General features: G+C 68.0%; 53 protein-coding genes (1 of these 53 only partly in view). 36 read left to right on the forward strand and 17 right to left on the reverse strand.

Annotation, left to right across the window (positions count from 1 at the left end):
• Nucleotides 1–819: 819 nt before the first annotated feature.
• On the forward strand, nt 820–3,600 hold the full coding sequence (mgtA, locus tag DIE02_RS19115) for a magnesium-translocating P-type ATPase (protein ID WP_124489634.1): 2,781 nt from the start codon (nt 820–822) through the stop codon (nt 3,598–3,600).
• A 68-nt stretch (nt 3,601–3,668) separates the two neighbouring features.
• Nucleotides 3,669–4,412, forward strand: coding sequence for a transporter (locus DIE02_RS19120; protein ID WP_124489633.1), 744 nt, complete (start codon nt 3,669–3,671; stop codon nt 4,410–4,412).
• Nucleotides 4,413–4,464: 52 nt separating this feature from the next.
• Here DIE02_RS19120 and DIE02_RS19125 read toward each other — a convergent pair whose 3' ends face one another.
• Both DIE02_RS19125 and DIE02_RS19130 read right to left on the reverse strand, forming a co-directional pair.
• Nucleotides 4,465–4,749 (reverse strand): transcriptional regulator, encoded by a 285-nt coding sequence (locus tag DIE02_RS19125; RefSeq protein ID WP_044843344.1) that lies wholly within the window; start codon nt 4,747–4,749, stop codon nt 4,465–4,467.
• A 71-nt stretch (nt 4,750–4,820) separates the two neighbouring features.
• Nucleotides 4,821–5,696, reverse strand: coding sequence for a LysR family transcriptional regulator (locus DIE02_RS19130; RefSeq protein WP_124489631.1), 876 nt, complete (start codon nt 5,694–5,696; stop codon nt 4,821–4,823).
• Nucleotides 5,697–5,789: 93 nt separating this feature from the next.
• Here DIE02_RS19130 and DIE02_RS19135 point away from each other — a divergent pair, with 93 nt between their 5' ends.
• The 6 genes from DIE02_RS19135 to DIE02_RS19160 all read left to right on the forward strand — a co-directional run bounded on the left by DIE02_RS19135 (nt 5,790) and on the right by DIE02_RS19160 (nt 10,309).
• Complete coding sequence (locus DIE02_RS19135; protein ID WP_185702642.1) at nt 5,790–6,026, forward strand: hypothetical protein; 237 nt, start codon at nt 5,790–5,792, stop codon at nt 6,024–6,026.
• Nucleotides 6,027–6,221: 195 nt separating this feature from the next.
• A complete protein-coding gene (locus DIE02_RS19140; RefSeq protein ID WP_124489629.1) occupies nt 6,222–7,301 on the forward strand; it encodes a serine hydrolase in 1,080 nt (359 codons plus the stop codon).
• A gap of 46 nt (nt 7,302–7,347) precedes the next feature.
• A complete protein-coding gene (locus tag DIE02_RS19145; RefSeq protein WP_044843266.1) occupies nt 7,348–7,584 on the forward strand; it encodes a hypothetical protein in 237 nt (78 codons plus the stop codon).
• Nucleotides 7,585–7,768: 184 nt separating this feature from the next.
• Nucleotides 7,769–8,224, forward strand: coding sequence for a MarR family winged helix-turn-helix transcriptional regulator (locus tag DIE02_RS19150; RefSeq protein WP_124489628.1), 456 nt, complete (start codon nt 7,769–7,771; stop codon nt 8,222–8,224).
• A gap of 70 nt (nt 8,225–8,294) precedes the next feature.
• The gene (locus tag DIE02_RS19155) at nt 8,295–8,858 is read left to right on the forward strand and encodes a cysteine hydrolase (RefSeq protein ID WP_124489627.1); all 564 of its coding nucleotides are present in this window, start codon (nt 8,295–8,297) and stop codon (nt 8,856–8,858) included.
• Nucleotides 8,855–10,309 carry a DHA2 family efflux MFS transporter permease subunit gene (locus DIE02_RS19160; RefSeq protein WP_124489626.1) on the forward strand — a complete coding sequence of 485 codons (1,455 nt, stop codon included), beginning with the start codon at nt 8,855–8,857 and terminating at the stop codon, nt 10,307–10,309. The genes DIE02_RS19155 and DIE02_RS19160 overlap by 4 nt, the downstream gene beginning before the upstream one ends.
• A gap of 34 nt (nt 10,310–10,343) precedes the next feature.
• Here DIE02_RS19160 and DIE02_RS19165 read toward each other — a convergent pair whose 3' ends face one another.
• Complete coding sequence (locus DIE02_RS19165) at nt 10,344–10,940, reverse strand: LysE family translocator (RefSeq protein ID WP_124489625.1); 597 nt, start codon at nt 10,938–10,940, stop codon at nt 10,344–10,346.
• A 95-nt stretch (nt 10,941–11,035) separates the two neighbouring features.
• Here DIE02_RS19165 and DIE02_RS19170 point away from each other — a divergent pair, with 95 nt between their 5' ends.
• Complete coding sequence (locus DIE02_RS19170; protein WP_044843261.1) at nt 11,036–11,911, forward strand: LysR substrate-binding domain-containing protein; 876 nt, start codon at nt 11,036–11,038, stop codon at nt 11,909–11,911.
• Between the two features lie 89 nt (nt 11,912–12,000).
• Here DIE02_RS19170 and DIE02_RS19175 read toward each other — a convergent pair whose 3' ends face one another.
• Nucleotides 12,001–13,719: a SulP family inorganic anion transporter gene (locus tag DIE02_RS19175; protein ID WP_124489624.1), complete on the reverse strand. Its 1,719-nt coding sequence runs from the start codon at nt 13,717–13,719 to the stop codon at nt 12,001–12,003.
• 312 nt (nt 13,720–14,031) lie between these two features.
• Between DIE02_RS19175 and DIE02_RS19180 the strand changes: the two genes are divergently transcribed.
• Nucleotides 14,032–15,273 (forward strand): mechanosensitive ion channel family protein, encoded by a 1,242-nt coding sequence (locus DIE02_RS19180; protein WP_044843259.1) that lies wholly within the window; start codon nt 14,032–14,034, stop codon nt 15,271–15,273.
• Between the two features lie 67 nt (nt 15,274–15,340).
• On the opposite strand, the gene DIE02_RS19185 is transcribed toward DIE02_RS19180, so the two are convergent.
• On the reverse strand, nt 15,341–16,762 hold the full coding sequence (locus tag DIE02_RS19185) for a PLP-dependent aminotransferase family protein (protein WP_124489623.1): 1,422 nt from the start codon (nt 16,760–16,762) through the stop codon (nt 15,341–15,343).
• Between the two features lie 153 nt (nt 16,763–16,915).
• On the opposite strand from DIE02_RS19185, the gene DIE02_RS19195 reads away from it, so the two are divergent.
• The 7 genes from DIE02_RS19195 (at nt 16,916) to DIE02_RS19225 (ending at nt 24,849) form a co-directional block, all read left to right on the forward strand.
• Nucleotides 16,916–19,240 (forward strand): FdhF/YdeP family oxidoreductase, encoded by a 2,325-nt coding sequence (locus DIE02_RS19195; RefSeq protein ID WP_124489622.1) that lies wholly within the window; start codon nt 16,916–16,918, stop codon nt 19,238–19,240.
• Nucleotides 19,241–19,252: 12 nt separating this feature from the next.
• Nucleotides 19,253–20,173: a bestrophin family protein gene (locus DIE02_RS19200; RefSeq protein WP_124489621.1), complete on the forward strand. Its 921-nt coding sequence runs from the start codon at nt 19,253–19,255 to the stop codon at nt 20,171–20,173.
• A gap of 136 nt (nt 20,174–20,309) precedes the next feature.
• A complete protein-coding gene (locus tag DIE02_RS19205) occupies nt 20,310–20,639 on the forward strand; it encodes a hypothetical protein (RefSeq protein ID WP_124489620.1) in 330 nt (109 codons plus the stop codon).
• A gap of 247 nt (nt 20,640–20,886) precedes the next feature.
• Nucleotides 20,887–21,219: a sugar ABC transporter ATPase gene (locus DIE02_RS19210; RefSeq protein ID WP_124489635.1), complete on the forward strand. Its 333-nt coding sequence runs from the start codon at nt 20,887–20,889 to the stop codon at nt 21,217–21,219.
• A 138-nt stretch (nt 21,220–21,357) separates the two neighbouring features.
• On the forward strand, nt 21,358–22,947 hold the full coding sequence (locus tag DIE02_RS19215) for an ABC transporter substrate-binding protein (RefSeq protein ID WP_044843253.1): 1,590 nt from the start codon (nt 21,358–21,360) through the stop codon (nt 22,945–22,947).
• 79 nt (nt 22,948–23,026) lie between these two features.
• A complete protein-coding gene (locus tag DIE02_RS19220) occupies nt 23,027–23,569 on the forward strand; it encodes a class I SAM-dependent methyltransferase (protein WP_124489619.1) in 543 nt (180 codons plus the stop codon).
• Between the two features lie 26 nt (nt 23,570–23,595).
• Complete coding sequence (locus DIE02_RS19225) at nt 23,596–24,849, forward strand: hypothetical protein (protein ID WP_124489618.1); 1,254 nt, start codon at nt 23,596–23,598, stop codon at nt 24,847–24,849.
• 36 nt (nt 24,850–24,885) lie between these two features.
• On the opposite strand, the gene DIE02_RS19230 is transcribed toward DIE02_RS19225, so the two are convergent.
• A complete protein-coding gene (locus DIE02_RS19230) occupies nt 24,886–26,220 on the reverse strand; it encodes a type II toxin-antitoxin system HipA family toxin (protein ID WP_124489617.1) in 1,335 nt (444 codons plus the stop codon).
• Nucleotides 26,221–26,223: 3 nt separating this feature from the next.
• Nucleotides 26,224–26,472 carry a helix-turn-helix transcriptional regulator gene (locus DIE02_RS19235; RefSeq protein WP_124489616.1) on the reverse strand — a complete coding sequence of 83 codons (249 nt, stop codon included), beginning with the start codon at nt 26,470–26,472 and terminating at the stop codon, nt 26,224–26,226.
• A 257-nt stretch (nt 26,473–26,729) separates the two neighbouring features.
• Here DIE02_RS19235 and sapR point away from each other — a divergent pair, with 257 nt between their 5' ends.
• The 9 genes from sapR (at nt 26,730) to DIE02_RS19280 (ending at nt 34,692) form a co-directional block, all read left to right on the forward strand.
• On the forward strand, nt 26,730–27,611 hold the full coding sequence (gene sapR, locus DIE02_RS19240) for a sap1 transcriptional regulator SapR (RefSeq protein WP_044843248.1): 882 nt from the start codon (nt 26,730–26,732) through the stop codon (nt 27,609–27,611).
• 15 nt (nt 27,612–27,626) lie between these two features.
• The gene (ddpX, locus tag DIE02_RS19245; RefSeq protein ID WP_124489615.1) at nt 27,627–28,190 is read left to right on the forward strand and encodes a D-alanyl-D-alanine dipeptidase; all 564 of its coding nucleotides are present in this window, start codon (nt 27,627–27,629) and stop codon (nt 28,188–28,190) included.
• Between the two features lie 64 nt (nt 28,191–28,254).
• The gene (locus DIE02_RS19250; RefSeq protein WP_124489614.1) at nt 28,255–29,856 is read left to right on the forward strand and encodes an ABC transporter substrate-binding protein; all 1,602 of its coding nucleotides are present in this window, start codon (nt 28,255–28,257) and stop codon (nt 29,854–29,856) included.
• Between the two features lie 10 nt (nt 29,857–29,866).
• Nucleotides 29,867–30,937 carry an ABC transporter permease gene (locus DIE02_RS19255; protein ID WP_124489613.1) on the forward strand — a complete coding sequence of 357 codons (1,071 nt, stop codon included), beginning with the start codon at nt 29,867–29,869 and terminating at the stop codon, nt 30,935–30,937.
• Between the two features lie 66 nt (nt 30,938–31,003).
• Entirely contained in the window at nt 31,004–31,918 is a 915-nt protein-coding gene (gene nikC, locus DIE02_RS19260) for a nickel transporter permease (protein WP_124492228.1), read from the forward strand.
• A 1-nt stretch (nt 31,919) separates the two neighbouring features.
• Nucleotides 31,920–32,834 carry an ABC transporter ATP-binding protein gene (locus DIE02_RS19265; protein WP_124488119.1) on the forward strand — a complete coding sequence of 305 codons (915 nt, stop codon included), beginning with the start codon at nt 31,920–31,922 and terminating at the stop codon, nt 32,832–32,834.
• Nucleotides 32,831–33,592 (forward strand): ABC transporter ATP-binding protein, encoded by a 762-nt coding sequence (locus DIE02_RS19270; protein ID WP_124520696.1) that lies wholly within the window; start codon nt 32,831–32,833, stop codon nt 33,590–33,592. Before DIE02_RS19265 ends, DIE02_RS19270 begins: the two co-directional genes overlap by 4 nt.
• Nucleotides 33,593–33,737: 145 nt before the next feature.
• Entirely contained in the window at nt 33,738–33,992 is a 255-nt protein-coding gene (locus DIE02_RS19275) for a GlsB/YeaQ/YmgE family stress response membrane protein (protein ID WP_124488210.1), read from the forward strand.
• A gap of 364 nt (nt 33,993–34,356) precedes the next feature.
• Nucleotides 34,357–34,692, forward strand: a complete 336-nt coding sequence (locus DIE02_RS19280; protein WP_124488121.1) for a type 1 fimbrial protein — start codon at nt 34,357–34,359, stop codon at nt 34,690–34,692.
• Nucleotides 34,693–34,723: 31 nt separating this feature from the next.
• On the opposite strand, the gene DIE02_RS19285 is transcribed toward DIE02_RS19280, so the two are convergent.
• The 3 genes from DIE02_RS19285 to DIE02_RS19295 form a co-directional block, all read right to left on the reverse strand.
• The gene (locus tag DIE02_RS19285) at nt 34,724–35,596 is read right to left on the reverse strand and encodes a LysR substrate-binding domain-containing protein (protein ID WP_044843239.1); all 873 of its coding nucleotides are present in this window, start codon (nt 35,594–35,596) and stop codon (nt 34,724–34,726) included.
• 221 nt (nt 35,597–35,817) lie between these two features.
• Entirely contained in the window at nt 35,818–36,708 is an 891-nt protein-coding gene (gene bla / locus DIE02_RS19290) for a class A beta-lactamase (protein WP_124488122.1), read from the reverse strand.
• Nucleotides 36,709–36,896: 188 nt separating this feature from the next.
• Nucleotides 36,897–37,733: a peptidoglycan DD-metalloendopeptidase family protein gene (locus DIE02_RS19295; RefSeq protein WP_124488123.1), complete on the reverse strand. Its 837-nt coding sequence runs from the start codon at nt 37,731–37,733 to the stop codon at nt 36,897–36,899.
• Nucleotides 37,734–38,268: 535 nt separating this feature from the next.
• Between DIE02_RS19295 and DIE02_RS19300 the strand changes: the two genes are divergently transcribed.
• Complete coding sequence (locus DIE02_RS19300; protein WP_124488124.1) at nt 38,269–39,165, forward strand: LysR family transcriptional regulator; 897 nt, start codon at nt 38,269–38,271, stop codon at nt 39,163–39,165.
• A gap of 51 nt (nt 39,166–39,216) precedes the next feature.
• A complete protein-coding gene (locus DIE02_RS19305; protein ID WP_044843235.1) occupies nt 39,217–39,603 on the forward strand; it encodes an ester cyclase in 387 nt (128 codons plus the stop codon).
• Nucleotides 39,604–39,622: 19 nt separating this feature from the next.
• Here the strand turns inward: DIE02_RS19305 and DIE02_RS19310 are convergent, their stop codons facing one another.
• The gene (locus tag DIE02_RS19310; RefSeq protein ID WP_124488125.1) at nt 39,623–40,363 is read right to left on the reverse strand and encodes a sulfite exporter TauE/SafE family protein; all 741 of its coding nucleotides are present in this window, start codon (nt 40,361–40,363) and stop codon (nt 39,623–39,625) included.
• 191 nt (nt 40,364–40,554) lie between these two features.
• A complete protein-coding gene (locus DIE02_RS19315; protein WP_124488126.1) occupies nt 40,555–41,571 on the reverse strand; it encodes an aldo/keto reductase in 1,017 nt (338 codons plus the stop codon).
• Nucleotides 41,572–41,709: 138 nt separating this feature from the next.
• Here DIE02_RS19315 and DIE02_RS19320 point away from each other — a divergent pair, with 138 nt between their 5' ends.
• Nucleotides 41,710–42,621 carry a LysR family transcriptional regulator gene (locus tag DIE02_RS19320; RefSeq protein ID WP_124488127.1) on the forward strand — a complete coding sequence of 304 codons (912 nt, stop codon included), beginning with the start codon at nt 41,710–41,712 and terminating at the stop codon, nt 42,619–42,621.
• A gap of 51 nt (nt 42,622–42,672) precedes the next feature.
• Here the strand turns inward: DIE02_RS19320 and DIE02_RS19325 are convergent, their stop codons facing one another.
• On the reverse strand, nt 42,673–43,827 hold the full coding sequence (locus DIE02_RS19325; RefSeq protein WP_124488128.1) for a porin: 1,155 nt from the start codon (nt 43,825–43,827) through the stop codon (nt 42,673–42,675).
• 381 nt (nt 43,828–44,208) lie between these two features.
• On the opposite strand from DIE02_RS19325, the gene DIE02_RS19335 reads away from it, so the two are divergent.
• Both DIE02_RS19335 and DIE02_RS19340 read left to right on the forward strand, forming a co-directional pair.
• A complete protein-coding gene (locus DIE02_RS19335; RefSeq protein ID WP_124488129.1) occupies nt 44,209–45,312 on the forward strand; it encodes an OpgC domain-containing protein in 1,104 nt (367 codons plus the stop codon).
• Between the two features lie 61 nt (nt 45,313–45,373).
• A complete protein-coding gene (locus DIE02_RS19340; protein WP_124488130.1) occupies nt 45,374–46,312 on the forward strand; it encodes an esterase family protein in 939 nt (312 codons plus the stop codon).
• Nucleotides 46,313–46,442: 130 nt separating this feature from the next.
• Here DIE02_RS19340 and DIE02_RS19345 read toward each other — a convergent pair whose 3' ends face one another.
• On the reverse strand, nt 46,443–47,681 hold the full coding sequence (locus DIE02_RS19345; RefSeq protein ID WP_124488131.1) for an SfnB family sulfur acquisition oxidoreductase: 1,239 nt from the start codon (nt 47,679–47,681) through the stop codon (nt 46,443–46,445).
• A 293-nt stretch (nt 47,682–47,974) separates the two neighbouring features.
• On the opposite strand from DIE02_RS19345, the gene DIE02_RS19350 reads away from it, so the two are divergent.
• Both DIE02_RS19350 and DIE02_RS19355 read left to right on the forward strand, forming a co-directional pair.
• Nucleotides 47,975–49,240: an acyl-CoA dehydrogenase family protein gene (locus DIE02_RS19350; RefSeq protein WP_044843227.1), complete on the forward strand. Its 1,266-nt coding sequence runs from the start codon at nt 47,975–47,977 to the stop codon at nt 49,238–49,240.
• Nucleotides 49,237–50,637 (forward strand): LLM class flavin-dependent oxidoreductase, encoded by a 1,401-nt coding sequence (locus DIE02_RS19355; protein ID WP_124488132.1) that lies wholly within the window; start codon nt 49,237–49,239, stop codon nt 50,635–50,637. Before DIE02_RS19350 ends, DIE02_RS19355 begins: the two co-directional genes overlap by 4 nt.
• A gap of 117 nt (nt 50,638–50,754) precedes the next feature.
• On the opposite strand, the gene DIE02_RS19360 is transcribed toward DIE02_RS19355, so the two are convergent.
• Nucleotides 50,755–51,969, reverse strand: a complete 1,215-nt coding sequence (locus DIE02_RS19360) for an FAD-dependent monooxygenase (RefSeq protein WP_124488133.1) — start codon at nt 51,967–51,969, stop codon at nt 50,755–50,757.
• Between the two features lie 183 nt (nt 51,970–52,152).
• Here DIE02_RS19360 and DIE02_RS19365 point away from each other — a divergent pair, with 183 nt between their 5' ends.
• The 3 genes from DIE02_RS19365 (at nt 52,153) to DIE02_RS19375 (ending at nt 55,085) form a co-directional block, all read left to right on the forward strand.
• The gene (locus DIE02_RS19365) at nt 52,153–53,097 is read left to right on the forward strand and encodes a LysR family transcriptional regulator (RefSeq protein WP_124488134.1); all 945 of its coding nucleotides are present in this window, start codon (nt 52,153–52,155) and stop codon (nt 53,095–53,097) included.
• A gap of 113 nt (nt 53,098–53,210) precedes the next feature.
• Complete coding sequence (locus DIE02_RS19370; RefSeq protein ID WP_124488135.1) at nt 53,211–53,969, forward strand: SDR family oxidoreductase; 759 nt, start codon at nt 53,211–53,213, stop codon at nt 53,967–53,969.
• Between the two features lie 138 nt (nt 53,970–54,107).
• The gene (locus DIE02_RS19375) at nt 54,108–55,085 is read left to right on the forward strand and encodes a helix-turn-helix domain-containing GNAT family N-acetyltransferase (protein WP_124488136.1); all 978 of its coding nucleotides are present in this window, start codon (nt 54,108–54,110) and stop codon (nt 55,083–55,085) included.
• A 13-nt stretch (nt 55,086–55,098) separates the two neighbouring features.
• On the opposite strand, the gene DIE02_RS19380 is transcribed toward DIE02_RS19375, so the two are convergent.
• Together DIE02_RS19380 and DIE02_RS19385 are read right to left on the reverse strand one after the other, a co-directional pair.
• Nucleotides 55,099–55,431 carry a cupin domain-containing protein gene (locus tag DIE02_RS19380; protein WP_044843221.1) on the reverse strand — a complete coding sequence of 111 codons (333 nt, stop codon included), beginning with the start codon at nt 55,429–55,431 and terminating at the stop codon, nt 55,099–55,101.
• Nucleotides 55,432–55,535: 104 nt separating this feature from the next.
• Nucleotides 55,536–56,409, reverse strand: the 3' portion of a protein-coding gene (locus tag DIE02_RS19385; RefSeq protein WP_124488137.1) for an MFS transporter. Its footprint extends 554 nt past the window's final position; 874 of the gene's 1,428 nt are visible here — the last part of the coding sequence; the start codon falls outside the window, past its right edge — the gene reads right to left on this strand; the stop codon is at nt 55,536–55,538.

A 56,409-nucleotide genomic window follows, 5' to 3' on the forward strand; every position in this document is an offset into this window, starting at 1 on the left:
GCCGCCCGCCCCCCCCCCCCGCCCGCCCCCCCCCCCCCCCCCCCCCGCGCCCCCCCCCCCCCCCCCCCCGCGCCCCCCCCCCCCCCCCCCCCCCCCCCCCCCCCCCCCCCCCCCCCCCCCCCCCCCCCCCCCCCCCCCCCCCGCGACTCGTGCGTTTTCTGCCGTCCGGCGGCCCGACTGTCCGGCCTCGCGCCGATAACATTTCGCAAGCATCTTCCGACAAAAGGGTTGACGCTTCGCACAACGAGCCTTTACCATCGCCCCCGTCTGAATTACATGGAGTGTTCTGTGAACACCGATGCGAGTTGTAGTTGGTCCTCGACCAACTTGACTGCTGCCTGAGGAAACCGCGCAGAGCCTCGTCTTCTGCCGCATCCCGGGAAGCAGGATGCGGCGTCCTTCCGGCCTGACCGGCCAGAATCCCCCGCCGAATTTTTTCGATATCGCCGAATGTCCGCGCTGCGCAACCCTGCGTTGCAGCGTGCGTACGTTCGTGCTGCGCACAGCGCAAGCTGCGTGCGTGTTCCGTTCGCGTGCCGTCCGGCCGCGCGCCCTCGTGCGTGCGCGGCTTCCGATCGCCCGTGCCGCCTACTCGCAACCGACAGGAGTGCAGATGAACTCGGACGACAGTAGTCGATTACCGCTCGCCGGTGCGACGCCGCGCATCGTTCCTCCGACCGCACTCCGCGCGCCGGCGAGCGTTCCCCCCTTCACCGATCCACAGCCGATCGCGCCTGACGCGATGCGGCGGGGAGCGCTCGTGCGTCGCTGACGTCACGGTCGCTCCCCGCCCGCCGCCTCATGCGCAAGGAGCGACTCATGACACGACACAACACTTCGCAAACATCGCAAAAGAAACAGCGCGGCTTCATCAACGCCGGCCCCGGTCAGCAGAACGAACCGCGCAACATGCGCGCCGCGCAGGAAGCGGCCCGCCCGCTCGAAGAAACCTTCAAGTCGCTGCGCACCAGCACGCGCGGCCTCACCTACGACCAGGCCGCCGATCGCCTGCAGCACAACGGTCCGAACGAGATCGCGCACGACAAGCCGCCGCACTGGACGCGCCAGCTGCTGCACGCGTTCCACAATCCGTTCGTCTACGTGCTGCTGGTGCTGGCCACGATCAGCTTCTGCACCGACGTCTACTTCGCAGCGCCCGGCGATCGCGACTTCGTCGGGATGACGATCCTGCTGACGATGGTCACGATCAGCGCGCTGCTGCGCTTCGTGCAGGAATTCCGGTCGCTGCGCGCGGCCGAAAAGCTCAAGGCGATGGTCCGCACGACGGCGACCGTGCAGCGCGCGTTGACCGACGTGTCCGAGCCCGCTCGCCGCGAGGTGCCGATGCGTGAAGTGGTGGTCGGCGACATCGTGCACCTGTCGGCCGGCGACATGATCCCCGCCGACGTGCGCCTGCTCGCGTCGCGCGACCTGTTCATCAGCCAGGCCGTGCTGACCGGCGAAGCGCTGCCGGTCGAGAAATACGACACGCTCGGCGCGGTCGCCGGCAAGTCGGCCGGCGCAGGCGCGACGGGCTCGTCCGCCGCCGCGAACGATGCGTCGAAGTCGCTGCTCGATCTCGAGAACGTGTGCTTCATGGGCACCAATGTGGTGAGCGGCACCGCGACGGCCGTGGTCGTCGCGACCGGCGAAGACACCTACTTCGGTTCGCTCGCACGCAACGTCGTGAGCCACAAGCGCATCGAGACCAGCTTCGACCGCGGCGTCGCGAGCGTGAGCTGGCTGCTGATCAGGTTCATGTTCGTGATGGTGCCGATCGTGTTCATGATCAACGGCCTGACCAAGGGCGACTGGCTGAGCGCGCTTACGTTCGCGCTCGCGGTGGCCGTCGGCCTCACGCCCGAGATGCTGCCGATGATCGTGAGCGCGAACCTCGCGCGCGGCGCGATCGCGATGGCGCGTCGCAAGGTCGTCGTGAAGAGGCTGAACTCGGTGCAGAACTTCGGCGCGATGGACGTGCTGTGCACCGACAAGACCGGCACGCTCACGCAGGACAAGATCATCCTCGAGCACCATCTCGACCTGTCCGGCCACAAGAACGAGGACATCCTGCGGCTCGGCTGGCTGAACAGCTTTCATCAGAGCGGCCAGAAGAACCTGATCGACATCGCGGTGGTCGCGCGCGCCGACGAGATCGGCGAGCGCGTGAAGCCGCACGGCTACAAGAAGATCGACGAGCTGCCATTCGACTTCGTGCGGCGCCGCCTGTCGGTCGTGGTCGAGGACACGCACGGCACGCACCAGCTGATCTGCAAGGGCGCGGTCGAGGAAATGCTCGCGGTGTCGACCCACGTGCAGGACGAGGACGGCGTACGTCCGCTCGATTTCGTCGCACGCAACCGGCTGCTCGAACAGGCGAACGCGTACAACGAGGACGGCTTCCGCGTGCTGGTGCTCGCGACGCGCACGATCCCGCGCGGCGACGAACTCGAACAATACCGCACCGCCGACGAGCGCGATCTCGTCGTGCGCGGCTTCCTGACCTTCCTCGATCCGCCGAAGGAATCGGCCGCGCCGGCGCTTGCCGCGCTGCGCGAGAACGGCGTGTCGGTGAAGGTGCTGACGGGCGACAACCCGACCGTCACGATGAAGGTCTGCCGCCAGGTCGGCCTCGAACCGGGCAAGCCGATGCTCGGCGCCGAAATCGAGGCGCTCGACGACGCGACGCTCGCCGAGGTCGTCGAACGCACGACGGTGTTCGCGAAGCTCACGCCGCTGCAGAAGGCGCGCATCGTGAAGGCGCTGCAGGCGAACGGCCACACGGTCGGCTTCCTCGGCGACGGCATCAATGACGCACCGGCGCTGCGCGACGCCGACGTCGGCATCTCGGTCGACAGCGGCGCCGACATCGCGAAGGAAACCGCCGACATCATCCTGCTCGAGAAGAGCCTGATGGTGCTCGAGGAAGGCGTGATCAAGGGCCGCGAGACGTTCGGCAACATCCTGAAGTACCTGAACATGACCGCCAGCTCGAACTTCGGCAACGTGTTCTCGGTGCTCGTCGCCAGCGCGTTCCTGCCGTGGGAGCCGATGCTCGCGACCCAGCTGCTCGTGTTGAACCTGATCTACGACACGTCGCAGATGCTGCTGCCGTGGGACAAGATGGATCCCGAGTTCCTGAAGAAGCCGCGCAAGTGGGAAGCCGGCAACATCGGCCGCTTCATGCTGTGGGTCGGGCCGACGTCGTCGGTGTTCGACATCACGACCTACGTGCTGATGTGGACCGTGTTCGGCGCGGGCGCGATGTATCACCTGCACGGCGGTTCGGGCGGCCAGATCGTGATGAACTCGGGCTGGTTCATCGAGAGCCTCGTGTCGCAGACGCTCGTCGTGCACCTGCTGCGCACGCAGAAGATCCCGTTCCTGCAGAGCACGGCCGCGCTGCCGGTGCTGCTGTCGACGTTCACCGCGATCGCGATCGGCTGCTGGCTGCCGTTCTCGCCGTTCGCGGATTCGCTCGGCTTCATGCACCTGCCGGGCACCTACTGGCTGTGGCTCGCGGCGACGATGGTCGGCTACATCCTGCTCGCGCAGATCGTCAAGACGATCTATGTGCGTCGCTACAAGCAGTGGTTCTGATCGCCTCCGAAACGACGGCGTGCCGGCCCGCGCGGGCCGGCCGCCCACGACACGACAACGGTGACTTCATGAAAAGAATGCTTTCTCTCGCGGCCGCGAGCGCCCTGCTCGCGCCGTTGTACGCGTACGCGGCCCATCCGCTCGTCAGCGACGACACGGGTACGCAGGGCAACGCGAACTGGCAGTTCGAGTTCAACGGCGAGCAAACCTCGAAGCAGGACGAAAACGGCCGCCATCAATTGTGGAACGCAACGCTCACGCGCGGGTTCGGCGAGCACGTCGATCTCTACGTGAACGCGCCTTACACGCATCTGCAAACGCGCACCGACGACCACGGCGCAGGCATCGGCGATGTCGAGATCGGCATGAAGTGGCGCTTCGTCGAACGCGGGCCGCTGTCGCTTGCGCTGAAACCGCAGGTGACGATGCCGACCGGCAACGACGATCGCGGGCTCGGCACAGGCCGCGTCGGCACCGGCGCCACGCTGCTCGCGCAAGCCGACGTCGCGCGCTTCTCGCTGCTCGCGAATGCGGGCCTCGCGTACCAGCCGAACCGCCAGGGCGACCTGCGCTCGGTCTGGGCCGTGTCGGCCGCGGCGCTCTACAAGGCGACCGACAAGGTGCAGCTCGTGGCCGACATCGGCCTGTCGCGCAACACCGAGAGCACGGCCGGCGCGAATCCGGCGTTCGTGATCGCGGGCGCGATCTACTCGCCGAAGCCCTGGCTCGATCTCGACGTCGGCTACCGGCATGGGCTGAACGACCAGACCTACCGTCATTCCGTCATGGGTGGGGTAACGGCGCGGTGGTGATGTTGCATGTCGAACCACAATATGACGGGTCGCCTTCGGGCGACCCGTTTTTTCATCCGCGGTCGTTCCCACCGAACAGTTGCGCGCACACGGCGCGCCCCTCTTCGGTCAAGGCGGCGCTGCCGGTGCCGTCGTCGTTCAGCGTCGTCGCGCTCAGGCCGGCGGCGTCGAGTTGCGTCAGCACGCGGCGCAGCGTGCTCATCGGCAATTGCGTGCGCTTCGCGATCTTCGGCAGCGACCACGTTTTGCCGGACGGATCGGTCGCGGCTTCATGCAGCGTCGCGAGCGTCGCAACGAGTGCGGGATCGAGCGGGGAGTCGTCGGGTTCTGAAGTCATCGGGTCGGGTTCGTGAGCCGGCGCCGGGCCGGCATTCGGGCGGAAGGCGATCGCGGACACTATACGCCCGGTCACGCGCCCTTGATCGAGGCGCGCATGAACGACACGAAACGCGTGGTCACGGGATCGTCGCGGCCGGACAGCCACGCGAGCCCGACGCGCCATTTCGCGTCCCTGCCGGCGAGCGGCAACACGGTCGCGTCGCGCAGCAGGTACTGCGCGTGCGACGGAATGAACGCGACGCCGACCCCGGCCGCGACCGACGTGAGCACCGATTGCACGTCCTCCGCCTGCTGCGTGACCTGCGGCACGAAGCGCCGCCCGACGCACCACCGGTCGATCTGCGCGGCGAGCCCGGGACCGCGTGCGCGCTGCAGCGCGATGAAGCCGATCTCGTTGAGCACGTCGAGATCGGCCGGCACGCGCTTGAAGCCGAGGTGCGGCGGCACCGCGAGCGCGAGCGCCTCGTCGATCACCTTGAACGACGACAACCCTTCATCCGACGGCAAACGCAGGAACCCCGCGTCGAGCTTGCCCGCGCGCATCCGGCGGGTTTGCTCGGACGACGACAGGTCGCTCAACGTGACCGCGACACCCGGATTGCGGCGCCGGAATTCCGCGACGAGTTTCGGCACGAGCGTCAGCACGGACAGGCAGATGCCGAGCCGCAGATGGCCGCGTTGCCCGCTGGTCGCCTCCCGTGCACGCGCGAGGATTTCATCGGCATCGCGCACGAGCGCCTGCGCGTCGGGCAGGAAGCGTTCACCGAACGGCGTCAGCTCCGCGCCATGCCTGCCGCGTTCGAACAGCTTGCCGCCGAGGCTCGCCTCGAGCGCGCCGATCTGCTTGCTAAGCGCCGGCTGGCTCATGTGCAGCGTGTCGGCCGCGCGGCTGAAATGGCTGAGTTCGGTGACCGTCAGGAAGGTTCGGAGCAGTTTCAATTCCATTCTTTTAAGGAATCGTAGCGATCGAAACATTCATTTTACTGATCGAACCGCGTGGCGTTCAATACGGGCATGCCCTTCACGGAATTCACTGTCATGCCTGTTGATCATCTAGCCGAGTGCCTGACCGATATGTCGTGCGATACGGTCGTCGCCGACACGGGCGGTGTCGAGCCCGACACGCCGATGCCCGAGCGTCGTACCGCACGCTCCGACGGACGCGGCCGCCGCTTCCGCTTCGGCGATGCGCTGGACGACACGCCGCCGCGTGTCGTCACCAGTTCGATCGCGATCAGCTTCGCGGTCGTGTCGCGGCGGAACTGGCCGCGCTGATTCGACGCAGCGGGCGCCTTTTGCCCGCCGCACGCGTTCGGCGCTTCACAAAAGCCTCGACATTCCGCCCGGATCGCACACGATTGCGCGCACATCCATCGTCATCGCCACACAATCGACCTTATAATTTCCCGCACCCGCTGACCGCCCACGCATTTCGCGCCGCCGCAACGCGCGTGAAAAGGAGACTCTCGCTTGACCGGACTCATCGCGCGCCTGCCTCGCGCCCGGACCACCCTGCTCATCGCCCTCTCGTTCCTGACACTTGCGTTCGCAACGAACGCGTCGGCGCAGCGTGCGCAGCCGCATCGCACGGCGACGCCCCATGCGCATGCGAAAGTCGTCAAGAAACAACCCGCCCACCGCAAGCACAAGGCCGTCAAGCACCGCCGCCCGCGCGTGACGCATCATGCAGTCAAGCGTCACGCGGCGCCCGCACCGCAGCACCGGCGCGCGAAACGCACGAACGCGGTTCGCCCGCGCCCCGCCGCGCAGCCGCGCCTGCTCGCGAGCTGCGGCTACAGCCCGCGCGCGGTGCACTCGCTGCATTCGCGCGCGGCCTACGTGCTCGACGTCGACTCCGGCACACCGCTGCTGGCCCGCAACGCACGCACGGTGCGGCCGATCGCGTCGATCTCGAAGCTGATGACCGCCGTCGTCGCACGCGACGCGGACCGGCCGATGAACGGCGTGCTGCGCGTCACCTCTCGCGATCGCGACACGATCAAGTTCACCGGTTCGCGGCTGCCGATCGGCGCCGAACTGTCGCGCCGCCAGATGTTCCATATCGCGCTGATGTCGTCGGAAAATCGCGCGGCCGCCGCGCTGAGCCGCGACTATCCGGGCGGCCGTGCCGCGTTCGTGAAGGCGATGAACCGCGAGGCGCGCCGGCTCGGGATGCGCGATACGCATTTCCGCGAACCGACCGGCTTGTCGCCGCACAACGTGTCGACCGCCGAGGATCTCGCGCGGCTCGTCGGCGCGGCCGCGCAGGATCCGCTGATCCGCTATTTCTCGACGGACACGTCGACCACCGTGCAGGCCGGCGACGGCGAGCTGCTGTACGTGAACTCCGATCCGCTCGTGCGTGACGGCCGCCTGCCGATCCGGCTTCAGAAAACCGGCTTCATCAACGAATCGGGGCACGGCGTCGTGATGCGCATGCGCGTGAAGGGCCGCCGCGAAACGGTCGTGCTGCTCGGCGCACCGACGCGCGCCGGCGTGTCGAGCGATGCGCTGAAGATCCATCGCTGGCTGACCTGCTCGATCCGGTAAACGCGGCGCGCGCGGCCGGCACATTCATCCACGAAGGAGCGATGCCATGCAGGACGAATACCGTTTCAACGCGTTCGGACGCCTGCTCGCCGTCGTGCGGACGAACGGCCGCTGGGCGGTGTTCGATCTCGGCACCGAAGGCAAGCGGCGACCGGCCAACCTGCACGTTCCGTCCGCGCTCGCCGCGGACGAACTCGCGCAATATCTCGGCGACCTGCTGCACGAAAATGCGTCGCCGAAGTACAACGACGTCGTGCCGGTTCCGTTGCCGCGCCGCGCGTAGCGTCCGGCCGCACACTGCCCACCGTCCGACAATCGGCGGTTGCCGAGCCGCCGCCCGCTGTTCCTCTCCCGGCCTCGCCGGCGCATCGTGCGTCGGTGCGCGGTGCGTCGTACGTCATGCGCCGTGCATCGCGAACGCCCGCCAAACTAGACAGCTAAACTTGCAAGTTTAACTGTCGTGTTCTATGATCCGCCGCATGACTCCGCCACGCACACCCCGCATTTCCGCCGACACCGTCGCCGCCGACTTGACCCTCGCGGTCGGCCAGCTGATTCGACGGCTGCGCGCCGAGATCGAATCCGAAGGGCTCGGCATGTCGCAGACGAGTGCGCTCGCGCGGCTCGAACGACAGGGCCCCATGACGACCGCCGATCTCGCGCGCGCCGAGGCGATGAAGCCGCAGTCGATGAAGGCCATTCTCGCGGGTCTCGAGGAAGACGGGCTCGTCGAACGCGAGCCGCATCCGACCGACGGCCGCCAGATCCTGTTCCTGCTGACCGCGGCCGGCCTGGCTGCACGGCGCAAGCGCAACACCGCGAAGCACAAGTGGCTTGGCGCCGCGATCGAGAAGCTCGACGCCGAAGACATCCGCACACTCGCCGCCGCGATTCCGCTGATCCGGCGCATCGGCGAGCAGTGATCCCGCGTGCGTGCCGCGCGGCATTCGTACGGCACGTGCCCCTTCTCCCCATGCACGGAGCATCCGCATCATGAGCACAACCCGTCTCGACACGCATACGGCACTCGTCGTCATCGACCTGCAAAAGGGCATCGTCGCGCTGCCCACCGCCCACCCGGTCGCACCGGTGATCGAGCGCACGCGCGAACTGCTCGACGCCTTCCGCAGCCGCGGCCTGCCGGTCGTGCTCGTCAACGTCGCCGGCGGCGCACCGGGCCGGACACAACTGCCGCCGCGCAAGGATCCGTTCCCGGCCGACTGGGCCGAGCTCCTGCCCGAACTGAACCGCCAGCCGGGCGACCACGCCGTGACGAAGAAGACCTGGGGCGCATTCACCGGCACCGATCTCGACGCGTACCTGAAGGCGGCCGGCGTCACGCAGATCGTGCTGGCCGGCATCGCGACGAGCATCGGCGTCGAATCGACGGCCCGACAGGCGCACGAACTCGGCTATAACGTGACGCTCGCGGTCGATGCGATGACCGACCTCAACGCGGACGCGCACACGAACAGCGTCGAACGGCTGTTCCCGCGGCTCGGCGAGACGGGCTCGGCGCACGAGATCGTCGCGCTGCTCGACCGGCGCGGCGCGTGAACGACCAACGCGCGCGGCCGGCGCCGGGCCGTGCGGCCGAACGGCTCGGTCCGTCGATCTGGAAAGTCAGCGCGGTCGCGACGCTCGGCTCGCTGCTGTCGCAGCTCGACGCGACGATCGTCAACGTCTCGCTGTCGAGCCTCGCGACCGATCTGCACGCGAGCCTGTCGACGATCCAGTGGGTGACGAGCGGCTACCTGCTCGCGCTCACGCTGGTGTTGCCGCTGAACGGCTGGCTGGTCGATCGCATCGGCGCGAAGGCGCTGTACCTGTGGTGTTTCTCCGCTTTCACGCTGACGTCGGCGCTGTGCGGGCTCGCGTGGTCCGCGCCGTCGCTGATCGCGTTCCGCGTGCTGCAAGGCGTCAGCGGCGGGCTGCTCGCGCCGATGGCGCAGATGATGATCGCGCGCGTGGCCGGCCAGCAGATGGCGCGCGTGATCGGCTATGCGGCGGTACCCGTGCTGATCGCACCGATCCTGGGGCCGGTCGTCGCCGGTACGATCCTGCAGTACGCGTCGTGGCGCTGGCTGTTTCTCGTGAACCTGCCGGTCGGCGCGCTGGCGCTGGCACTGGCCGTGTGGTTCCTGCCCGGCGACCGCGAGGAAACGCAGCGGCGCGAACTCGACTGGGTCGGCCTCGCGCTGCTGTCGCCGGCGCTCGTGCTGTTCCTGTATGGCGCGGAGCGCATCGACGCGGTGCCCGGCATCGCCGCGATCGCGGGCTCGGTGCTGCTGCTCGCCGCGTTCCTGCGCGTCCAGCTGCGCAAAGGCGAGCGGGCGCTGATCGACCTCGCGCTGTTTCGCTCGCGCGTGTTCGGCGCGGCGGCGGCCACGCAGTTTCTGTCGAACGGCGCGATCTACGCGGGCCAGATGCTGATTCCGGTGTTCCTGATCGAGGCGTGCGGCCGCTCGCCCGGCGAGATGGGCTGGCTGCTGGCGCCGCTCGGGCTCGGCATGCTCGTCACCTATCCGTCGATGGGCGCGCTGACCAGCCGGTTCGGCGTGCGCCGGCTGGCCGCCGCCGGCGCGCTGCTCGCGCTCGCCGCGACGCTGCCGTTCGTGTATCTCGCGCTGGCCGGCTACGATCCCGCCGTGCTGGTGCCCGCGCTGTTTCTGCGCGGGATGGGTCAGAGCGCGATCGGCGCGCCGTCGATTTCCGCCGCGTATGCGTCGATCGAGCGGCACAACCTGCCGATGGCGACGACGTCGCTCAATATCGTCCAGCGCCTCGGTGGCCCGACGTTCACGACGATGTGCACGCTGTTTCTCGCGTGGCGGCTGCAGGCCGAATCCGCGTCGACGGGCGGCACGCACGGGGCCGCCTACGCGTGGACGTTCGGCCTGCTTTGCGCACTGCACGCGGCGAGCTTCGCGACGACACTGCGGCTGCCGCGATGGTCGAGCGGCGCGGGCGGACGGCCCGTCAGGGCCGCGCGGGACGGTTCGCGCTGAGTGTCGCGGCTGCGCCGTGCACGCAGCGCCGCTGCTACAGCCACATCGGCACGATCGACGCCGCGAGCAGGATCCCCAAGCCCGCATTCACGCAGCGCCACTGCCGCTCCGTGCGGAGCACGCGCGCGAACAGCAGCCCGGCACAACACCAGAGCGACAGCGACGCCATCGCCGCCACGCCGAACGCCAGCCCGAGCAACGCGCCGAGCCGCACGGGGCCCGACGCGAGCGCGGCGAACGACGCGGCCGCGCCGAGCGTCATCGCCCAGCCCTTCGGGTTGTGCCACAGCATCCATACGCCGCTGACGAATCCTTGCGGCCGCTGCACGGCCGCGTCGACACCGGGCTTGCCGCCGCGCGCGATGCGCGTGGCCAGCCACAGCAGATACAGCGAGCCGAGCACCTTCATCCCGAGCTGCAGCGCGGGCAGGGCCAGCAACACGCTGCCGAGCCCGGCCGCGGCGGCGGCGGCCATCGATGCCAGGCCGGCCGCGATGCCCGTCATCATCGGCAGCGAACGCCGATAGCCGAAATGCGCGCCCGATGCGGTTGCGAGGGTCGTCGCGCCACCCGGTGTCACCGTGGACACGATCACGAACAACAGCAGCGGCAAATAGTCTTGAAGCGGCACACGGGCTCCCGGTTCGGGTCGTCGAAGCTCCGTTTTACCCGCGCTCCGTGCATTACGACAGCGAAAGCTTTTTATGCCAGTCATTAGCATTCATAATGCGAACCATGACACGCAACCTCGACATCGCCCTGCTTCGCGCCTTCGTCACGGTCGCCGATCACGGCAGCATGACGGCGGCGAGCCGCGCGCTGCACCTGACGCAAGGCGCGGTCAGCCAGCAGGTCGCGCGGCTCGAAACGCTGTCCGGCCCGCTGTTCGTGCGCGAGCATCGCAACCTGCTGCTCACGGCGGACGGCGAGCGTCTGCTCGCGCAGGCGCGCCGGCTGCTCGCCGCGCACGACGCACTGCTGACCGAGCTGACGGCCGGTGCGATGGAAGGCGCTGTGCGCATCGGCGCGCCGCAGGATCTCGTCGGCAGCTGTCTCGCGCCGATCCTGAAAGGCTATGCGCACGCGCATCCGCAAGTCGCGCTGTCGCTCGTGTGCGCGGCGTCGCCCGCACTGCGCAAGGCGCTGAGGCAAGGCGAGATCGATGTCGCGCTGATCGAGGCGCCGGTCGGGCCGTCGCGCGGCGAATGCATCGCCGTCGACCGTCTGGTCTGGGTCGGCGCGAAAGGCGGTAGCGCCCATCTGCAGACGCCGCTGCCCGTGTCGATGGTCGACCAGACCTGCGCGTTCCGCCCGACCGTGCTCGACGCGCTACGGGCCTGCGATCGCGCGTGGCGCACCGTGTTCGAGAACGGCAGCATCGACGCGACGGCCGCGACCGTGCGCTCCGATCTCGCGGTGACCGTCTGGCTCGCGTCCACCGTGCCGGCCGATCTCGACATCCTGCCGGCCGACAGCGGCCTGCCCGCCCTGCCGAACTTCGCGATCAACCTGCATCTGCCGCGCGGCCAGCACGCGCCGGCCGCGGCGGAACTGGCCCGCCATTTGCGCAACGGCTTCGCGCGCGTGCGCGCAGCCGCTTAGCGGTGAAGCTTCCCGCGTTCCGCCTCCCGCCTCCCGCGTTCCCCCAGCTTTCCGCTTTCCGCTTTCCGCTTTCCGCCTTCCAATTTCCGCTACGTGACCCCCGGCTCCTGCTGCGCCGGCGTCACGCCCGCCGCTTCCAGCGCCTGGTGCAGTGTCGGGAAAATGCACGACGCGCCGACGATCTCCGTGATCCGGTGGCGCTCCATATCGGCGTGCAGGTAGCGGTTCACGCGCCCGAACAGCACACCGATCCGGCGCGCGTGCAGCGCCTTGACGAGATCGGTGAGCGTCCGCGCGGCCGAGTAATCGAGATCGGTGATCGCGCCCGCGTCGACGATGAACCAGCGCAGCGGTACCGGCGACGCGTCGACGAGTTCGGTCACTTCGGCGGCGAACCGATGGTCGTTCGCGAAGAACAGGTCGGAGCCGAACCGGTAGACGATCAGCCCCGGCGCCGTCATCGCGCCCGGCCGGGCCGGCACCGGCAGCCACCGCCCGTTGCCGTCGGCGGCTTCGAGCACCATCGTGTGCGGCTGATAGCTGTGCCGCACGTGCCGCATCAGCGACAGCGCGACGGCCAGCAGGATCCCGTGCTCGACACCGACCGTCACGACGGCCGCGGCGGTGACGAGCGCGAGCGTGAATTCGCCGGGGCTTTCCCTGCGGATCGCCGCGAGGCTGCGCACGTCGATCAGCCCGAGCGCGATCGTGAACACGATGCCGGCCAGCACCGCATGCGGCAGGTACTGCAGATACGCACTCAGGAACAGCAGCACCGCCGCGACGACCGCGGCGAACGCCAGATGCCCGATCTGGCTGCGCACGCCCGCGCCGTCGGCCATCGCGGTCTGCGTCGGGCTGCCGTTGACGACGAACGCGCCGCCCACCGCCGCCGCCGCGTTCGCGGCCGCGAGCCCGAGGATGTCGGCGTTGGTGTCGACGTCCTCGCCGTACTGCTGCGCGAACACGCGGGCCGCCGCCGCGCTCTGCGCGATGATCATCACGAAGCACGACGCGGCGACCGGCACGAGATCGAGGAACTGCTGCCACGTGACGGACGGCCAGCGCAGCGGCGGCAAGCCGCCCGCGACGGGCCCGAGCACGGCGATGCCTTGCGCGGCGAAGCCGAAGCAGTCGCTCGCGGCGATGCTGCCCGCCACCGCGATCATCGGCATCGGCACGCGCGGCACAAAGCGCTTGCACGCGAGAATCGCGACGACGACGAGCGCCGCGAGCGCGAGCGTCGGCCGATGCGCGTGGATCGCATGCGTGACGACGTAGTCGAGCTGGGCGACGCTGCGCGATGCCGGATACGGCACGGACAAGCCGAGCATGTCGCCGAGCATCGCGATCGACACCTGCACGCCGACGCCGGCCAGGAAGCCGACCAGCACCGTGCGCGACAGGAAATCGGCGAGAAAGCCGAGCTTGAAGATGCGCGCGAGCAGCAGCATCGCGGCGGTCAGCAGCGCGACCATGCCGGCCAGCGCGACGTACTCGGCGCTGCCCGCCGGCGCCATCGACGACAGGCGGCTCGCGAAAATGGTCGCGGTCGCGGAGTCGGCGGCGACCACCAGATGGCGCGACGCGCCGAAGCACGCGAACGCGATCAGCGGCAGGAACACGGTATAGAGGCCCGTCACGGCCGGCATGCCGGCGATGCGCGCATAGCCGAGCACCTGCGGGATATCCATCGACGCGAGCGAGATGCCCGCGAACATGTCGCGGATGGCCGACGCGCGCCGAACCGGCAGAATGCCCTTCAGCAGCCGCACGCGTGACGGCTGGCTTTCGTTGGAATCTTGCATGCGTGAAATGCGTGGTTGACCGGAACGACGTGGAAGCGGGGTTCGCGAAGCCGTTCGCGCATCGTGCCCCGAGCGGGCGATGCGTGGCAAGTGCATAGTATGTTGCGCTACGTGAGCACACGGACTCGACGACACAAGGCCACAAGGAAAATCCGCGCAACGGCGAGAATGTTGAGGAGCCCTGCGTCATGCATTCGCGGCATCAGGCCGGAACCCGATGGCACAATCACGGTCCCTTTCATGTGCCCTTCACCGGGCGCGCGCCGCGTCGCGGTACAGATTCAACGCACGAGAAGGCCCCTGTCCACCCTTATGACCCTGAACGAATCCTGGTTTGCGCCGCTCGTCGGCATCCTCATCCTGCTCGCCGCCGCCGGCGCGATCGCCGCCGCCGTCCATTTCCTGCTGTTTCGCGTAGTCGCGCGCCTCGCGCGGCTGTCGGCCACCCGCATCGACGACGCGCTGTTCGAGTTCGGCGCATTCAAGTGGCTGAACCGCATCGTGCCGTTCGTCGTGATCAAGCTCGGGCTCGGCGCGGTTCCCGGCATTCCCGCCGTGGCCGCGCAGGCTGCCGACAAGGTGCTGTTCGCGCTGATCGTGTTCCTGGTGTCGATGACGATCAGCGCGACGCTGTCCGCGCTCGAACACTCGCATCGCACGAGCCGGCGTGACCAGCCGCGCCTGTCGCTGAAAGGCGCGATGCAGCTCGTCAAGCTCGTGATGTTCATCACGGCCGCGCTCGTCGTGATCGGCGACGCGACCGGCAAGCAGATCGGCCTGCTGCTGTCGGGCATCGGAGCGATGTCGGCGGTGCTGATGCTGATCTTCAAGGACACGCTGCTCGGCCTCGTCGCCGGCGTGCAGCTGTCGTCGAACGACATGCTGCGGATCGGAGACTGGATCACGATGCCGTCGGCCGGCGCGGACGGCACCGTCATCGACATCACGCTGAACACGGTCAAGGTCGCGAACTTCGATCACACGATCATCACGGTGCCGACCTGGAAGCTGATCACCGAGAGCTACCAGAACTGGCGCGGGATGACCGAGGCCGGCGGGCGCCGCATCAAGCGCGCGCTGTTCATCGACGCGACGAGCGTGCGCTTTCTCGGCAACGACGAGATCGAACGGCTCGAACGCCTGACGCTGCTGAAGGACTACCTGGCAGACAAGGTCGACGCGATCGCGCAATGGAACGGCACGCTCGGCGCGGCCGGCGAATGCCCGGCGAACCGCCGCCAGCTGACGAATCTCGGCACCTTCCGCGCGTACGTCGCGAACTACCTGAAGGGCCATCCGCACATTCGCCGCGACATGACGTGCATGGCGCGCCAGCTGCCGCTGACGGCCGAAGGCATTCCGCTCGAACTGTACTGCTTCACCGACACGACGACCTGGGTCGATTACGAGGCGATCCAGTCCGACCTGTTCGATCACCTGATCGCGGTGCTGCCGGAGTTCGGGCTGCGTGTGTACCAGCATCCGTCGGGCTTCGACATGCGCCGGATGGTCGACACGGCGCAAGCCGGACTGCCCGCGCCGTCCGCGCGGTGACGCTTGCCTGCGCGGCCGGCAACGGGTCGCCGCCAGGAACGCGGTGTCGCGGCGGGCGCCGCGCCGCTCACCGCCCCGCGCACTCGGACGCGAGCCGCCCCACCACCTTCAGCGCCTCCTCGATCTGCCGCGACCACGGATAGCTGTAGTTGAGCCGGATGAAGTGCCGATAATCGGCGGTTGCCGAGAACATGTGGCCGGGCCCGATCGTGATCCCTTGCGCGAGCGCGAGCGCATACAGCTTCATCGCATCGACCTGCCGCGGCAGCTCGACCCACAGCACGTACCCGCCCTGCGGCTGCGACAACCGCGTGCCTTCCGGGAAGAAGCGCCGCACCATCGCGCTCATCAGGCTCGCCTGCTGCGCATACTGCTTGCGCATCCGCCGCAGATGAAAATCGTAGCCGTCGTGCTTCAGGTATTCGGCAATCGCGAGCTGCTCGATCGCGGGCGTCGCGAGCGTGTTCAGGAATTTCAGTTTCTCGACCTGGTCGCGGTAGCGGCCGGGCATCGCCCAGCCGATCCGGTAGCGCGGCGACAGGCTCTTCGTGAACGATGCGCAATGCAGCACGAGCCCGTCGCGGTCGTACGACTTCAGCGCGCTCGGCGTCGTGTCGCCGAAATGCAGCTCGTGATAGACGTCGTTCTCGATCGCGGGCACGCCGTGCTTCGCGAGCAGCTCGACGAGCGCGCGCTTGCGTGCATCGGGCATCTGGAAGCCGAGCGGATTCTGGAAATTCGGCATCACCATGCACGCGGCGATGCGCTCGCGCGCGAGGATCCGTTCGAGCGCGTCGAGATCGATGCCGTCGCCCGGATGGGTCGCCACCTCGAGCGCGCGCATGCCCATCCGCTCGATCGCGTGCAGCATCGCGTAGAACGTCGGCGACTCCACCGCGATCGTATCGCCCGGTTTCGCGACCGCCTGCAGGCACAGGTTGATCGCCTCGGTCGCGCCGATCGTCATCACGATCTCGCCCGGCTCGACCGGAATTCCGCGCTCCGCGTAGCGCCGCGCGATCTGGCGGATCAGCTCCGGGTTGCCGGGCGGCAGGTCGTCGATCACGCCCCAGCGCGTGCGGCGCCGCCCGATCGTCTGCGCGTAGCGTGCGAGACGCTGCACCGGGAACTGCGACGCATCGGGATACGGCGAGCCGAGCGGCACCGCGTCGTCGCGCGAGATCGTGCGCAACGTCGACAGCACGAGCCGGCTCACGTCCACCGCCGACGGCTCGGCCGCCGGCGCCGACATGTGCAGCTCTGCCTCGGCCGGCGCCGTGGCGCGCGCCCGCACGAAGTAGCCCGACTGCGGCCGGCTCTCGATCAGGCCGCGGCTCTCCAGCACGAGGTACGCGCGCAGCACGGTCGTGACGCTGAGCTGCTGCTGCCGGCTCGCCTGGCGCACCGACGGAATCCGCTCGCCGGGCCGGTACACGCCGCGCTCGATCTGCGCCTGCAGATCGTCGGCCAGTTGTTCATAACGCTTCACGCGCCTCCCTTTCAACTTCCCTTCAACAACACAGTTGCGGTCCGCACTGCCCGGATGGCCGAAACTGTACTCTTTTTTGAAGATGAAAGGTGTACACACAGCGGCCGGAGCGCCGCGCGTACTCTGCGTGCATCGCCCCTGACACCCTGCATCATGAAAAAGAAATCCGCCGCCGCGCGCATCGAACCGTACACCCACCCGGCTGCCGGCTGGGGCGCGCTGAAAGCCGTCACGATCAACCTGATCAAGGAAAAGGTCACCGGCGGCAACTACCGCACGCTGCTGCGCCAGAACCAGCCCGACGGCTTCGACTGCCCGGGTTGCGCGTGGCCGGACCGCCAGCACGCATCGACGTTCGAATTCTGCGAAAACGGCGTGAAGGCCGTGGCCGCCGAAGCGACGAGCAAGCGCGTGACGCCCGAATTCTTCGCCGCGCATACGGTCACCGAGCTGCTCGAACAGTCGGATTTCGAGCTCGAACAACACGGCCGCCTGACCGACCCGATGGTGTACGACGCGCAGACCGACCGCTACGTGCCGATCGCGTGGGACGACGCGTTCGAGCTGATCGCGCGCCACCTGCGCGCGCTGCCGGACCCGAACCAGGCCGCGTTCTACACGTCCGGCCGCGCGAGCAACGAGGCGGCGTTCCTGTACCAGTTGCTGGTGCGGCTGTACGGTACGAACAACTTCCCCGACTGCTCGAACATGTGCCACGAGGCGACGAGCCGCGGGCTGCCGGCGTCGGTCGGCGTCGGCAAGGGCACCGTCACGCTCGACGATTTCGAGCACGCGGACATGCTGCTGATCTTCGGCCAGAACCCGGCGACCAACCATCCGCGGATGATGGGCGAGCTGCGCGAATGCGCGAAGCGCGGCGCGACGATCGTGTCGATCAACCCGCTGAAGGAACGCGGGCTCGAGCGTTTCGCCGATCCGCAAAGCCCGCTCGAGATGCTGACGATGTCGGGCACGAAGATCGCGTCGACCTTCATCCAGCCGACGATCGGCGGCGATTTCGCGCTGATCAAGGGGATGGCGAAGCGCGTGCTGGAGCTCGACGATGCCGCGCGCGCCGCCGGCGCGCCGCGCGTGCTCGACACCGCGTTCATCGACGAGCACACGGCCGGCTTCGACGCGTTCGCCGACGATCTGCGCAATGAAAGCTGGTCCGCGCTGACGGCCGAAAGCGGCGTGCCGTACGAGCAGATCGACGGCCTTGCGCAGCGCTACGCGCGCAGCGAGCGCGTGATCGCGACGTGGGGCATGGGCATCACGCAGCACAAGCATTCGGTCGCGACCGTGCAGATGCTGACGAACCTGATGCTGATGCGCGGCAACATCGGCCGCCCCGGCGCGGGCCTGTGCCCGGTGCGCGGCCACTCGAACGTGCAGGGCAACCGCACGGTCGGGATCGAGGAAAAGCCGTCGCAGGCGTTCCTCGACCGGCTCGGCCACGTGTTCGACTTCGAGCCGCCGCGTCACCACGGCTACGACGTCGTCGAAACCATCGAAGGGATGCTCGAAGGCCACGTGAAGGTGCTGATCGGCCTCGGCGGCAACTTCGCGATGGCGACGCCCGACACGCCGCGCACGTGGGCAGGCATGCGCCGCTGCGATCTCTCCGTGCACATCACGACGAAGCTGAACCGCAGCCACCTGATCCACGGCCGCGACGCGCTGATCCTGCCGACGCTCGGCCGCACCGAGATCGACCTGCAGGACAACGTCGCGCAGGGCGTGACGGTCGAGGATTCGATGAGCATGGTCCACGTGTCGTACGGGATGAACAAGCCGGCGTCCGCGAACCTGATGTCGGAACCGGCGATCGTCGCGCACATGGGCCACGCGCTGTTCGGCAGCGGCAAGATCGACTGGCTCGCGTACAAGGACGACTACGCGAAGATCCGCGACGCGATCGAGGCGACGCTCGACGGCTTCTACGACTACAACACGCGTATCGCGCGGCCGGGCGGCTTCCACCTGCGCGTCGCGTCGCGCGATCGCGAATGGCTGACGCCGACGGGCAAGGCGAACTTCATCGCGCATGCGCTGCCGACCGACACGCCGATCCAGCGCGCCCGCGCACTGCACGGCGAGCGCCTGATGACGCTGATGACGACGCGCTCGCACGACCAGTACAACACGACCGTCTACGGGCTCGACGACCGCTATCGCGGCGTGTACGGCCAGCGCCGCGTGGTGTTCGTCAACCGCGACGACCTCGCGATGCTCGGCCTGAAGGCCGGCGACCGGGTCGACATGGAAACCGTGTGGCACGACGGCATCGAGCGGCGCGCGGACGGCTTCCTGCTCGTCGAATACGACATCCCGCGCGGTTGCATCGGCGCGTACTACCCGGAAACGAACCCACTGGTGCCGCTCGACAGCGTCGGCGACGTGTGCAACACGCCGACGTCGAAGTCGGTGCCGGTGCTGCTGCACCGCGCGGCCGCGCCGGCGTCGGCTGCCGCCTGACGGAGCGCCGCGATGATCGTCCGGCCGCGCGAGCACTGGCTGCGGATGCTGCTCGTCTGGAACGGGTCGGTGCTGCCGACCATCCTGCCGCAGCTCGTGCTGACGCTCGCGATCAGCCTCGTCGCGGTGTGGGGCGGCGGCCGCGTGCTCGGCGAGAAGGTGCCGCTGAACCCGACGCCGTTCACGCTGATCGGTCTCACGCTCGCGATCTTCGCGGGGTTTCGCAACAACGCGAGCTACGAACGCTATCGCGAGGGCCGGCAGCTGTGGGGTGGCGTGCTGACCGCCACGCGCACGCTGGTGTCCCAGGCGCTCTGCTACGGCGCGGTCGACGGCGACGATGCCTCACGGCAGGCGTTCGTGCGCAAGGTCGTCGCGTTCGTCTATGCGCTGAAGCATCAACTGCGCGGCACCGCTCCGGCGCCGGACCTGCGCACGCTGCTCGACGACGCGACCTATGCGCGCATCGTCGCCGCCCGATTTGCGCCGATCGCGATCGTTCATGAACTGCGCGCAGCCTTCGCCGCGCGCGCCGATGCGGGCCATCTCGCCGATACGCGGCTGTGGATGCTCGACGCGCGCCTCGACGATCTGGTGTCGATGGTGAGCGGCTGCGAGCGCATCGCGTCGACCCCGATCCCGTTCTCGTACGACGTGCTGCTGCACCGGACCATCTATGCGTACTGCGTGCTGCTGCCGTTCGGCCTCGTCGATTCGATCGGCGCGGCGACGCCGTTCGTCACCGTGTTCGTCGCCTATACGCTGATCGCGCTCGACGCGATCGCGCATGCGATCGCGGAGCCGTTCGGCGACGGGCCGAACCACCTCGCGCTCGATGCGATGACGCGCACGATCGAGCGCACGCTGCTCGAACTGAACGGCGAGCCGCTGCCGGCGGAGGTGACGCCCGGCCCGGCGTATCGGCTCACCTGACGGGGCCGATACGGCCGACGCGCTGTAATAATCACTTGCAAGCGATACAGCCGGAAACGTCAACAGCCGGGGCCCGCACAGCGTTTTTTCGACAGGCGCGCACGTTTCGTGACGCGCAACGACAGGAGAAAACGTCATGCGAGCCCTTACCCGCCATCTCGCGATCGTCGCCACCCTGATGTCGGTGCTGACCGGCACCGCGTTCGCCGAAACGCCGTGGCAGCAGGCGCATCCGCGCCGCGAGGAGGTCAACCAGCGTCTCGCCAACCAGAATCGCCGGATCCGTCACGAAGTGAAGGAAGGCGAGATGTCGCACGCCCGGGCCGCGCGCCTGCACCGTGACGACCGCAGGATCCGCCGGGAAGAGCGGGACATGGCCGCGCAGGATCGCGGCCACATTACGCAGAGCGAAAAGCACGTGCTGAACCAGCAGGAAAATGCGGTCAGCCACAAGATCGGCCAATAACGCCGGCAAACGTCGATTCGCCATCGCTTGAAACGCCCGCTGCCGCCGCGCGACAGCGGGCGCTTGTTGTTGTATCGAATCGTTTCAGCGGGCCGTTCGTGTCAAGTGCCGCGGGTATACTCCGACGTCAGCCGCCGCCCGTATCGACCGTCAAAAACGGCACGATTGCGGCGGTTTCGTCGCGAAGCTTCGCGTTTCGCGTACCCCGCGCCCCAGCCTCGACACGAGACACACGACGATTCCGATCATGAAACGATTCCTGCTGCTCCTTCCCGCCGCCCTGCTCGCCGCCTGCGGTTCCGCGCCCTCGTCCGACTCGGCCGCGTCCGGCCCGGCGCCGATGATCTACGTGTCGTCGGCGCGTCCGGCCCACGCGATCGCCAACTGCCTCGACAGCCGCCTGTCCGGCACCGAGCAATCGCAGCACAACGGCGTGACCGACATCACCGTCGGCTCGCGCTCGTACTTCGTCACGCTCACGCCGTCGGGCCACGGTTCGGTCGTCAAGGTCGTGCGCGGCTCGGGCAGCGAGCCGGCCGAGGAAGCGATGCGCTTCGCGATCGCGCGCTGCGTGATCTGACCGCCGCCGCTGCCGGGCACCGCGCCCGGCACGCAAGCCGCTTCCCCCGGGCGCCGTTCCGCGCGCCCGTCGAATTTTTTCATCCGGGCGGCCGTCGATGAGAGAATCGCACCACGATTCCCTTTCCACGGAGCCCGCATGAAGCACCTGCTGTCCCGGCTGTTCGTCAGCGCCGCGCTCGTCGCGCTTGTTCCGGCGCTGCCGGCGCAGGCCGCGACGCCGCCCGGCATTTTCGTCGTCGCCACCCAGCTCGGCGAATTCACGACCCTCGATCCGAGCGAGATCTACGAGCTCGTGCCGTCCGAGTACGTCGCGAACACCTACGAACGGCTCGTGCGGGTCGACCTGAAGGACCCGACGCGCTTCGACGGGCAGATCGCGCAATCCTGGACGGTCGGCGCCGACGGGCTCACCTATACGTTCAAGCTGCGCCCCGGCCTCGCGTTCCACTCCGGCAACCCGGTCACCGCCGACGACGTCGCATGGTCGCTGCAGCGCACCGTCCTGCTCGACAAGGGCCCGGCCGGCGTGCTCGCCGATCTCGGCCTCACGAAGGCGAACGTGATGCAGAAGGTGCGCGCGGTCGACCCGCAGACCTTCGTGCTCGAAACCGACCGCAAGTACGCGCCGAGCTTCGTGCTCAACGTGCTGAGCGCGTGCCCGGCGTCGGTGCTCGACAAGAAGCTGCTGATGTCGCACCAGCAGGGCAACGATTTCGGCAGCGGCTGGCTGAAGACCAACGACGCGGGCTCGGGCCCGTACCAGCTCGCCAAGTGGACGCCGAACGAAAGCATCGTGTTGCAGCGTTTCGACAAGTACCGCGCGCCGTACCCGATGAAACGCGTCGTGCTGCGCCACGTGCCCGAGGCATCCGCGCAGCGGCTGCTGCTGGAAAACGGCGACGTCGACGCCGCGCGCAACCTGAGCCCCGACAGCCTCGCCGCGCTGACCAAGGCCGGCAAGATCAAGGTCGCGTCGTGGCCGGTGTCCGCGCTGCTATACCTGAGCCTGAACACGAAGAACCCGAATCTCGCGAAGCCCGAGGTCCAGCAGGCGATGAAGTGGCTGGTCGACTACGACGGCATCCAGCGCAACATCGTCAGCACGACCTACAAGGTCCACGAGACCTTCCTGCCCGAAGGCTTCCTCGGCACGCTGAATGCGAACCCGTACAAGCTGAACGTCGCGAAGGCGAAGGCGCTGCTCGCGAAGGCCGGCCTGGCGAACGGCTTCGACGTGACGATGGACATGCCGAACGATTATCCGTACCTCGAGATCGCGCAGGCGCTGCAGGCCAACTTCGCGCAAGGCGGCATCCGCGTGAAGCTGATCCCGGGCGATGCGAAGCAGGCGATCGGCAAGTACCGTGCGCGCCAGCACGACATCTTCATCGGCGAATGGTCGCCCGACTACATGGACCCGAACAGCAATGCGCGCGGCTTCGCCTGGAATCCGGACAATTCCGACCAGTCGAAGACGAAGATGCTCGCGTGGCGCAACAGCTGGGACATCCCGCAGCTGACGAAGGACACCGAGGCCGCGCTGGTCGAGCCGTCGCCCGCGAAGCGCGCGCAGCGTTACGAGGCGCTGCAGAAGGCCGTGCTCGCGAACTCGCCGTTCATCATCATGTTCGAGAAGGTCGTGCAGGTCGCGACGCGCCCCGGCACGACCGGGCCGGAGATCGGCCCGATCAACGACCTCGTGTCGTACCGGACGCTGGCGAAATAAGGCCGGCTGCCCGCGCGACCGGCAACGCCGGCGCGCGGGCGCATCCGTCATCCAATACGCTTCGCTCGGGGACTACGCAATGCGCTCATTACAAGAACTGCGGCTGGAATTCCTCCAGTACAAGATCGAACCGATCGGCTGGCTCGGCGACAGCCCGTCGCGCTTCGACTTCTATACCCGCACGGCCGCCGGATGCGACAGCATCCTCGAGCTGGGCGTGTTCACCGGACTGACCACGACGGCCTTCATGCTCGCGCAGCCGAAGCGGCTCGTGTCTGTCGACATCACCGATCAGTATTTCCACATCCAGGACGAGCTGAAGCACGCGGCGCAGGAACTGGCGATCGACTTCGAATTCAGGATTGCCGATGACCTCGTAATGGACCCGCTCGCGTGCGACCTGCTGTTCATCGACACCACGCACACGTACGAGCAGACGCTCGCCGAACTGAACCGGTTCGGCCCGCTCGCGCGCAAGAAGATCGTGCTGCACGACATGAACACGTCGGGCGTCTACCAGGCCGTATTCCAGTGGCTGTGGGACAACAAGCAGTTTCACATCACGTATCACGACAGCCGCGGCTGCGGCGCGGTCGTGTGCGAGCGTCACGTCGGCTATTGAGCCGCGCACGCGCAACGGGAGGCACCATGCATGCGAACGGACACGCGGTCTGCGTGGCGATCAACGACAACAACCGCGCGTGGTACGAGATGCTCGTGCCGTTCCTGCTGTCGCTGCGGCAGACAGGCTACGACGGGCAGGTGGCCGTCATCGGCTACGGACTGTCCGAACGCAAGCGGCGCATCCTGGAAAGCCAGTCGGTCGACGTGATCGAAGCGTCGAGCGCGCATGCGCTGCCGGTCGGCCGCTTCATCGAGGCCGCCGACTATTGCGCGCGCAATCCGCACATCACGAAACTCGCGCTGTACGACGCGGACATCTGGTTCTGCGCGTCCTCGTTCGACCTGTTCTCCCGGATCGCCGACGACCGCCTGTACGCGTGTCCCGACCCGCTGTTCTGCACGTTCATCGTCACGCCGCTGATCGGCGAGCGACGCGACGCGCACTGGCGTCTCGTCGTGGACGAAGTGAAAGCGCGTCACGGCGGTGCGCTGCAGGCCGGACTGGTCGCCGGCACGGCCACCGCGTGGGCGCGTTTCGCGGCGCATCTGCGCGACTGCGTCGCTCGCATTGGCACCGACTTTCAGGAATGCTTCGGAATCGACACGACGTTCCTGCACCTGTGGGGCGCGCGCGGCGAAACCGCGCTGCTCGACCCGGTCCAGAACTTCGTCAGCAAGAACGGCATTCACGAATCGTTCGATCCGAGCAACGGCACCACGACGTTGCGCTATCAGGGCGAACCGATCCGCGCGCTGCACATGACCGGCGACATCCGTTTCTTCGATCGCTGGCGCTACTACGCGAACCATGTCGACGCCGCATTGCGCGACGGCATGCCGTTCGCGCTGTCGGACGGCACGCCGGCACCGTCCGACACGGCCGCCGCCCGCATCGCCGCGACCGAATACGTGCGTTCGGCCGGGCTGACCGTCAACTCCGCCGCGATCGAGGGCAGCGCGGGCGCGTACCTGCAGGCGCTCGACGAACCGGGCGGCACGATGCTCGTCGGCAGCGGGAACCACGAGATCGTGTTGACCGCGACCCGCGACATCGCGCGGCTGAACGTGTACATCACGCACCCGTCCGGCTCGCCGTCGCCGCTGCGATGCGAGGTGCTGATCGATGGGCAGGCGCAGCACAAGGGCCCTGATCTGATGACCCATTTCTGGTATCGGATCTCGGCCGGCACCGTCATCACGCTGCGCTCGACGAGCCTCGGCGGCCAGCAGTGCAACGCGATCTGGCGGCTGCGCGAGGCGCCGGACATGCAGCAGTAGGCAGTGGACGACGCGTAGGCGGTTCGCCGCCCGACGTCAGGCGCGCGGTGTTTCGGCGAGACGTTCGGCGGCGAACCGCAATCCGCCCAGAATGCGTTCGGCGATCCGCGCCGGAAACCCGGCCGGCAGCGTCGCGCCGACCGACTCGATCACGTGCGGCGTCGCGGCGACCAGCCGTTCGATGATCGGCGTCGCGATATCGCCGAGCAGACAATGCTCGGCCATCGCACTGAAGTGACGGCGTGTGATGTCGCGCATCGCGTAGTGCTTGCGCTTGCCGTGCACGGCCATCGCGAGTTTGGCCTTGTGCCACGACCACTGGTTCGCGCCGTCGCCCTCGACCGGCCAGATCGACATCACGTCGTAGAGCGGCGTCAACCGGAACCGACCGCCCGGCAGCAGGCGCAGGCTGAAGTTCTTCGCATGCCCGTCCGGTGCGGCGAGCATCCAGAACACGATCAGCGCGGCAAACAGCGTGTCGAGGTCGTCCTGCGCCGTTTCCGACCGGCGCAGGATGGCGGCCAGATCCGGCACGCCGGGGCCGCCCTGCGATTCGTATTTCAGATGCGGCGGCACGCCGAGCGCCTGGCAGAAATCCTCCTGCGGCAAGCGCAACAGCCATCCACCTTCACGATGCAGCGCACGATCGAAACGCGCGACCGACAGCACCTTGTGCTCGCCGAAACGCACGATTTCGGCATCGGCCGTCGGCAGGCCGTACGCGCGCAGGATCGCGAGACACAGCCACTCGTTTTCGACGGAAGCGGTGAGATCCGCACGCTTGTTGCCGACCAGCCCGAGCGGCAGCTTGAGGATATGCGTCGTCGGTGTCGCGCCATGCGGGCGCATCCATCGCCCTTCGTGAAACAGCAGCGCGGTCTTTTCCTGCGCGCCGGCGAGCGACAGGCGGAAGTCGTCGTCGTCCTGTGCGGCACCTGCCACCCCGCTCGCCTGATCGAGCACGCGCGCGACCTCGTCGTCCGACAACGGCGTACCGTCGATGCGATCATGGCCGGCCGGTGCTTCGTCCTCGCCGAGCAGTTGCACCGCGCCGACGCAGTCGCGGCCGAGCGCGGCGAGCAGATCGAACGGCTCGATCGTCGCCGTGCCGAACCGGGACGCCAGCCGGCGACGAATGGCGTCGCTGTCCGGCAGCAGATTGTCGAAGTAGTGGTTCACACGCTCGCCGCGCAACGGCGCATCGCCGACGCCGAACGGCAGCGACAGCGACAACGGGCGGCCCGCGGCGGACTGCTTCCAGCCGGCGTCGTACCGCAACTCCATGTCGCCGCGCGCCGGAATCCGCCATGTCCCGACCCGCTGGCCGTTGGCCCAGATCGACAGCGCGCGCGTGTGCGAGTTGCGCCCCATCGCTTACCAGTCGATGTCGGCAGCGTCACGCCCGTCCTTTGTGCGGACGCTGAGCTCGAGACCGTACAGCGCGGTCAGTTCGAGCAATTGGCTGAGCGACAGGCTGGCGGTGCGCGTGGTCTCGAGCGACGACAGGCGCGACTGGCCGACGCCGATGCGCGCCGCCGCCTCGGCTTGCGTCAGCCCCTTGGCCTGACGCGCGGACGACAGCATTTCGCCCAGTTGCGCGGGCGTATTGACGATGAAATCCACGGCTCGGGTCCAGTAGGCAATAAATGCAGTATATCTCTGACAGACATAAACGCAAATTATTGCTGACAGACATAAACGTAAAATATCTCTGTCAGAAATAATCTGCGTGATTACGCATCGCGACATTGCCGTCGGGGACGCGTACCCGACCCTATCACCCTCCGCCAAACCATAGTTTTTATCCGCTGGCGCGAATGATTTTGGTTTTGTTAGATGGATGACACCGAATCATCCGATGACAAATATCTAACAGACCGATGACCTGCGCGTTCGCCCATACCGTCGAATCCCGCTTTGCCGAGCTGACGCCGACCGCGAAGCGCATCGCGAGCTACATGCTCGCGAATCTCGACCGTCTCGGGCTCGAAACCGCCGACCAGATCGCGCAGCAGGCCGGCACCAGCGGCATCTCGGTCGGGCGCTTCCTGCGCAGCATCGGCTACCGGAACCTCGACGATCTGAAACGCGAACTGCGCGGCGGCAGCGATCGCCCGTGGATGATCACCGATCGCCTCGACGAATATCGCCGCGCCGCCGGCACACACGTGAGCGACGGCGACGGCACCCGCAGCGACGGCACGCTGGCATCGTCGCTCGATCGCGAACTCGACGCGATCCGCCACGTCTACCGGCTCGCCGAAGAACCCGTGTTCGCGCAGGTCGCGGACCGGATCGCGCATGCCGACGCCGTGTTCATCCTCGGCATCCAGTCGACCCGCGGCATCAGCAATGCGTTCAGCAGCTATCTCGAATACCTGCGCCCTCGCGTGTTCTATTCCGACGGCCAGTCGGGCTCGTACGTCGATTCGCTGAACTCCGAATTCGAGCGGCCGTACTGCATCGTCACCGATACGCGTGCCTATTCGCGCAGCGCGCGCCGCTATTGCCAGGCGGCCGCCGAGCGCGGCCAGCCGTTCGCGCTGGTCACCGATCTCTATTGCCCATGGGCGCGTGAATGGCCGGCCGACCTGCTGCAGGTGAAGACCGACGTCGGCCAGTTCTGGGATTCGCTCGCGCCGCTCACCTGCCTGTTCAACCTGCTGATCACCGCCGTGGTCGACCGCCTCGGTCCCGCGATCGACCGGCGCGTCGCGCGCAACCGCGAACTGCAGCGCACGTTCGACCAATTCGAATCCTGAGCGCCCCGACTGCCGATGAACCCACCCCGCCTCGTCGAAATCACACCCGCCACGCATCGCGTCGAGATCGATCTCGTCTACGCGACCGAGCGCAACCTGACCGGCAAGGCGATCTACCGCCGCGCGCACTGCCTGCTGCTCGAGCCCGCCGAAGCCGCGCTGCGCCGCGCGGTCGACGTCGCCGCGCAGGCCGGCTTCACGCTGCGCGTCTACGATGCGTACCGGCCGCCGCAGGCGCAGCAGGTGCTGTGGGATTTCCTGCCCGACCCGAACTTCGTCGCTGATCTCGGCCGCGGCTCGAACCACAGCCGCGGCACCGCGCTCGACCTGACACTCGTCGACGCGAACGGCGAGGCGGTCGACATGGGCACCGGCTTCGACGAGATGGTGGCCGCGTCGGGCCACTTCCACGCGGGGCTGCCCGAAGCCGTGCAACGCAACCGGCTGCTGCTGCTCGGCGTGATGCACGCGGCCGGCTTCGCGCATATCGACAGCGAGTGGTGGCACTACGAGCTGCCCGGTTCGCATGCGTTGCCGCAGATCGACAACGCCGCGAGCGGCCCGTGGCGCCTGATGTAACGACACTGCACGTTCCCTTCACCGTTCACGTTCAACGACTTCAACGACACATGGAGAAACGCACATGAAGCCCCTGACCTCCCGGCTCGTCGCGGCGCTGGCCGCCGCGTCCGTGCTCGCCGCCGTTCCGCTTGCCGCCGCACGCGCGGAAACGCCGAAGGACATGTTCGTGATGGCCACGCTGCTCGACGAATTCACGACACTCGATCCCGGCGAGATCTACGAGCTGGTGCCGGAGGAATACGTCGCGAACACGTACGACCGGCTCGTGCGTGTCGACCTGCGCGATCCGTCGAAATTCAACGGCGACGTCGCGCAGTCGTGGACGGTGAGCCCCGATGGGCTGACCTATACGTTCAAGCTGCGCCCGGGCCTCAAGTTCCACTCGGGCAACCCGCTGACGGCCGACGACGTTGCCTGGTCGATCCAGCGCGCGGTGCTGCTCGACAAGGGCCCGGCCGCCGTGCTGACCGGCATCGGCCTCACGAAGGCGAACGTCGTCGCGAACGTGAAGAAACTCGACGACCAGACGGTGTCGATCACGACCGACCACAAATACGCGCCGACCTTCGTGCTGAACGTGCTCGGCTCGTGGCCCGCGTCGGTGCTCGACAGGAAGCTGCTGCTGTCACACCAGCAGGGCGACGACTTCGGCAACGCATGGCTGAAGACCAACGAGGCCGGCTCCGGCGCGTACAAGCTGGTCAAGTGGGCGGCCGGCGACAGCATCGTGCTGCAGCGCTTCGACGGCTACCGGCTGCCGCTCGCGATGAAGCGCATCGTGCTGCGCCACGTGCCCGAAGCGGCGAGCCAGCGCCTGCTGCTGGAAAACGGCGACGTCGACGCGGCGCGCGACCTGAGCCCCGACGATCTCGCGTCGGTCGTGAAATCCGGCAAGGCGAAGGTGATGGCCTCGCCGCAGGCGACGCTGCTCTATCTCGGCCTGAACACGAAGAACCCGACGCTCGCGAAGCCCGACGTGCAGGAAGCGCTGAAGTGGCTGATCGATTATTCCGGCATCCAGACCAACGTCGTGAAGACGACTTACAAGGTGCACCAGACCTTCCTGCCCGAAAGCTTCCTCGGCACGCTGAAGGCGAACCCGTACAAGCTCGACGTCGCGAAGGCGAAGGCGCTGCTTGCGAAGGCCGGCGTGCCGAACGGCTTCTCGGTGACGATGGACGTGCGCAACGACTATCCGTATACGGAGATCGCGCAGGCCGTGCAGGCGAACTTCGCGCAGGCGGGCGTCAAGGTGCAGCTGATTCCCGGCGACAACAAGCAGACGCTCGCGAAATACCGTGCGCGCCAGCACGACATCTATATCGGCGAATGGTCGGCCGACTACATCGACCCGCACAGCAACGCGCAGGGTTTCGCATGGAACCCCGACAACTCCGACAAGTCGAGCTATAAAATGCTGGCCTGGCGCAACAGCTGGGACATTCCGCAACTGACGAAGGAGACCGACGCCGCGCTCGCCGAGCCGACCGCCGCGCAACGCGCGCAACGGTATCAGGCGATGCAGAAGGACCTGCTCGCGCGCTCGCCGTTCGTGATCATGTTCGAGAAGGTCGCGCAGGTCGCGACGCGGCCCGGCGTGAGCGGGCTCGAAGTCGGACCGATCAACGATCTCGTGTCGTACCGTAACCTGAAGAAGCAATAAGATTCGCCGCATGTCGACTCCCGTCTCCTCCCTCGAAGCACTGCGCACGCTGCCCGCGCGCCGCCCGGCCGTACGCTGGGCGCTGCGCGTGCTGCGCTGGGCGCTCACGCTCGCCGTCACGTTCGCGGGGCTGCTCGCGCTGACGTTCGTGATCGGCCGCAAGGTGCCGATCGATCCCGTGCTCGCGATCCTCGGCGATCGCGCGTCGGCCGAGGCGTACGCGGCCGAGCGCCTCGCGCTGGGCCTCGACAAGCCGCTCGTCACGCAGTTCATGATCTACGCGCGCGACGTGCTGCACGGCGATCTCGGCATGTCGCTGCTGACGTCGAACCCGGTGCTCGACGACATCAGGCGCGTGTTCCCCGCCACGCTCGAACTCGCGACGATCGCGACGCTGATCGGCATCGCGATCGGCGTGCCGCTCGGCGTCGCGGCCGCGGTGAAGCACAACCGGCCGATCGACCACGTCGCGCGCTTCGTCGGCCTGATCGGCAATTCGGTGCCGGTGTTCTGGCTCGGGCTGATGGGGCTGCTGCTGTTCTATGCGCGGCTGCACTGGGTCGGCGGCCCCGGCCGGCTCGATCCCGTGTACGACGGGATGGTCGACCCGCGCACGGGCAGCCTGCTGATCGACGCGGCGCTCGCGGGCGAGTGGGACGTGTTCCGCAACGCGGTGTCGCACATCGCGCTGCCGGCCGCGATCCTCGGCTACTACTCGGTCGCGTACCTGAGCCGGATGACGCGCTCGTTCATGCTCGACCAGCTGAGCCAGGAATACATCGTCACCGCGCGCGCGAAGGGCTTGTCCGAGCGCCGCGTGATCTGGCGGCACGCGTTCGGGAACATCGCGGTGCCGCTCCTGACCGTGATCGCGCTCACGTACAGCAACCTGCTCGAAGGCTCGGTGCTGACCGAGATCGTGTTCGCGTGGCCGGGGCTCGGCTCGTACCTGACGGGTGCGCTGCTGAACGCCGACATGAACGCGGTGCTCGGCGCGACGCTCGTGATCGGCGCGATGTTCATCACCGTCAACCTGCTGACCGACGCGCTGTACCGCGTGTTCGATCCGCGTGCGCGCTGAGGGCTGTCGCGACATGACTGCTGCCGCCCTGCTTCCTTTCCCGTCCATGCCGAAGGTGTCCCGACCATGAATGCCGAGCGTCTCACGCTGCGCGCGTGGCTGCTTTCCGATGCGCCCGCGTCGCGCGCGCAGGCCGCGTTCGGCCTCGCGTATCGCCGCTGGCGCCGCTTCGCCGCCAATCCGCTCAACCTGTTCGGGCTCGCGATCCTGGTCGCGCTGATCGTCGTCGCGATCGTCGGCCCGCTGATCATGCCGCACGATCCGCTGCGCCAGGTGCTGTCCGACCGCCTGCTGCCGCCCGGCTCGCCGTCACACTGGCTCGGCACCGACCAGCTCGGCCGCGACATCCTCTCGCGGCTGATCGACGGCTCGCGCCTCACGCTCGGCATCGCGCTGCTCGTGGTCGTGATCGTCGTGCCGATCGGCCTCGCGATCGGCACGACGGCCGGCTATTGCGGCGGTTTCGTCGACAGCGTGCTGATGCGCATTACCGACATCGCCCTCGCGTTCCCGAAGATCGTGCTCGCGCTCGCGTTCGCGGCCGCGCTCGGGCCCGGCGTGATCAACGCGGTCGTCGCGATCTCGATCACCGCGTGGCCCGCCTATGCGCGGCTCGCGCGCGCGGAGACGATCCGCATCGCGCAGGCCGACTACATCCACGCGGCGCGCCTGCAGGGCGCATCGGGCCCGCGGATCCTGCTGCGCTACATCGTGCCGCTGTGCATGTCGTCGGTGATCGTGCGCGCGACGCTCGACATGGCCGGCATCATCCTGACCGTCGCGGGCCTCGGCTTCCTCGGCCTCGGCGCGCAGCCGCCGAGCCCCGAATGGGGCTTCATGGTCGCGTCCGGCCGCAACGTGCTGCTCGACGCGTGGTGGGTCGCGACGCTGCCCGGCGCGGCGATCCTGCTCGTCAGCCTCGCGTTCAACCTGCTCGGCGACGGGCTGCGCGACGTCTTCGATCCGCGTCATGGAGCGTGACATGTCACTGAATTCCGTCAACGCCGCCGCGCCGCTCTGCGAGATCGACGGCCTGAAGATCGGGTTTCGCGGACACGACGGCGTCGTGTCCGACGCGGTGCGCGACCTGTCGCTGACGCTCGCGCCCGGCGAACGGCTCGGCATCGTCGGCGAATCGGGCTCCGGCAAATCGCTGACGGGCCGCGCGCTGCTCGGCCTGCTGCCGGAAGCCGCGCGCTGGTCGGCCCGCACGATGCGCTTCGCGGGCCGCGATCTGCTCGCGATGTCGGCGAGCGAACGCCGGCGCCTGTGCGGCAGCCAGATGGGGATGATCCTGCAGGATCCGAAGTATTCGCTGAACCCGGTGATGACCGTCGCGAAGCAGATGGGCGAAGCATTCCGGCTGCATGAGCCGGGGCTGCGCGGCCGCGCGCTGCGCGAACGGATCGTCGATGCGCTCGCGGCCGTGCAGATCCGCGATCCGGCGCGCGTCGCCGATGCGTATCCGCACGAGCTGTCGGGCGGCATGGGCCAGCGCGTGATGATCGCGATGATGGTGTCGACCGGCCCGCGCCTGTTGATTGCCGACGAACCGACCTCCGCGCTCGACGTCGCGGTATCGATGCAGGTGCTCGCGGTGCTCGACGCGATGATCGCGCGGCACGGCACGGGGCTGATGTTCATCAGCCACGATCTGCCGCTCGTGATGTCGTTCTGCGATCGCGTCGCGGTGATGTATGCGGGCCGCGTCGTCGAAACCTGCGCCGCGCGCGACCTGCGCAATGCCACGCATCCCTACACACGCGGGCTGCTCGCGGCGAACCCGCCGCTCGCGAACCCGCCCGACGAACTGCCGGTGCTGCGGCGCGATCCGGCGTGGCTCGATACGGTTTCGCCTGCAAGCGCTGCGACGGCACAACAGGAGTCCGCACCATGATCGACGTCGATCACGCCTCGATCCGTTTTCCGACCCGCACGGGCCATGTCGACGCCGTGCGCGATGCGAGCTTCGCGGTGCGCGACGGCGAAGTGTTCGGCCTCGTCGGCGAATCGGGCTCCGGCAAGTCGACGCTGCTGCGTGCGCTGACCGGCCTCGTGCCGCTCGCGGGCGGCAGCCTGTCGATCGACGGCCGGCCCGTCGGCGGCACGCCCGACCGCGCATTCCGCCGCCACGTGCAGATGGTGTTCCAGGATCCGTACGCGTCGCTGCATCCGCGCTTCACGGTCGACCAGACGCTGCGCGAGCCGCTGTCGATCCACGGGATCGACGACGCCGACGCGCGCATCGCCCGCGCGCTGTCCGAAGTCGGGCTCGGCCCGGCGTTCCGCTTCCGCTATCCGCACCAGCTGTCGGGCGGCCAGCGCCAGCGTGTCGCGATCGCGCGTGCGCTGATCGTCGAGCCGCGCGTGCTGCTGCTCGACGAGCCGACCTCCGCGCTCGACGTGTCGGTGCAGGCGGAGATCCTGAACCTGCTGCGCCGCCTGCATCGCGAACGCAACCTGACGATGATCCTCGTCAGCCACAACCTCGCGGTGATCGGCTTCCTGTGCCAGCGCGTCGCGGTGATGCAGCATGGCGAGATCGTCGAACAGCTGCGGATCGAGGACGTGCGCGCCGGGCAGGTGGCACGCGACTACACGCGCACGCTGCTGCGCGCGACAGAAGGGTACCGCCGGCTCGATCCGGTCGCCTGACATGTGCGCGACGCGCGGGCGTGCGATACTCGGCACCCCGTGCGTCGGTGCGCCAGTGCGCCGACGCGCCGCCGAATGGAACCCTCGCGCGCCGCGCGGGTCCATGTCCTTTCGTCAACAGCTCAACAGCTATAGGGAGGCGTTCATGCTGCAATTCATCGAAACCCTGGTGGTCGGGCTCATCGTCGGCCTCCTCGCCCGTGCGCTCAAGCCCGGCGACGACAAGATGGGTATCCTGATGACCATCGTGCTCGGCATCGTCGGCTCGCTCGTCGCGGGCTACATCGGCCGCGCTGCCGGCTGGTATGCGCCGGGCCAGGGCGCGGGCTGGATCGCGTCGATCATCGGCGCGATCGTGCTGCTCGTGATCGTCGGCGCGGTGCGCAAGCGCGCGGGCTGACCGCCGCATCGCCCGCGTCGGTGCACAACGGCCGCTCGTTCACACGAGCGGCCGTTTTTCTTTTTGCACACCTCAATTCGCGCCCGCCTCGAATCGTTGAATCCTCAACGATTTACCGGCAAATGCCGCATCCATTGACGCCCCTTCCGCAAGCGTACGCCACCGGCAATACCCTGACTTGCGGCCGCACAAATTTGAGATAAATTGATTGAAGGAATACGGCGTCATTTGCTTATTGCCGTTATTTCCGTCTTTTCATTCAAGAGGTCCGATGGATTTGCCGTTTACGCATACAGCACCGCAGCGTTGACGGACTGCCATTCGAGCGGCCCCGCTGCGACGCGCTTCCTCTCTGGAGCCTGTCATGAAGCATCGCCTGTTTGCCGCCTCGTTTGCCCTGGCTGCCGCGCTTCTGGCCTCGTCCTCGTCATATGCCGCCGGCGCGTCCGGCATCATCCACTTCACCGGCATGATCGTCGAGCCGCCGTGCTCGTTCGCGCTCGACACCGCCGACACCGCGCATGCCCACGTGCGCGCCGACTGCCCGCGTCCGGCGACCGGACAGGTCGCGTTCGTCGACGCGGCCAGCCTGCGCACGATCAAGACCACGACCTTTACGCAGGCGTCGCGCGCAATCGTTTTACCGGACCGTCCGGGCAACGCGCATGCGCCGATGATCGCCGTCGTCACCTATCAGTAAGCAACTCGCGCCGCCGGCGTCGCGTGGCGCGTCAGTCGCGATGGCTGGCGATCCAGTCGCTGAACGCGCGAATCTTCTGCTGGCTGCCGATGCTCTCGGGATAGACGAAGAAATAGCGGGCGCCGGTCTCGAGCACGATGTCGAACGGCCGTTCGAGCCGGCGCGCGCTGACGTCGTCGTCGACGAGCGTCACGTCGCCGATCGCGACGCCGAAGCCCTGCATCGCCGCGTTCGTCGCGAGATCGAGCGTGTCGAAGGTCGGCCCGCGCTCCGCGTCGACGGCACGCTCACCCGCGTAATCGAGCCACGCGCGCCAGTCGCGATGGTCGCGCGTCGGATGCAGCAGCGTATGGCGCGCGAGATCGCCGACCGCATCGAGCGGCGTCGCGTGCCGCAGCTCGGGTGCGCACACCGGCGTCAGCCGCTCGTCGAACAGCGGCAGCGCGAACACGCCCGCGCCCGGCGACGTGCCATAGACGACCGCCGCATCGAACGGCTCGGCCGAGAAATCGACGACGTGCTGCCACGCGGTCGTGATCTGCACGTGGAGATCGGGATGCTCGCCCTGGAAGCGCATGATGCGCGGCAGCATCCAGCGCATCACGCAGGTCGGCACCTTCAGCGCGAGATCGGTGCGCTGCCGCGTGAGCTTCATCGAGATGTCCTCGATCCGCGCGAAGCTCTCGTTGACGACCGGCAGCAATTGCTCGCCCTCCGCCGTCAGCGTGAGGCCCTTCGCGTGCCGCTTGAACAACGGAAAGCCGTAGTGCGCTTCGAGTGTCAGGATCTGCCGGCTCACCGCGCCCTGCGTGAGGCACAGCTGCTCGGCCGCGCGCGTGAAGCTGCGGTGGCGAGCCACGGTCGAGAAGATCTGCAGCGCGTGCAGGGGCGGAAGTCGGCGCATGACGAAGCGGGTAAGGCGGGTAAACGGACCGCGGATCGCGGATCGACCGCGCTGAACGACGGCGCGGCAGGACCGCGCGTCGACATCGGCGCGCGCTGATCGACACGATAAGCCAAACGCGGGCTTTACGCGAGGTGCGCCGGGCGCTCAGGTCGTAGGAACTAGCGCGCCCGCCGCGATGCGTGACGCCGACGCGACGACGTCCGCGCGTGCCGCCGCGCTCAGGCGGTGGGAACGAGCGCACCCGCCGCGATGCGCGCCGCCGACGCGACGACGTCCGCGCGTGCCGCCGCGTCGGCACGCGGCTGCGTGAACGACACGGCCAGCACGATCGGCGCGCGCGACGGCGGCCACAGCACCGCGACGTCGGTCGTCGTGCCGTAGCCGCCGGTGCCGGTTTTGCCGGCACTGCGCCAGCCGGGCGGCACGCCGGCCGCGATTCCGGTCGCGCCGCCGGTCATCCATTCGGTGAGCTGCGCACGCTGCGGCTCGCGCAGCGTGTCGCCGAGCAGCAGCCGCTGCAGCATGTCGACCATCGCGACCGGCGTCGACGTATCGCGCTCGTCGCCGGGCGCGGCCTGGTTCAGTTCGGGTTCCCAGCGGTCGAGCCGGAACGCGGTGTCGCCGCTTTCATGCGCGAACGACGTGACGGCCTGCGGGCCGCCGAGCACGCCCATCAACAGGTTCCCCGCGCCCTTGTCGCCCGACTGCAGCAGCGCGGTGCAGAGCTGCGCGATCGTCATCCCCGTATCCACATGGCTTTCCGTCACCGGCGACCCGGCCACGACCTCGTAGCGGCGATACAGGATGCGGCGCGGCAGCAGCGATGCGTCGAGCGAACCGCGTGCGAGTATCGCGGCGGCGGCGACGACCGCATAGGTGCCGCACAGCGGGAAGCGCTCGCGCGCGTGATGCGCGATGCGCGTGCCGTTCGACGTATCGAGTGCGGCGACGCCGAGCCGGCCGTTCGACGCTTTTTCGAGCGCGGCGAGTTCGGCCTGGGCGACGTGGGCGCGCCCCTGGTCGGCGACGGGTGCCGACGAGCAGGCGGCGACGAACGGCGCGGCGACGGCGGCGAGCAACAGCGAGCGGCGTGTCGGAGAGTGTTCCATGGATGAAGGCTGTTCGGTCGGAAACGGTGGCACGGAGCAACGCACGCGCGCATCGGCGATGCGCGCGTGTTCACGCCGACGGCCGGCTCGCGACGGCATTCGCCGCGCATCCCCGAAGACGTCCGTCGGCCCCCATGCGGCAGGACTCACATGAACAGACCCTAGCGTAGCAGCGCGCGCCGCTCGCGTCAGCCTTGCGACGAAGGCAGGTACGGCATCGGATTGACGGGCTTGCCGTCACGCCGCACCTCGAACAGCAGCGCGACACGCGAGTTGTCGAGGTCGCCCATCTCGGCGATCTCGTCGCCCTGGCGCACGATGTCGCCGGTCTTCACGAGCAGCTTGCGGTTGTGCGCATAGGCCGTGAGGAAATCGGCGTTGTGCTGGACGATGATCAAGGTGCCGTAATCGTTCAGGCCGGTGCCCGCGTACATCACACGGCCGTCGGCGGCCGCACGAACCGGATCGCCCGGCCGGCCGGCGATCTGGATGCCGCGGTTCTGCCCCGGCTTGAATGCATCGACGATCTTGCCCTGCGCGGGCCATCTGAGCGCCACCGCGCCCGCATGGCGCCGGGTCTCCTTCACGACCTGCCGGTCGCTCGCCGTCGATGCGCTCGCCTGCGCGGCGCCCGCCGCATTGCTCGCGGCGGCCGGTGCGGCCGCCTGCGCGCTGGCCGACGCGCCCGGCGCCTGCAGCGGCTGCTGCCGGACGATGCGCAGCACCTGCCCCATGCGCAGCCTGCCGCGCCCGTCGAGCTTGTTCCAGGTCCGCAGGTCGGCGACGCTGCAGTCGTTGGCGGACGCGATGCCCGACAGCGTGTCGCCGCGTTTCACCACGTACTTCTGCGCGACGAGAATGGGCGCCGGCGGCGCCGCCGGCGCGGCGGCGGGCTGGCCCGACGTCGAGCCCGCCAGCGTATCGCTCGGCGGGACGGACGGCGTACTGGCGCAACCGGCCATGACGAGCACCGCGGCCAGGCCGGACAGCCACGCCGACTTGCGGCAAATCTCGCGCTGTTTCATGGACGATCGACTCCGGTTTGACAATCTTTCAAGCATCTCAAAAACGGAACGGCCGACGTGTAACCGGATGCAAACAATGATGACAAACGATCACGAACCGGGTGCCGGCAAACACTTGTTACCGGGAATACGGTCGGATTCGGAAAAACTTGACGGTATTGGACGGGCGATTCGGAAGAAATTTCGCGATGCACCGATTATTTCGAACGGCTTTCATTGCGCGCGTGAGCGCGCCGGCGAGCCAGTGCGGCCCGCGCCGTCCGCCCGCTCAACGCAGCCAGTCGACCAGCTCCGCGCAGGCCCACGCGATGCCGATGCAGAGGAACAGCACGTGCAGCGCGATCTTGAACGACACGCCCCACGACGAATCGACCCGCATGACAGTCTCCCCCGGTTGATATGCGGCCATGATCCGGCATCGATCCCGCCCCGAAAATGCGGAACCGGCGAACGGGGCCTCAGGCCCAGCCTGAGACCGGTGCGGCGGTTCCTGCTAACTTATCGGCCATACCCATCCTTACGCGCCCCAACGATCATGCGCTTCGACCTGACCGACCTGCGGCTCTTCCTGAACATCTGCGAGGCCGGCACGATCACGGGCGGCGCCGAGCGCACCCACATCACGCTGCAGGCCGCCAGCGAGCGCATCCGCGGGATGGAGGACGAGCTCGGCGTGCCGCTGCTGCACCGGACCAAGTCGGGCGCGCAGGTAACCGACGCCGGCCGCGCGCTCGAGCACCACGCGCGCACGGTGCTGCAGCAGATCGACCACATGCGCGGCGAGCTGCAGCAATACGGCCAGGGGCTGCGCGGGCATATCCGGCTGCTGTGCAACACGGCGTCGCTGAGCGAATACCTGCCCGACGCGCTCGCCGCGTATCTGCCGCTTCACCCGAAACTGTCGATCAGCGTCGAGGAGCGCTCGAGCCAGGAAATCGTGCATGCGATCCGCAACAGGACGGCCGAGGTCGGCATCGTCGCCGATTCGGTCGGACTCGGCGGGCTCGAACAGAAGCCGTTCAGAGAGGACTGGCTGATCGCGGTCGTGCCGGCCGGTCATCCGCTCGCCGCGCGCGACAAGGTCGCGTTCGACGAGATCGCCGACGCGGACTTCATCGGGCTGACCGACGGCAGCGCGCTGCAGGTCCATCTGGCGGACCAGGCGCGTGCGCTCGGCAAGCGGATCCGCTACCGTGTGCAACTGAAGAGTTTCGATGCGATCTGCCGCGTGATCGCAAGCGGCGTGGGGATCGGCATCGTGTCGCGCCATGCGGCCGAACGCGCGATGCAGACGATGGACGTGCGGCTCGTCGAGCTGTCCGATGCGTGGAGCCACCGCAAGCTGACGCTCTGCGCGCGCTCGTTCGATGCGTTGCCGAAATATACGCAGGCGTTCGTGTCGTATCTGTCGGGCGACATGCCGCCACGCTGAACGTCGTGCGCGCCGCAACAGCGTGGCGATACCCGAGGAGACATCGCAGCCATGACCGGACCCGAACTCGCGATGCACTATCGCGCCTACATCGACTGCCTGAACCGGCAGGACTGGCCGGCGCTCGGCCGGTACGTCGCCGACAATGTGATCCACAACGACCGGCCGCTCGGCCTGGCCGGCTATCGCGCGATGCTGGAGCAGGATTTCCGCGACATTCCGGATCTCCATTTCGAGGTCCGGCTGCTCGTGTGCGAACCGCCGCGCATCGCATGCCGGCTGCGCTTCGCCTGTGCGCCGAAAGGGACCTTCATGGGGCTCGCCGTCGACGGCACGCGCGTCACGTTCGCCGAAAACGTCTTCTACGAATTTCACGACGGAAGGATCCGGCAGGTCTGGTCTGTGATCGACAAGGCCGCGATCGAAGCGCAGCTGTGACGCTGCCGGCCGTCACGGCTTACCGCAGCCCCGACACGGCCATATAGGCGCCGAGCGCGATCATCCCGACGAAGAAGCAGCGCTTGAACGCCTTCTCGCTCATCACGCGTCGCGCGTACTGCCCGCCGATCATCCCCGCGAGCGCCGGCACGAGTGCCAGCGCCGATACGCCGAGATCGACCGTCTGCAGCGCGCCCGTCACGCGCAACTGCAGGCCGAGCGTGATCGTCGACGCGGTAAACGACAACCCGAGCGCCTGGATCAGGTCGTCCTTCGACAGGCGCAGCGCCTGCAGGTACGGCACGGCCGGCACGACGAACACGCCGGTCGCGGCCGTCACGACGCCCGTCAGGTAGCCAACCGCGGCCGACAGCCACTTTTCGTGACGGCCCGGCGCGGGCAGCCGCGCGGCGGCGAGCCCCCAGCCGCCGTATGCGACCAGCACGATGCCGAGTGCCGCACGGGTCCACGCGCTGCCGGCCGCGAGCGCGGGCAGCCCGCCCGTCAGCGTGCCGAGCGTCAGCCCGGCGAGCAGCGGCCACAAACGCCGCAGCAATGGCCCGAACGACGGGCCGAGCCACAACTGCCACACGTTGGTGATGAACGACGGCACGAGCAGCAGGCTCGCGGCGGCTGACGGCGACATCGCGAGCGTCAGCAGCCCCATCGCGATCGTCGGCAGCCCGAGGCCGATCATGCCCTTGACCGCGCCGGCGAGCAGAAAGACCAGCACGATGATCGTCAGCGTATGCGTTTGCATGGCGGGGGTTCGGTCCGGTTGAATACGGCGCCGATGGTGAACCACCGTCACGCCGTCGGCCATCTGGCTTTGCCTGAGGCTGGCTCGGGCCCGCCCGGCGGGGCCTGTCACCCCGCTACCCCGCTACCCCGCCACCCATCGCCTCATCGCCCCGTTGCCCCGTCGCACCGTCGCACCGCCATGCGCGCCGTTCAGGCACCATGCGCCGGCCCCCGTCCCTGCTCGCTGTCGAGGTGCGCCATCTGCGCGGCCGGATAACGCTCGCCGGCAGCCGCCCCGGCGGGAACCGCCGTTTCGATGCGGGCGAGATCATCGACCGTTAGTTGCAATTTAGATGCCTGAAGCGCGTCCTGGAGTTGCGTGCGCTTGCGTGCGCCGATCAGTGGCACGATGTCGTCGCCGCGCGACAGCGCCCATGCGATCGCGATCTGCGCCGGGTTGCTGCCCTTCTCGTCGGCGATCGCGCGCAGCGCGTCGACCAGCGCGAGGTTGTGCGCGAGGTTCTCGCCCTGGAACCGCGGGCTGGCCGCGCGGAAATCGCGCTCGCCCTGCCGCGCCGCGCTCCAGCCGCCGCCGAGCAGTCCGCGCGACAGCACGCCGTAGGCCGTCACGCCGATCCCGAGTTCGCGGCACACGGGCAGGATGTCCGTCTCGATCCCGCGCGACAGCAGCGAGTATTCGATCTGCAGGTCGGCGATCGGCGCGACGGCCGCCGCGCGGCGGATCGTGTCGGCCCCGACCTCCGACAGGCCGATGTGGCGCACGTAGCCGGCCTTCACGAGATCGGCGATCGCCCCGACCGTCTCTTCGATCGGCACCGCCGGATCGACGCGCGCCGGCCGGTAGATGTCGATGTGGTCGGTGCCGAGCCGCTTCAGCGAATACGCGACGAAATTACGGATCGCCTGCGGCCGCGCGTCGTAGCCGACGAACGCGCCGGCCGGATCGCGCAGCGCGCCGAACTTCACGCTGATCAGCACCTGGTCGCGCGTGCGGCCGCGCAGCGCGTCTCGGATCAGCATCTCGTTGTCGCCCATCCCGTAGAAGTCGCCGGTATCGAGCAGCGTGATCCCGTTGTCGAGCGCCGCGTGCAGCGTCGCGACGCTTTCGTCGCGATCCGCCGGCCCGTAGAGATCCGACATCCCCATGCAGCCGAGCCCGATCGACGATACCTGCGGGCCCGTGCGGCCCAGTTGACGCTTGTCCATGTCCGTTTCCTCGCGGTGGTGAGTGAATGAACCGGATTCTGGGCGTAATGCGGCGCGCGATAAACGCGAAACGCCCAACCAAATCATTCGACGCTGATTAACAATGGAGCCTCCCGATCCGTCACGTTTCCGCCCCGCATGGACCATCTGCATGCAATGCGCATCTTTGCGCGCGTCGCCCACCTCGGCAGCTTCACGAAAGCCGCCGAGCAGTTGCAATTGCCGCGCCCGACCGTCAGCAATGCCGTCCAGTACCTGGAGAAGCACCTGAAGGTGCGCCTGTTGCAGCGGACGACGCGGCGCGTCGCGCTGACCGCGGAAGGCGCGACCTACTACGAGCGCTGCACGCGGCTGCTGGCCGACCTGGACGACGCCGAGACGCTGTTCGACGAAGCCGGTGCGTCGCCGCGCGGCCTGATCCGCGTCGACCTACCCGAGCGCTTTGCACTGGACAAGGTGATTCCGGCGCTGCCGGATTTCCACGCACGCTATCCCGACCTGCGCGTCGTGCTGAGCACGACCGACCGCTTCGTCGATCTCGTCGCCGACGGGATCGACTGCGCGGTGCGGGTCGGCGTGCTGTCCGACACGTCGCTGGTCGCGCGGCGCGTCGGCGAGATGGCGCAGATCAACTGCGCGTCGCCCGCGTATCTTGCGCGATACGGCATGCCGCGCTCGCCGGACGATCTGCCCGACCACGTCGCGGTCGGCTATTTCTCGAGCCGCACGGGCCGCGAGCTGGACTGGGAATATGCGGACATGGATTCCGGCGCGCTGCAGACCGTGAAGATGCGCAGCGTGGTCGCGGTGAACAGCTCGCACGCGTATCTCGCGTGCTGCCTCGCGGGCCTCGGGCTGATCCAGGCGCCGCGCGACGGGCTCGCGCCGCTGCTGGAAGACGGCTCGCTGGTCGAGGTGCTGCCGGAATGGCATGCGGCGCCGCTGCCGGTGTCGGTCGTGTTTCCGAACGGCCGGCATCTGGCGCCGCGCGTGCGGATCTTCGTCGACTGGCTCGCGCACACGCTCGACGACGCGCACCGCGCGCAATGACGACGGCCGGCGCCAGGGCAACCCACCCCGGGCGCCGACCGGTCAAGCGCATCAGAACTTGTGGCGGATCGCGGCGCGCACCGCGAACTGGTTCGCCGACGACGACGGACCGTCCGTCCCGACCACGTAGCCGCCGTCGGCCGCGGTGCCCGTCTTGTCGCCGGCGACCTTCTGCCATGCGCCCTGCAGGTAGACGTCGGTGCGCTTGGACAGGCTGTAGTCGGCCATCAGCCCGACGGTGTGATATTTCGGCTTGAACGAACCGGCCGCGGCGTCGAACTTGCCGTCGGTATACACGTACTGCGCGCCGAGATAGAAATCGGGCGTGAGCTGGTACTTGCCGTTGATCTCGAAGTTCTGGAACCTGGTCGCCGTGAGCCCGAGGCCGTCGAATGTCGACGCCGGCAGGTAGACGGTCGACACCGGGTTCTTCACGTCGGTCTTCGTATAGACGAAGCCGACCGTCGCCGGACCGAACGTATAGTTGATGCCGCCGCCGAAGATCCGCAGGCGGTCGGCGACGAAGTTCGCGTCGTCGGCCGCGATCGCGCCCGCATTGCCGGCGCCCGGGCTGTTCGCCTGCAGATACGCGGCCGCGACCTGCAGCCCGGCCAGCGAATACTGCGCGCCGATGCTGTACTGGCGGTTGGTCGAGAAGCCCGTGCTGTTGCTGAAGCTGTAGGTGCCGCCGAACGACAGCCCGTTCCAGTCGGGGCTCGCGTACTTGACCGTGTTGTTGACGCGGAAGGAGTTGTCCGTGTTGTCGTTGTCGAACGGGTGCGAGAACAGCGTGCCGCCCCAGTTGCCGTTCGCGGTGAGCGGCGCGAGATAGTCGACGACCGCATCGTACTGGCGGCCGAAGGTCAGCGTGCCGAAGCGCGACGCGCTCAGCCCGACGAACGCCTGGCGGCCGAACATCCGGCCGCCCTGGTTGAACCGGCCGTTGTTCACGTCGAAGCCGTTTTCCAGCGTGAAGATCGCCTTCAGCCCGCCGCCGAGGTCCTCGCTGCCCTTCAGGCCCCAGCGGCTGCCCTGCGCATAGCCGCTCGCGAGCTGGTAATTCGTTTTTCCGACCCCGTTCACGCTCACGTTGTTCGTGTAGTTGAAGCCCTCGTCGATCAGGCCGTACAGCGTCACGCTGTCCTGCGCGAAGGCCGGCGCGGCGAAAGCGGCCAGCGCGGCGGCAAAAATGACGTGCTTCTTCATGACGGATCTCCGGAGCCGGGTGCCGGGCAGGCCATTCGCCCGGCGATTGTTTGGTCTGTTTTATAGAGGTGGCCCGCAGGGCGGACTGCGCGGTGTGCGGCCGCGAGGACAAAATGGTGTCACGTCGCAAACCGCCCGTCCATCGGGGCGTGGGCGCGGCCAGCAAAGCGTTGCGCTCGTCCAACTGCCCTGTTCTTCCGATGCCATGAGCACGCTTATCGGCAGCGGCCGGCCGGCCCGCTATCCGCGTAAACCCGGACGGCACCGCATCGGTGGCACAATGCGCATCCGTTCGTCATTTCTTCACGAATTCATGCTTCACCCCGATTCATGCGCGGCAGGTGCCGGCCGCGCACGCGGCGCGCGCCGGGAGGCGGCCCGATGACCGCCGCCGCCCGGGCCGGCCGCTACGCCGAACTCGATTTCTTCCGCGGCCTCGTGCTGCTGGTGATCGTCGTCGATCACATCGGCGGCAGCATCCTGTCGCGCGTGACGCTGCATGCGTACGCGCTGTGCGATGCGGCCGAGGTGTTCGTGTTCCTCGGCGGTTTCGCGACCGCCATCGCGTACAACTCGCTCGCCGAGCGCCACGACGAGGCCGCCGCGCGCCAGCGTTTCATCCGCCGTGCGTTCGAGATCTACCGCGCATTCCTCGTGACGGCCGGCCTGATGCTGCTGATCACCGCCGTGCTGAACGCGTTCTCGATCGACGGCCCGAACATGCCGACCAACGATCTCGACGGCATGCTCCACAAGCCGCTCGCCGCGCTGCGCGACATCCTGCTGTTCCGCCGCCAGCCGTATCTCGCGTCGGTGCTGCCGATGTATGCGTTCTTCGCGCTGCTCGTCCCGCTCGCGCTGCCGCTCGCGCGCACCCAGCCGTGGCTGATGCTCGCATTCAGCGGCTCGCTCTGGTACGCGGCGCCGCACGTCGCGCGCTTCTTGCCGACCGTCGAAGGCGCGCCGTGGGACTTCAACCCGTTCGCGTGGCAGTTCCTGTTCGTGCTCGGCGTGATCGCGCGCTGCCAGCCCGTCTACCAGACGCTCGCGCCGAAACCCCAGGGCTGGCTGCTGACGGCCGTGTCGCTCGCGATCGTCGCGGCCGGCGCGTACTACCGGCTGCGCGTCGAGCCGTTCCCGACCGATCCGTCGATCAAGCAGAACCTCGGCGCGCTGCGGCTCGCGAACTTCCTCGCGATCGCGTGGCTCGCGGCCAAGCTCGTGCACCTCGGGTGGATGAAGAAGGTCGCGCACGCGATGCCGTGGATCGGCACGATCGGCCGCCAGGGGCTGCTGTGCTTCGTCGCCGGCACCGGCATCTCGCTCGCGGTCGACTCGCTGCTCTACCAGGCGACCGAAGGCTATCTCGACGTGCCGCTCGGCCTGGCCGCCGACGTCGTCGCGATGGGCCTGCTGTATCTCGTCGCGAAGCTTTATGCGCCGCTGGTGTCGCGGCTGTCGTTCCCGTTCCGTACGCGGCGATGACGTGCCGCGCCGTCACGCGCCGCTGCTACGATAGCGGGCGCCTCTCCTGAAACGCTTCGCCATGCGCCGACTCGCCCTTCCGTTCGCCGTCGCCCTGATCGCCGGCTCCATCGCCACTGCCCACGCCACGCCGGGCGGGCCCGCGGCCGCGCCGGCGACGTCCGCGCCCGCGATCGTCCCGCCCGCAACGGTCGCGCCGGCCGCCCAGGAACCGCCGGTGAATCCGGGCAGCAGCGTCGTGCTGCGCGCGTTCCGGTCGGCGTCGCTCAAGCGCGACTGGTCGTACACGGTCTACCTGCCGCCCGGCTACAACCCGGAAGGCGCGCGCTACCCGGTGCTGTACCTGCTGCACGGCAATGCCGGCAATGCAAACGACTGGATCACGCAGGGCCGGCTGCAGGCCACGGCCGACACGCTGATCGAACGCCGCGAGATCCCGCCCGTCGTGATCGTGATGCCGCAAGGCGGCACCGACTGGTACGTCGACCGCAAGGAGAAGATGCAGAGCGCGTTCCTGAACGACCTGCTGCCGGAAGTCGAAGCGCACTTCGCGGTGTCGAACCAGCGCGCGGGCCGCGCGATCGGCGGCGTGTCGATGGGCGGCTTCGGCGCGCTGCGTTTCTCGCTGCTCGAACCGGGCCTGTTCTGCGGCGCGATGCTGCTGAGCCCCGCGATCTACGCGAACGAGCCGCCGCTCAATTCCGCCGCGCGCTATGTCGGCGTGTTCGGTGACCGGCAGTTCGACCCGCGCGTGTGGCACGAGCTGAACTACCCGGCCCTGATGCGCGGCTATTTCGCGCGCAACTGGCGCGTGCCGATGTTCATCGCGGCCGGCGACGACGACCTGACGATCCAGGCCGAATCGAGCGTCCTGTACACGCAGCTGCGCCGCGCGCAGAACCCGGCCGAACTGCGCATCGTCGATGGCGGGCACACGTGGGACGTGTGGCGCGGGGTGCTCGGGTCGGGGTTGAAGTACGCGCTGGAATGCGTGAAGTAATGCGTGACGTAATGGAGCCGGCCGACGCGTCAGGCAACCGCACAACGATCACCTGACGCCGCTTCCTACTCTGCGCCGGCGTCACCGGCGCAAGGCGCGCGCCGCGCTGTCGCGCTGCCTCGCGCCTGATTCAATTCCACGCGTGACGCGCCGGCCGCACGCCGTTCAGGTAGTAGTTGCCGACGAGGTGATACTTCCACCGCACCGGATCATGCAGCGTGTGCGTGCGCGCATTGCGCCAGTGCCGGTCGAGATTGTGTTCGGCGAGCGTCGACTGCGTGCCCGCCAGCTCGAACAGCTTCTCGCCCGCGAGCAGCGCGATCTCGGTCGTCAACACCTTCGCCTCGCCGACCGCGACCGATGCACGCGCGACATCGTCGTCGGTCACCGTGCCGCGCGCGCCGATCTCGTCGAGCGTGCGCGCCGCGCGTTCGAGCAGCGCTTCCGCCGCATGCAGCTGGATATGCAGACGGCCGATCTCGCGGACGATCAACGGATCGTCGGCCGCCCGTTCGACGCCGCTGTCGACCCACGGCCGCGTGCGCGTGCGCACGAACGCCTCCGTATCGGCGATCGCGGCCTTCGCGATGCCGGCATCGATCGCCGCCTGGATGATCTGCGACAGCGGGCCGTTGAGCGTCGGCTCGTCCGACACGCGCTGCGCGTGCAACACATGCGAAGCCGGCACGCGCACGCTGTCCAGCACCACCGTGCCGCTCGCGGTCGTGCGCTGCCCGAAGCCCGACCAGTCATCGATCACGGTCAGCCCCGGCGTCGGCTGCGGGATATAGGCGAGCCACGCCTGCTGCGCATCGTCGAGGCCGAGCACCGGCACGTAATGCGCGAACAGTGCGCCGGTCGAATAGAACTTCGTGCCGTCGACGACATAGTCGTCGCCGTCGCGCCGCACGCGCGTCTTCAGGTCGAGCACATGCTTCGTGCCCTTCTCCGAGAAGCCGTTGCCGAAGCGCTTGCCGCTCAGGATCTCCGCGAAGAAATGGCGCTTCTGCGCATCGGTGCCGGTCAGCGCGATCACGTCGACCAGCCCGAAGTGGTTCTGCGGCAACTGCCCGAGCGACGCATCGGCCGCCGCGACGATCTTGATCACCTCGGTGAGCGTCACGTTCGAGACGCCCGCGCCGCCGTAGGCCTTCGGCACCGTGATCGCCCACAGCCCCGACTGCGAGAACCATTCGATCTCGTCGCGCGGCAGCCGGCGCTCGCGGTCCCGCTCGGCCGCCCCTTCGGCCAGCCGTTGCGCGAGTGCCTGCGCAACCGCGATCGCCTGCGCGTCGTCGGCGATCACGCGGGCCACCTGCGGTCTTGCGTCGGCCGGCCGGTCCTGAATCGTCGCGCTCGTATCTGACATCGGGCTCTCCTGTCGAATCACGAAAGCACTCAATCTAGCAGCGCGCCGCAGGCCGGCAAACCGAGCGATTCTCGTAACGATATTCCTTCGGATAACAAACGACATCGCACGGCACCGCATCCGCTTCCGCGCTTCGGCGTCGCAATCGACGCCCTGGCGTCGACGTTTCACGGCGCCGTTCGCGTAATGCGCAGCGACGATAACGATCTGCGAATCCGTTATTGGAACGTGCGCGTCGTGCTTCCTATACTGGGCTCCCGGTGCAAACGGCCCCGCCCTACGAGGAACCCCGCATGACTTCGTCGCACGCAGATACCGAATTGTCCACCGGCACCGACTACGACGCGCTCGCGAGCCGGTTCCGGCCGATCTTCGACCGGATTGCCGCCGGCACCGCCGAGCGCGAACGCCGCCGCGAACTGCCGTACGAAGCGATCGGCTGGCTCAAGGCCGCCGGCTTCGGCGCGATACGGCTGCCGGTGCGTGACGGCGGCGCCGGCGCGTCGCTGCCGCAGCTGTTCCGGCTGCTGACCGAACTCGCCGCCGCCGACTCCAATCTGCCGCAAGCGTTGCGCGGCCACTTCGCGTTCGTCGAGGACTGGCTGAACGCGCCGCCCGGGCCGCAGCGCACGACGTGGTTCGATCGTTTCGCGAGCGGCCAGCTCGTCGGCAATGCGTGGTCGGAGGCCGGCGACGTTCCGCTCGGCCAGACGATCACCAAGGTATCGGAGCAAAACGGCCGGCTCGTGTTGAACGGCCGGAAGTTCTACAGCACCGGCAGCCTGTTCGCGGACTGGATCGACGTGTTCGCGCAGCGCGAAGAGGATGGCAGCGACGTGATCGTCGCAATCGCCACCGGGCAGCCCGGCGTGATACTCGAAGACGACTGGGACGGCTTCGGCCAGAAAACGACCGGCAGCGGCACGACGCGCTTCGAGAATGCGGCGGTCGACGCCGACCACGTGATCGATTTCGCACGCCGCTTCAAATACCAGACCGCGTTCTACCAGCTGTTCCACGTCGCCACGCTGGCCGGCATCGGCCATGCGATCGTGCGCGACGCGGGCGAGCTCGTGCGCGGCCGCACGCGCGTGTACAGCCACGGCAACGCCGCGCGCGCCGGCGACGATGCGCAGCTCCAGCAGGTGATCGGCGAAATCGCGTCGTGGGCCTATGCGGCCGATGCGCTCACGCTGCGCGCTGCGCAACCGCTGCAGCAGGCGTACGTCGCACGCTTCGGCGGCGACGACGAAGCCGAACATGCCGCCAACGTCGCCGCCGAAATCGAATCCGCGCAGAGCCAGCTCGTCGTGTCGGAACTCGTGCTGCGCGCGGCGACGCGCCTGTTCGACGCGCTCGGCGCATCCGCGACGCGCAGCACGACCGCGCTCGACCGTCACTGGCGCAACGCGCGCACGGTGTCATCGCACAATCCGCTCGTCTACAAGGCGCGGATCGTCGGCGACTGGGTCATCAACGGACGCACGCCACCGTTCGTCTGGCGCGTCGGCAACGGTGCAGGTGCGCAAGCCGGCACGGAAACGGGAGCGGCGCGATGAGCAAGACCATCCGCTTCAACGCGTTCGAAATGAATTGCGTCGGCCATCAGTCACCCGGCCTGTGGGCGCATCCGCGCGATCGTTCGTGGCAGTACAAGGATCTCGACTACTGGACCGATCTCGCCCGAGTGCTCGAACGCGGGATCTTCGACGCGATCTTCATCGCGGACGTGATCGGCTATTACGACGTCTACCAGGGCAGCAACTACCACGCGCTGCACCAGGCCGCGCAGATCCCCGTCAACGATCCGCTGCAGCTCGCCGCGCCGATCGCGATGGCGACCGAGCATCTCGGTATCGGCATCACCGCGTCGACGACGTTCGAGCATCCGTACACGTTCGCGCGCCGGCTGTCGACCGCCGACCATCACACGAAGGGCCGGCTCGCGTGGAATATCGTCACGTCGTATCTGGAAAGCGGCGCGAAGAACGTCGGCGACAACGGACTGCGCACGCATGACGACCGCTATGCGGTCGCGGCCGAATACGTCGAGGTGCTGTACAAGCTGTTCGAAGGCAGCTGGGAAGACGGCGCGGTCGTGCGCGATCGCGACGGCCGCGTGTTCACGCATCCGGAGAAGGTGCACGAGATCGGCCACAAGGGGCGCTTCTTCGACGTGCCCGGCTATCACCTGTGCGAGCCGTCGCCGCAGCGCACGCCGGTGCTGTTCCAGGCCGGCGCGTCCGGCCCCGGCAAGGCGTTCGCCGCGCAGCACGCCGAATGCGTGTTCGTTGCCGCGCCGACCCGCCCGCAACTGGCGCGCTATGTCGCCGACGTGCGCGCGCAGGCCGCCGCCGCGGGCCGCGCCCCGCACGACGTGCTGATCTACAACCTCGTCACGGTGATCGTCGACGAGACCGACGAGAAGGCGCAGGCCAAGTTCGACGAGTACCGCCGCTATGTGTCGTACGACGGCTCGCTCGTGTTCATGTCCGGCTGGACCGGCATCGATTTCGGCCAGTACGCGCCGACCGATCCCGTCCGGCGCGTCGAGACGAACGCGATCGTGTCGGCCGTCGAGCATCTGGCCGGCGGCGATACCGCGTGGACGATCGAGGAACTGGCCGCGTGGGGTGGCATCGGCGGGATGGGGCCCGTGTTCGTCGGCTCCGCGCAGACCGTCGCGGACATCCTGCAGGAATGGGTCGCCGCGACCGACGTCGACGGCTTCAATCTCGCGTATGCCGTTGCGCACGAAACCTTCGAGGACATCGTGCGCTACCTCGTGCCGGAGTTGCAGCGGCGCGGCGTCTATCCGACCGAATACGCGCCGGGCACGCTGCGCGAGAAGCTGTTCGGTGCGTCGGCGCGGCTGCCGGACAACCATCCGGCCGCGCGGTTTCGCGACATCGAACAGGTCAAGCGCGACGCGCAACAGGTGGCCGACTACGCGTGACGGCCAGCCGGGCTGGCCAGCATGCACGAGGGCTGGCCAGCCGCCCCGACGAACGACCGTGCAACTGCCGCGCCGATCACCGGTCGCGCTGCCGCCGATCGCACCGCGCCCTGCCGCTCACAGCCACGTCCCGCCCTGCCGCTCGTTCGGTTCATCGGCGAGCGCGTCGAAATCGTGAATCCAGTCCAGGTGATGCAGCACGCTGTCGCGCTCGCCGAGACGCGCATTGCGCGCCTGCGCGGCCGGCCCGTCGGGCAGATGCAGCACGTCGGCCGCGGAGATCGACGCGTACTGCACCTTGCGCGTGCGGCCGCGCCGCAGCCGCTCGTACGCTTCCTGCGCCTCGCGCCAGTTGCCGCGCCCGGCCTTCGCCAGCTGCGCGGCCAGCACCATCGCGTCCTCGATCGACTGGTTCGCGCCCTGCCCGTGATGCGGCACCAGCGCATGCGCGGCGTCGCCGATCAGCGTCACGCGCCCGCGGCTCCAGCGGCCGAGCGGCGGCCGGTGGAACAGCCCCCAGCGTTGGCTGATCGGCACCGCGGTGATCATCTGCACCACCGCCGGATGCCAGTCCTTGAACAGGCGCAACTGCTCGCCCTCTTGCGCCGGCATGACCCAGTCGCGCGACGGCCACGGCGACGGATGACGCTCGACCAGCAGGAAGTTCTGGTCGCCGTTGTCGCCGATCGGATAGTGCAGCAGATGGCCGTGCGGCCCGACCCAGAACTGAATGGTCTCGGGATCGGGCAACAGGTCCATCCGCTCGGCCGGCACCACGCCGCGAAAGCCCGAGCACCCCGAATACAGCACGTCGTCGTAGCCGAGCATCCAGCGCCGCGTGATCGAACGCGCGCCGTCCGCGCCGATCACGAGATCGGCGTCGACGCGTGCGCCATTGGCGAAGCTCAGCGTGACGCGATCCGGATGCTGCGCGAGATCGACGAGCCGATGGCCGAGATGAATCTGCTCGACACCGACCGCCTTCGACAGGATCGCCTGCAGGTCCGCGCGATGCACGCCCCAGTACGCGCCGCCGAACTGCCGGCGATAGTCGGGTTCGCCGCGATGATGCCCGATCACCGTGCCGCTGCGCCCGTCGCGATAGACGAGGCCGGGAATCTCCGCGCACACCGAGTCGAAAGCCGGCCGTAATCCCATCCGTTCGTAGAAGCGCGTCGCGTTGGCCGACAGCGCGACGGCTGCCCCCACCTCGCGCAGCACGTCGGTCTGCTCGTACAGTTGCGCGTCGATGCCCAGCTCGCGCAATGCAAGCGCCAGCGTCAGGCCGCCGATGCCGGCCCCGACGATCGCGATCCTCAGATTCGTCTGCATGATGAACGTGTCTCCGATATTCAGATGGTGAGTGGTCGAGACCGCGGTGCGCGTGCCCCGCCCGGCGCGCCTGTCGAATGCGAGCGCCGTATCGGTATTTTCAGCAGCGCCCCCTTATCCCACAATAAAATGCAGGGAATCTGCCTCATCACCAAACGGAATGATCGGAGACAACCCGGAACCATGGAACTGAGCGAGATCGACCTCAATCTGTTGCTGCTGTTTCAGCGACTGATGCAGGAGCGGCGAGTGTCGACCGTCGCCGAGCAGATGAACATGAGCCAGCCGGGCGTCAGCAACGCGCTCGCGAAGCTGCGCCGCCGGCTCGGCGATCCGCTGTTCGTGCGCGGGCCGGGCGGCGTGGTGCCGACACCGTTCGCGCTGCGCCTGGCCGAACCGGTTGCGCACGCGCTGTCGACGCTGCATGCCGCGCTCAACCCCGAGACCGGTTTCGATCCGCTGCGCGCATCGCGCACGATGACGATCGGGATGACCGATATCGGCGAAGTCGTGTTCCTGCCCGCGCTGCTCGAACACCTGTCGCGCACGGCACCGGGCATCGCGCTCAATACGGTGCGCAACACGAGCGTCAATCTCGCCGACGAGATGGCCGACGGCCGCGTCGATCTCGCGATCGGCCTGCTGCCGCAGTTGCAGGGCGGGTTCTATCAGCGCCGGCTGTTCGATCAGCGATACGTGTGCCTGTTCCGGCGCGGGCATCCTCTCGAGGACGCGCCGCTGACCGTCGACGCATGGCGAGCGGCCGAGCATCTCGTCGTGGTGTCGGCCGGCACCGGTCACGGCCAGGTGGACGAATGGCTGAAGCGCCGCCGCGTGAAGCGCCGCGTGCGGCTGACGGTGCCGCATTTCATGAGCGTCGGCTATATCCTGCAGCGCACCGACCTGATCGCGACCGTGCCGGAACACCTGGCGCTGCAGCTCGCCGCGCCGTTTTCGCTCGGCTGGCGCGCGTTGCCGGTCACGCTGCCGGGCGCGCCGATCCACATGCTGTGGCACGCGCGCGTGAATCAGGATGAGGGCAACCGGTGGCTCAGGGACGTCGTGGTCAGCCTGTTCGCGGAAGCCGGAACGCGTGGACGCAAGGCCGCGCCGACGCGCAAGGCATAGCCGCTCGCGTCGCGAAATCCGGCGTGCGCGGTAGGATGTCGCTTCGACCGGCGCGGCGAGTCCATCGCGCGCCCGCCGCCGCTTTCCTCATCCAACCCGCAGGAAATCAAGCCATGTCTGCCTCGAAGAAGTTCGCCGCCGTCACGGGCGCCGGATCCGGCATCGGTCGTGCCGCGGCAATCGCGCTCGCGAACGCCGGATTTGCCGTCGCGCTGCTCGGACGCAAGGAAGCCTCGCTGCGTGAAACGAAAGAGGCGATCGTCGCCGACGGCGGCGACGCACACGCGTTTCCGGCCGACGTCACCGACGAAGCGTCGGTCGAACACGCATTCGCGCAGATCGCGCAGCGGTTCGGGCGGCTGGACGTCCTCTTCAACAATGCCGGGCGCAATGCGCCGGCCGTGCCGCTCGACGAACACGAGTTCGACGTATGGAACGACGTCGTCGCGACGAACCTGACGGGCGTCTTTCTGTGCGCGCGGGCCGCGTGGCGCCTGATGAAGGCGCAAACGCCGCAGGGTGGCCGGATCATCAACAACGGCTCGATCTCCGCCTATACGCCGCGCCCGAACACGATCGCGTACACGGCCACCAAGCATGCGGTGGCCGGCATCACCAAGTCGCTCGCGCTCGACGGCCGTGCATACAACATCGCGTGCGGCCAGATCGACATCGGCAACGCGGCCACGTCGCTGACGGATCGCATGACGGAAGGCGTGCTGCAGGCCGACGGCCGCATGGCGCCCGAGGCGCGGATGGACGTCACGCATGTCGCGAATGCGGTCGTTCAGATGGCGACTCTTCCGCTGGACACGAACATCCTGAACATGACGATCATGGCGACGACGATGCCGTTCGTGGGACGGGGATAAAGCCCGGCGCCGCGCCGTTTCTGCCGCGCCGGGCCGCGATGCCGGGCACGTCGCCCGGCTGCCCGGCGACGCTCGTCCTTGACAAGTTGCGTGTCGCAACTAATATTACTTGCGACACGCAACTTTCCCGGGCTCGCCATGGACCTCATCGATATTCCGTCGAAGACGCGCGAAGCGACGATCCTCGAGCTTCGGGACTTCTCGCGCAAACTGGTTCGCGAACTGGGTTTCATGCGGGCGACATTGGCCGACAGCGATCTGGCGCCGTCTGCCGTTCACGCCGTTCTCGAGATAGGCATGGCGCCCGGCATCAGCGCGAAGGATCTGGGCAGCATTCTGCGTCTGGATAAATCGAACACGAGCAGGCAGCTTTCGCGGCTCGAAACGGCCGGCTTCGTGACGCGCCGCATCTCGCCCGACGATGCGCGTGCGACGCAGCTGTACCTGACTGCCGACGGGCAGAAACTGCGCAAGAAGATCGACCAGTTTGCGACACGTCAGGTGTCGAATGCGTTACGCCGGATGGTTCCGGCGGACCAGCAAACCCTCGTCCGCGCCCTCGCGCTTTATAGCGATGCGCTCGCGCAAGACAATGCCACCGACGCGCGCACGCCTAAAGCGGACACCACGCAGATCGTCGACGGCTACCAGCCCGGCTGTATCGGCGACATAGCAAGCCTTCACGCGCGGTTCTATTCGGAACACTGGGGGTTCGGCGCTTTCTTCGAGAAAAAGGTGGCGACCGAACTCGCGGAATTTGCCGGCACCCTGCCGGCCGAAGGCAAGGCTCTGTGGCTCCATGCCGAACACGGCCGCGCGCTCGCCTCGGTCGCGATAGACGGGAATAAAGCCACGGGAATCGCACATTTGCGGTGGTTCATCGTCGACGATGGATTGCGTGGCTTCGGGATCGGACGGGAACTGATGACGCGCGCCATGCATTTCGTCGATGAGCAGCAGTTCGACGAGACCTACCTGTGGACGTTCAAGGGGCTGGATTCGGCACGCCACCTATATGAATCGTTCGGTTTTACGCTGACCAGCGAATCGGAGGGCGCGCAATGGGGAACCAACGTCGTCGAGCAGCGCTTCAGCCGGCGGCGGCCAGGTCGATAAGTCGCCGCACGTTTCATCGATCGTGATAGATCGCGAGCCAGACCGACCGTTCTTCAGGATGCGTCCACGCGACACGATGCCGGCAATGCGGTTCGATCAGCACGTAATCGCCGGGGCGCATGTCGTGCAGCGTCGCGTCCGCTTCGAACTCGAGCACCGCGGCGCCTGACAGCAGCACGACCCATTCGGCACGCGAATCGTCGTACCAGAATCCATCGGGACTCGTGTGCCCCATCGACACGATCCGCTCGACGTTCAGGCGCGATCCCGCGACGAGCACGTCGACGCGCTCGTCGTCGCCGCGCGCACCTTCGAGGCTGAACAGGTTGCCGGTCTGGCGTTGCATGGTTCGACTCCGGGTCGGCCTTCGGCTGAAGGCGAATGACGCCAATGTAGCGCGAAGGCCGGCATCGCGGCGAACTTGTTTGCGGGTTCCGGCAAGCGCTGCATTCACGCGGCCGCCTCGGCGTCGATATCGCTCGCCGTCGGTTCATGACGCACGATCAGCAGGAACACGATCGGCGTGGCCGCGCTGACCGCGACGACCCAGAACATGTCCGTGCCGAGACGGGCCTGCAGGATCGGCAGCACGAACAGCGCGAGCGCCTGGCCGATCCCGCACAGCGAGCGCCCGAAGCCGACACCGGTGCCGCGGATCGCTGCCGGATACGACAGCGTCGGATAGATCATCATCTGCGCACCCGGCCCGAAACCTTCGGCGAACAGCCAGGTGCCGAGCATCAGCAGCACGAGGCCGATCGCGAACGCGCCGTGCGGATGCCCTGCCAGCGCGAGCGCGACGAGTGCGACGAACTGCAGCGCGAAGCCCGCGATCGCGACGTGACGCGACGGATATCGATACGCGAGACGCATGCCCAGCAAGCCGCCGGTCAACGCGAACAGCACGTTCAGCGCAAGCGACGCCGCGATCGTCTCGAACACGCCCGCGCCGAGAAACTGCGACAGGATCGACGGCAGGAAGAACGCGATCGCCGTGTATTCGAACGGAATGCACAGGTTCATCACGCTGGCGACGATCGTTCGGCCGAGATACGGACGCTGGAACAGCACGCGAATCCGCACGGGCGGCGGGCTAGGCTCGCGCGGCGCGTCGTCCGCTTCATGGGCGTGAATGCCGTACGACTCGCGCAGGATGCGCGCGGCATTGGCCAGGTCGCCCTGGTTCGCGGCCCACAACGGCGATTCGTTCATGAAGCGATTCCGGACCAGGATGATGACGAGCGCCGGCACCGCGCCGAAGATCAGCGACGCGCGCCACAGCCAGCCCGCATGCTCGGCCGGCAGCAGGAAATACATGCCGAAG

The organism is Burkholderia sp. Bp8991, from assembly GCF_003853795.1.
Lineage (GTDB): Bacteria > Pseudomonadota > Gammaproteobacteria > Burkholderiales > Burkholderiaceae > Burkholderia.

What these genes read in the sequence shown, in the direction of transcription:
- DIE02_RS19220 (WP_124489619.1), top strand. Translation starts at nt 23,027, where the DNA reads ATGCGCTCATTACAAGAACTGCGGCTGGAATTCCTCCAGTACAAGATC.
- DIE02_RS19250 (WP_124489614.1), top strand. Translation starts at nt 28,255, where the DNA reads ATGAAGCCCCTGACCTCCCGGCTCGTCGCGGCGCTGGCCGCCGCGTCC.
- DIE02_RS19300 (WP_124488124.1), top strand. Translation starts at nt 38,269, where the DNA reads ATGCGCTTCGACCTGACCGACCTGCGGCTCTTCCTGAACATCTGCGAG.
- sapR (WP_044843248.1), top strand. Translation starts at nt 26,730, where the DNA reads ATGACCTGCGCGTTCGCCCATACCGTCGAATCCCGCTTTGCCGAGCTG.
- DIE02_RS19360 (WP_124488133.1), bottom strand. Translation starts at nt 51,969, where the DNA reads ATGCAGACGAATCTGAGGATCGCGATCGTCGGGGCCGGCATCGGCGGC.
- mgtA (WP_124489634.1), top strand. Translation starts at nt 820, where the DNA reads ATGACACGACACAACACTTCGCAAACATCGCAAAAGAAACAGCGCGGC.
- DIE02_RS19135 (WP_185702642.1), top strand. Translation starts at nt 5,790, where the DNA reads ATGCCTGTTGATCATCTAGCCGAGTGCCTGACCGATATGTCGTGCGAT.
- DIE02_RS19210 (WP_124489635.1), top strand. Translation starts at nt 20,887, where the DNA reads ATGAAACGATTCCTGCTGCTCCTTCCCGCCGCCCTGCTCGCCGCCTGC.
- DIE02_RS19230 (WP_124489617.1), bottom strand. Translation starts at nt 26,220, where the DNA reads ATGGGGCGCAACTCGCACACGCGCGCGCTGTCGATCTGGGCCAACGGC.
- DIE02_RS19120 (WP_124489633.1), top strand. Translation starts at nt 3,669, where the DNA reads ATGAAAAGAATGCTTTCTCTCGCGGCCGCGAGCGCCCTGCTCGCGCCG.
- DIE02_RS19150 (WP_124489628.1), top strand. Translation starts at nt 7,769, where the DNA reads ATGATCCGCCGCATGACTCCGCCACGCACACCCCGCATTTCCGCCGAC.
- DIE02_RS19335 (WP_124488129.1), top strand. Translation starts at nt 44,209, where the DNA reads ATGACCGCCGCCGCCCGGGCCGGCCGCTACGCCGAACTCGATTTCTTC.
- DIE02_RS19255 (WP_124489613.1), top strand. Translation starts at nt 29,867, where the DNA reads ATGTCGACTCCCGTCTCCTCCCTCGAAGCACTGCGCACGCTGCCCGCG.
- DIE02_RS19310 (WP_124488125.1), bottom strand. Translation starts at nt 40,363, where the DNA reads ATGCAAACGCATACGCTGACGATCATCGTGCTGGTCTTTCTGCTCGCC.
- DIE02_RS19305 (WP_044843235.1), top strand. Translation starts at nt 39,217, where the DNA reads ATGACCGGACCCGAACTCGCGATGCACTATCGCGCCTACATCGACTGC.
- DIE02_RS19325 (WP_124488128.1), bottom strand. Translation starts at nt 43,827, where the DNA reads ATGAAGAAGCACGTCATTTTTGCCGCCGCGCTGGCCGCTTTCGCCGCG.
- DIE02_RS19315 (WP_124488126.1), bottom strand. Translation starts at nt 41,571, where the DNA reads ATGGACAAGCGTCAACTGGGCCGCACGGGCCCGCAGGTATCGTCGATC.
- DIE02_RS19345 (WP_124488131.1), bottom strand. Translation starts at nt 47,681, where the DNA reads ATGTCAGATACGAGCGCGACGATTCAGGACCGGCCGGCCGACGCAAGA.
- bla (WP_124488122.1), bottom strand. Translation starts at nt 36,708, where the DNA reads ATGGAACACTCTCCGACACGCCGCTCGCTGTTGCTCGCCGCCGTCGCC.
- DIE02_RS19285 (WP_044843239.1), bottom strand. Translation starts at nt 35,596, where the DNA reads ATGCGCCGACTTCCGCCCCTGCACGCGCTGCAGATCTTCTCGACCGTG.
- DIE02_RS19180 (WP_044843259.1), top strand. Translation starts at nt 14,032, where the DNA reads ATGACCCTGAACGAATCCTGGTTTGCGCCGCTCGTCGGCATCCTCATC.
- DIE02_RS19225 (WP_124489618.1), top strand. Translation starts at nt 23,596, where the DNA reads ATGCATGCGAACGGACACGCGGTCTGCGTGGCGATCAACGACAACAAC.
- DIE02_RS19295 (WP_124488123.1), bottom strand. Translation starts at nt 37,733, where the DNA reads ATGAAACAGCGCGAGATTTGCCGCAAGTCGGCGTGGCTGTCCGGCCTG.
- DIE02_RS19170 (WP_044843261.1), top strand. Translation starts at nt 11,036, where the DNA reads ATGCGAACCATGACACGCAACCTCGACATCGCCCTGCTTCGCGCCTTC.
- DIE02_RS19265 (WP_124488119.1), top strand. Translation starts at nt 31,920, where the DNA reads ATGTCACTGAATTCCGTCAACGCCGCCGCGCCGCTCTGCGAGATCGAC.
- DIE02_RS19380 (WP_044843221.1), bottom strand. Translation starts at nt 55,431, where the DNA reads ATGCAACGCCAGACCGGCAACCTGTTCAGCCTCGAAGGTGCGCGCGGC.
- DIE02_RS19340 (WP_124488130.1), top strand. Translation starts at nt 45,374, where the DNA reads ATGCGCCGACTCGCCCTTCCGTTCGCCGTCGCCCTGATCGCCGGCTCC.
- DIE02_RS19205 (WP_124489620.1), top strand. Translation starts at nt 20,310, where the DNA reads ATGCGAGCCCTTACCCGCCATCTCGCGATCGTCGCCACCCTGATGTCG.
- DIE02_RS19130 (WP_124489631.1), bottom strand. Translation starts at nt 5,696, where the DNA reads ATGGAATTGAAACTGCTCCGAACCTTCCTGACGGTCACCGAACTCAGC.
- nikC (WP_124492228.1), top strand. Translation starts at nt 31,004, where the DNA reads ATGAATGCCGAGCGTCTCACGCTGCGCGCGTGGCTGCTTTCCGATGCG.
- DIE02_RS19370 (WP_124488135.1), top strand. Translation starts at nt 53,211, where the DNA reads ATGTCTGCCTCGAAGAAGTTCGCCGCCGTCACGGGCGCCGGATCCGGC.
- DIE02_RS19375 (WP_124488136.1), top strand. Translation starts at nt 54,108, where the DNA reads ATGGACCTCATCGATATTCCGTCGAAGACGCGCGAAGCGACGATCCTC.
- DIE02_RS19320 (WP_124488127.1), top strand. Translation starts at nt 41,710, where the DNA reads ATGGACCATCTGCATGCAATGCGCATCTTTGCGCGCGTCGCCCACCTC.
- DIE02_RS19200 (WP_124489621.1), top strand. Translation starts at nt 19,253, where the DNA reads ATGATCGTCCGGCCGCGCGAGCACTGGCTGCGGATGCTGCTCGTCTGG.
- DIE02_RS19350 (WP_044843227.1), top strand. Translation starts at nt 47,975, where the DNA reads ATGACTTCGTCGCACGCAGATACCGAATTGTCCACCGGCACCGACTAC.
- DIE02_RS19355 (WP_124488132.1), top strand. Translation starts at nt 49,237, where the DNA reads ATGAGCAAGACCATCCGCTTCAACGCGTTCGAAATGAATTGCGTCGGC.
- DIE02_RS19175 (WP_124489624.1), bottom strand. Translation starts at nt 13,719, where the DNA reads ATGCAAGATTCCAACGAAAGCCAGCCGTCACGCGTGCGGCTGCTGAAG.
- DIE02_RS19155 (WP_124489627.1), top strand. Translation starts at nt 8,295, where the DNA reads ATGAGCACAACCCGTCTCGACACGCATACGGCACTCGTCGTCATCGAC.
- DIE02_RS19270 (WP_124520696.1), top strand. Translation starts at nt 32,831, where the DNA reads ATGATCGACGTCGATCACGCCTCGATCCGTTTTCCGACCCGCACGGGC.
- DIE02_RS19195 (WP_124489622.1), top strand. Translation starts at nt 16,916, where the DNA reads ATGAAAAAGAAATCCGCCGCCGCGCGCATCGAACCGTACACCCACCCG.
- DIE02_RS19365 (WP_124488134.1), top strand. Translation starts at nt 52,153, where the DNA reads ATGGAACTGAGCGAGATCGACCTCAATCTGTTGCTGCTGTTTCAGCGA.
- DIE02_RS19125 (WP_044843344.1), bottom strand. Translation starts at nt 4,749, where the DNA reads ATGACTTCAGAACCCGACGACTCCCCGCTCGATCCCGCACTCGTTGCG.
- DIE02_RS19145 (WP_044843266.1), top strand. Translation starts at nt 7,348, where the DNA reads ATGCAGGACGAATACCGTTTCAACGCGTTCGGACGCCTGCTCGCCGTC.
- DIE02_RS19280 (WP_124488121.1), top strand. Translation starts at nt 34,357, where the DNA reads ATGAAGCATCGCCTGTTTGCCGCCTCGTTTGCCCTGGCTGCCGCGCTT.
- DIE02_RS19215 (WP_044843253.1), top strand. Translation starts at nt 21,358, where the DNA reads ATGAAGCACCTGCTGTCCCGGCTGTTCGTCAGCGCCGCGCTCGTCGCG.
- DIE02_RS19275 (WP_124488210.1), top strand. Translation starts at nt 33,738, where the DNA reads ATGCTGCAATTCATCGAAACCCTGGTGGTCGGGCTCATCGTCGGCCTC.
- ddpX (WP_124489615.1), top strand. Translation starts at nt 27,627, where the DNA reads ATGAACCCACCCCGCCTCGTCGAAATCACACCCGCCACGCATCGCGTC.